The following is a 57,671-nucleotide window of genomic DNA, read 5'->3' on the forward strand; positions in this document are numbered from 1 at the left end:
ATGTGCCAGACCCATGTCGGACTTCGCCAGCACCTGCGCCATGTTGGACATGACGGTGCGGAAGAACGGCCACTTCTCGTAGTAGCGCTGCAGGGCCTCCAGGCGGGTCGGGTCGTCGGCCACCCACTCCTCGAACGCGGAACCGGTGCCGTACCAGCCCGGCAGCATCACCCGCGACTGTGTCCACGACAGCACCCATGGGATCGCGCGGAGATCGGTGATCTTCTCGGTCTGCTTTCGAGACGCCGGACGACTGCCGATGTTGAGGGCACCGATCTCCGACAACGGTGTGGAGGTGGTGAAGTACTCGACGAACCCCGGTGTCTCGTGCACGAGACGGCTGTAGGCCGCACGTGCCCTGGCGGCGATGTCGTCCATGATCTCGTACGCCGACTCCGATTCGTCGCCGAGACCTTCGACGTCGAGCAGCGACGATTCGATGGTCGCGGCCAGCAGTGTCTCCAGGTTGCGGCGGGCGGTCACCGGCTCGGCGTACTTGGCGGCGATGATCTCGCCCTGCTCGGTGATGCGCAGCGACCCCTGCACCGCGCCGGGCGGCTGAGCGAGGATGGCGTCGTAGCTGGGGCCGCCGCCGCGGCCGACGGTTCCACCGCGACCGTGAAAGAGCCGCAACCGGATTCCCGACCGGGACGCCGCCTCCACGAGGTCGAGCTCGGCGCGGTACAGCGCCCAGTTGGCGGCCATGTAGCCGCCGTCCTTGTTGGAGTCGGAGTATCCGAGCATGATCTCCTGCATGCCGTTCTGGTACTCCACGAGCGCCCGGTAGAAGGGCACCTCGAGAACGGCGAGCAGGGTCGCAGCGCCCTGCTGCAGATCCTCGATCGTCTCGAACAGCGGTACGACCCGCACCGTCGAGCGCGGGTCGTTCTCGCCGGCGGCGCCGGGGTCGTAGAGGCCGGCCTCCTTGAGCAGGATGAGCGCTTCGAGCATGTCGCTCACCGAGGTGCACATGCTGATGATGTAGTTGGGCACCGCTTCCGGACCGAACGTCGCGACCGCCTTCGCGGCCGCCCGCACGATCCCGAGCTCCTTGGTCGCCAGCTCGCTCAGTTCCGCATCGGGACTGGTGAGGGGGCGGCGCCGCTGCAGTTCGGCGGACAGGATCTCGACGCGTTCCGCCTCGTCGAGCGAGGCGTAGTCGCCGTGCACGCCCGCCCAGGCGAGGAGCTCGGCGACCACTTCCTCGTGCATGTCGGAGTTCTGCCGCATGTCGAGCCCGGACAGGTGGAAGCCGAACGTGCGCACCGACTCCCGGAGCGCCAGGAGCCGGTCGTCGGCGATGGACGCGTCGTTGTTGGCCCGCAGGGCCGCGTCGATGACGTCGAGGTCGACGAGCAACTCGGCGGCGTCGGAGTAGGGCGGTTTACCGTCGACGAGGAACAGATCGCTCGACGAGAGGAAGTCCTCGTCGAACATCTGGTCGGCGGTCGCCGCGAGGCGGGATCGGATGTGCCGCAACGCGAGCCGAAACGGCTCGTCGGCACCGGGGTCCTCGGCGTCGGCACCGGCGAGTTCGAGCAGCGGTTCGGTTCCGGTGATCAGCCGCGCCGACATGCTCAGTTCCTGGGCGAGGTTCTCGAGTTCGGCCAGGTGGTGTCCCACCGCGGTCTCGGCGGCCAGCGTGGCCGCCAGGGTGACCACCTCGGCGGTCACGAACGGGTTCCCGTCGCGGTCGCCGCCGATCCAGGACCCCATGCGGATCATCGGCTCGTCGGCGAGACCCGCGCCGGGGTAGGCCGACCGCAGGGCGGCGCGCACGGAGGTGTTGATGGCCGGCACCACGTCGAAGAACGAGGCGTCGTAATAGCTCAGCCCCGAACGGATCTCGTCCTGGATGGTGAGTCGTTCGAGGCGGATGAGCGCGGTCTGCCACAGCGTGAGGATCTGACGCCGGATCGCCTCGGTGACCTCGGCGTCCTCGTCGGGGGTCAGTTCGGTACGGCCGCGGAAGCGCATCAGCTCGGTGATCCGGTGCTGCGCCTCGAACACCGTGCGGCGCCGGGTCTCGGTGGGATGGGCGGTGATGACCGGCACGACGTTGGCGTCGGCGAGTGCCTTGCCGACCTCCTCGTCGCCGAGTCCGGCGTCGGCGAGCTGCCGGTAGGTCGCGGCCAGGCTGGACTTCTGCGGCGGGTCACCGGCTCGCACGTGGATGGCACGGCGACGTTCGCGGTGGATGTCCTCGGCCAGGTTGGCCAACAACGCGAAGTGACTGAAGGCGCGGATGACCGGAACCGCGGTGGACACGTCGAGGTCGGTGAACATCTCCGCGAGTTCGTTGCGGTCGATCTCGTTGCGGCGCACACCGAAAGCGGCCACACGAGCTGATTCGACGAGATCGAAGACGTCGGTGCCGGAATGTTCGGCGACGACCTCGCCGAGGATGCCGCCGAGCAGACGGATGTCCTCACGCAAGGGTTCGGTGAGTGCACGGCCCTCGTCGTCGACGACGATGTGGTCGACGATCGACATGGACGGACGAGATGCCGGGGCTCCCCGGGAGGGGGCGGTTTCACTCATGCGACCAAGTATCCCGAGATCGGGGCCATCCGGCATCCCGGAGAAAGCATCGGGCGACGCGTTTCACGCGTCGCCCGAGGTCCGAAGCAGAAACCAGCTCAGGAGAGTTTGATGTCGACGCCCACGCCGACGATGAAGATCACCCAGATGAGGCCGACGAAGATGGTCAGCCGGTCGAGGTTGCGTTCGACGACGCTCGAACCCGACAGGCTGGACTGGACACCGCCGCCGAACAGCGACGACAGACCGCCACCCTTGCCGCGGTGCAGCAGGACGAGCACGATCAGCAGCACGCTGGTCACGATCAATCCGATGTCGAGTGCACCTTGCACAGTCACGAGTCGAAACGCCCTTCCGTAAACACCTGGAGATACAGCTGTAGCAGGTGGTGCCGACGTGAGCCGACACCAACCTGCCACAGTGTACGCGTGGGTGTGACCCGTCAGGGCAAGGGGCCACCCGCGGCGATCGCCGACAGTGTCGCGAACTCGTCCGACTTCAGCGACGCGCCACCGACGAGAGCCCCGTCGACGTCGGTCTGGCCGACGATGTCGCCGACGTTCTTGGCGTTCACCGAGCCGCCGTAGAGGATGCGGACCGAGGCCGCGGTCTGCTCGTCGGCGATCTCCGCGAGGGTCTCGCGGATCGCCTTGCAGACCTCCTGGGCGTCGGCGGCGCCGGCCACCCGGCCGGTGCCGATGGCCCAGACCGGCTCGTAGGCGATGACGGTCTTGGCGATCTCGGCGGCCGACAGGCCGGCGAGGGAGCCCTTGAGCTGTGCCACGTTGTACGCGACGTGCTCACCCGCCTCGCGGATCTCGAGCCCCTCGCCGATGCAGACGATCGGGGTGAGATCGTGCTTGAGCGCGGCCTTGGTCTTGGCCAGCACGATCTCGTCGGTCTCACCGTGCAGGGTCCGACGCTCCGAGTGGCCGACGACGACGAACGTGCAGCCGAGCTTCGCGAGGAAGGCACCGCTGATCTCGCCGGTGTAGGCACCCGAGTCGTGCTGCGACAGGTCCTGCGCACCGTAGGTGAGCAGGAGCTTGTCGCCGTCGACGACGGTCTGCACGCTGCGGATGTCGGTGAACGGCGGGATCACCGTCACGTCGACCTTGTCGAAGTACTTCGCGGGCAACGCGAAGGCGATCTTCTGAACCAGCGCGATGGCCTCGAGGTGGTTGAGGTTCATCTTCCAGTTGCCCGCGATGAGCGGTTTACGAGTTGCCATGGTTCAGCTCTCCAGCACCTTCAGTCCGGGGAGTTCCTTGCCCTCGAGGTACTCCAGCGATGCGCCACCTCCGGTGGAGATGTGCGAGAAGTCGGAGTCGGGCAGACCCAGGGTCCGCACCGCGGCGGCCGAGTCGCCGCCACCGACCACGGTGAACGCGCCGTTGCCGGTCGCACCGGCGATGGCCTCCGCGACCCCGCGGGTGCCGGCCGAGAACTTCTCGAACTCGAACACACCGGACGGACCGTTCCAGAAGACGGTCTGGGCACCCGAGAGGACCGCGGCGAATCGCTTCACCGACTCCGGTCCGATGTCGAGACCCATCCAGCCGTCGGGGATGGCGTCGGCGGCCACCGTCTGCGCCTGGGCGTCGGCGGCGAACTTGTCGGCCACCACCACGTCGACGGGCAGGTGGATGACATCGCCGAAACGCTCGAGCAGGCTCTTGCAGACGTCGATCTGGTCCTCCTGCAGCAGCGAGGTACCCACCGGATGGCCCTGTGCGGCCAGGAAGGTGAACGCCATGCCGCCGCCGATGACCAGCGTGTCGACCTTGGGAGCCAACGCCTCGATCACCCCGAGCTTGTCGGAGACCTTCGAGCCGCCGAGGACGACCGCGTAGGGGCGGGTCACCTCGTCGGTGAGCTTCGACAGGACCTCGACCTCGGCCGCCACCAGCTCTCCCGCGTAGTGCGGGAGGAGCTTGGCGACGTCGTAGACCGAGGCCTGCTTGCGGTGGACCACTCCGAAGCCGTCCGACACGAACGCGCCGTCCTCGCCGACCAGTTCGACGAGGGCCTCGGCGAGCTTCTCGCGTTCGGCGTCGTCCTTGGAGGTCTCCCGCGGATCGAAGCGGATGTTCTCCAGGAGCAGGACGTCGCCGTCGGTGAGACCCTCCGCGCGGGCGAGCGCGTCGGTTCCGACCACGTCACCGGCGAGCTGCACGTTGCGGCCGAGTTCCTCGCCGAGGCGCGCCGCGACGGGCGCGAGCGAGAACTTCGGGTCGGGCTCGCCCTTCGGACGACCCAGGTGCGCGGTGATGATCACCTTGGCACCGGCGTCGATGAGCGCGTTGAGGGTGGGCAGGGAGGCGAGGATGCGGCCGGGATCGGTGATCGTCGACCCGTCGAGCGGGACGTTGAAATCCGAGCGGACCAGCACTCCCCGACCCGAAACACCCTCTTCCAGAAGGTTCTTCAGAGTGGGAACACCCATGAGGCGTTGACTCCTCTTTCCGTTGTACGACGAGTGGACTAGAGCGAGTTGCCGACGAGACCGATGAGGTCGACGAGGCGGTTCGAGTAGCCCCACTCGTTGTCGTACCAGGACACGACCTTGGCCTGATCGTCGATGACCTTGGTCAGGCCGGCGTCGAACAGCGAGCTGTGCGGGTCGGTGACGATGTCGGAGGAGACGATCGGGGCGTCGTAGTACTTCAGGATGCCCTTCAGCGGGCCCTCGGCAGCGGCCTTGAGCGCGGCGTTGATCTCATCGGCGGTGGCCGACTTGGCCAGCTGCGCGGTGAGGTCGGTGACCGAGCCGGTGGGGATCGGCACACGGAGGGCGTAGCCGTCGAGCTTGCCCTTCAGCTCCGGCAGCACCAGGCCGATGGCCTTGGCGGCACCGGTCGAGGTGGGCACGATGTTGATCGCGGCGGCGCGGGCGCGACGCAGATCCTTGTGCGGACCGTCCTGCAGGTTCTGGTCCTGCGTGTAGGCGTGGATCGTGGTCATGAGGCCCTTGACGATGCCGAACTCGTCGTTGAGGACCTTGGCCAGCGGGCCGAGGCAGTTCGTGGTGCACGAGGCGTTCGAGATGATGTTCTGGCTGCCGTCGTACTTGTCGTCGTTGACGCCCATGACGATGGTGATGTCCTCATCCGACGCGGGGGCCGAGATGATGACCTTCTTGGCGCCGGCGTCCAGGTGACCCTGGGCCTTGGCGCGTGCGGTGAAGATGCCGGTCGACTCGACGACGACGTCGACACCCAGGTCGCCCCACGGGATCGCGGCGGGGCCTTCCTTGACCTCGAGCGCCTTGATCTTCTTGTCGCCGACCACGATGGTGTCGTCGCCCTCGAGGCTGACGTCGTCGGACAGGCGGCCGAGGATCGAATCGAACTTCAGCAGGTGTGCGAGAGTCGCGTTGTCGGTGAGATCGTTGACCGCGACGATCTCGATGTCAGTGGTGCCCAAAGCCTTTTGCGCTTCGACGGCACGGAAGAAGTTGCGGCCGATCCGGCCGAATCCGTTGACGCCTACCCGAACAGTCACAGTTGTGCTCCTTAGCGGTATTCATGGTCAGGCCTGTGGGTCAAGCCCTGCTGGCCGCGCCGTGAGCGGTCACCGATGGCACACGAGTGATCCCCGGTCCGCACACGTCGACCTCAGCCTAGTAGGAGGGGTTCGGTCCGGCACACCGCAGGTCCGTCTGTCGGCTTTCCCGCTCCGCTCAGGCTTCGTCGAGGAGCTCCGAGGTGACCGCCGCCTCGGTATCCGGGATGCCGTCCTGGCGCGCCTTCTTGTCGGCCATCGACAGCAGACGGCGGATGCGCCCGGCGACGGCGTCCTTGGTCATCGGCGGGTCGGCGAGCTGGCCGAGTTCCTCGAGAGAGGCCTGCCGGTGGGTGATGCGCAGCTGGCCCGCCGCGACGAGGTGATCGGGCACCTCGTCGCCGAGGATCTCCAGAGCGCGTTCGACGCGAGCGGCCGCGGCCACCGCCGCGCGAGCCGAACGTCGGAGGTTGGCGTCGTCGAAGTTGGCGAGGCGGTTGGCGGTCGCACGCACTTCGCGGCGCATGCGGCGTTCCTCCCACACCAGGCGTGTGTCGTGGGCACCCATCCGCGTGAGCAGCGCGCCGATGGCCTCGCCGTCGCGGATGACGACACGGTCGGCGCCGCGGACCTCGCGGGCCTTCGCGGTGACGCCGAGCCGGCGGGCTGCGCCGACGAGTGCGAGCGCGGCCTCGGGTCCGGGGCAGCTGACCTCCAGCGCCGACGAACGCCCGGGCTCGGTCAGTGATCCATGGGCGAGAAATGCTCCGCGCCAAGCGGCTTCGGCATCCGCGACGCTACCGCCGACGACCTGGGCCGGAAGGCCGCGCACCGGGCGGCCACGCAGGTCGAGCAGGCCGGTCTGCCGGGCGAGGCCCTCGCCGTCCTTGGTGATGCGCACGATGTAGCGCGCCGACTTGCGCAGCCCGCCGCCGCGCAGGACGTGAACGTCGGAGCCGTAGCCGAAGAGGTCGTGGATCTCGCGTCGCAGGCGCCGCGCGACATTGCCCATGTCGACCTCGGCCTCCACCACGACGCGGCCCGCCACGATGTGCAGACCGCCGGCGAAACGCAGCAGCGCCGACACCTCGGCTCTCCGGCAACTCACCTGAGTCACCGACAGGCGACTCAGCTCGTCTTTCACCGCCGCCGTCATCGCCACCGGTCCCTGTCCTCCTGTCAACAGCCCACACGTCCCTCGAGAAAACGCCGAATCATCGCCTGGCTCAGGCGTCCGCCCGGTCAGAGTAACGGTTCGATTCACCTTCGCACAGTTCGTTCACCACGGCGGCGACTTTCGCCGGGTCATGGACCTGGCGGCCGGGTACCGCCACATCGCCGACGTTCAGTTCGGCGCCGAACAGTCCGGCCGCGCGTACGAGATGCTCGCGCTCGCGTCCGGCCGGCACCGACGACGCGTCCACGAGGACGTGGTCGACGCGGAACGTGTCGGCATGGGCGTGCAGGACGTGCAGATGCCGCTCCACCGAGAACCCGGGCGTCTCCCCCGGTTCGGGTGCGAGGTTGACCGCGAGCACCTTTCGGGCGCCGGTGCGCTGCAACGCCTTGAGCTGCTCCGGCACCAGCACATGCGGGATCACGCTGGAGAACCAGGAACCCGGGCCGAGCATCACCAGGTCGGCGGATTCGATTGCCTCGACCGCACTTTCACAGGCCGGTGGATCCTCGGGGATCAACCGCACGCGGCGCACCTTGCCGGGCGTCGTCGCGACCGCGACCTGGCCGCGGATCTCGCGGCTGATGCGCGGGTCGGCCTCGAGCCCGGACACGTCGGCCTCGATGTCGAGCGGGACGGTCGACATGGGCAGCACCTGTCCGACGATCCCGAACATCGACCGTAGCTCCTGCAGTGCGGCGACCGTGTCGCCGAGGACCTCGGTGAGACCGGCGAGCATCAGGTTGCCGATGGGGTGTCCGGCGAGTGCGCCGCGACCACCGAAGCGGTGTTGCAGCACCTCCGCCCACAGCTCGTGGCGTCGTCGGGTGTCGGGATCTCCGGCGGTCTGGAAGTCCTCGAGCGCCTTCGGCGCAGACATCAACGCGGCCAGCGCCATTCGCAGATCACCGGGCGGGATGAGTCCGAGCTCCGCACGCAGGCGGCCCGACGATCCCCCGTCGTCGGCGACCGTCACCACCGCGGTGATGTCGGTGCTCAGATAGCGCATCGCGGTCAGCGTCGCGTACAGGCCGTGGCCGCCTCCGAGGGCGACGATCTTCCGGGTCATTCGCGCCCCAGATCACGGTGCATCACGCGCACGTCGTAGGAGGCCGCGCCGGCGTCGTCGACGGCCTTGCGGAGCCGGTGGGCGAGCTCCTCGGAGATCGCGACACTGCGATGTTTACCACCGGTGCAGCCGACACTGATCGTCATGTAGCGCTTGCCTTCCCGCAGGTATCCGCGACCGACGATGGACACCAGGCCGGTGTAGAGGTCGAGGAAGTCACCGGCGTCGGGCTGGCCGAGGACGTAATCGCGGACCGGCGCCTCCTGACCGTTGTGGTCGCGCAGTTCGTCGATCCAGTGCGGATTGGGCAGGAACCGGACGTCGGCGACGAGATCGGAGTCGATGGGCAATCCGTACTTGAAGCCGAAGGACTGCACCGCGATGCTCAGCCGCGGTTCGGTGTCACCGGGTGCCACGCCTTCCACCACGGAGCGCAACTTGGCCGCGGTCAGCCCCGAGGTCTCCACGACGAGGTCCGCCACGTTCTTGATGGGCGCCAGGATCGCACGTTCGCGGGCGATGCCCTCGACGAGGGTCTCCTTGCCCTGCAACGGGTGTCGGCGACGAACCTGTTCGAACCGGCGGACCAGGGCCTCCTCGCTCGCGTCGAGGTACAGCAGACGGGTACGAATCCCCGACTGCCCGAGGCTGTCCCGCAGCTGCTCGAGTTCATGGGCCAGGTTGGGGTCGGAAGCACGCAGCACCATGGCGAGACGAGTGATCGTGGGGTCGCTCTCGCGGACCATCCCGACCATCGTCGAGATCAGTGAGGGCGGAACGTTGTCGGCGACGTACCAGCCGTCGTCCTCGAGTACGTTGGCCGCCGTCGAGCGACCCGCGCCGGACATGCCCGTGACGAACAGGACGGTCAGTTCGTCCGGCGCCGCGTCGGACGTGCCACCGGCCGGCCTCTCGTCGTGTTCGGCCTCGGCCCGTTCACTCATCGACACCCCGTCCCGCGTCACCGGTCACCACCGTCATCTCTGCCTCGTTCACCGTCTCGCTCATCACCGGCGACACCGTCTCTGCAACCATGTCACCGCCGAGTGCGGTCTGCACGGCACGCGCGGTGGTCAGGCCGATCCCGGGGACCTGGGCGATCTCCTCCAAGGATGCCTCACGTAGACGCGCGACCGATCCGAAGTGCGTCACCAGCGCGGTGCGTCGCGTCTTCCCGAGACCCGGGATGCCGTCGAGCACCGACTCGGTCATCCGCTTGCTGCGCTTGCTGCGGTGGAAGGTGATGGCGAACCGGTGCGCCTCGTCGCGTACACGTTGCAGCAGGAACAGGGCCTGGCTGCTGCGCGGCAGGATCATGGGGTCGTCCTCGCCGGGCACCCACACCTCTTCGAGGCGTTTGGCGAGTCCGATCACCGAGACGTCGGTGACGCCCAGTTCGTCGAGGACCGCCGCCGCCGCATGCACCTGAGGTGCACCGCCGTCGACGACGAACAGGTTGGGCGGATACGCGAACTTCCGTGGCTGCGCGGGGGTCTGGGGCTCGGCGCCGACCTCCCCCGACTCCGGTGGTGGTGCGTCGCGGTCGGCACGGTGACGCAGGAACCGGCGGCGGGTGACCTCGGCGATCGACGCGACGTCGTCGGAATGACCGTCACCGGCGGCGTGGCGGATCGAATAGTGCCGGTAGTCGGACTTGCGCGGCAGGCCGTCCTCGAACACGACGAGGGAGGCGACCACGTCGGTGCCCTGCACATGCGAGATGTCGACGCACTCGATGCGCAGCGGCGCCTGGTCGAGCATCAGCGACTCCTGAAGCTCGGTGAGCGCGGCCGACCGGGTGGTCAGGTCGCCGGCGCGTCGGAGCTTGTGCTGTGTGAGCGCTTCCCCGGCGTTCCGGGCAACGGTCTCGAACAGCGCCTTCTTGTCACCGCGCTGCGGCACCCGCAGGGTGACCCTGCTCCCCCGGAGTCCGGACAGCCATTCCTCGAGTTCGGCTGCGTTGGCCGGTAATTCGGGGACCAGCACCTCACGCGGCACCGACTCGCCGTGAGCGCGGTCCTCACCCACGTCGACCGTCGCGTCGAAATCGACCTGCGCACCGTAGAACTGCGTGATGAAGTCGCCGATGACATCGCCGTCGGTTCCGTTGTCGCTGCGCTCGACGACCCAGCCTCGCTGACCTCGGACGCGGCCGTCGCGCACGTGGAAGACCTGGACCGACACCTCGAGTTCGTCGCCGGCGACCGCGACGACGTCGGCGGTGGTGCCGTCTCCGAGCACCACGGCCTGCTTCTCCATGGCACGCCGCAGTGCGCCGATGTCGTCGCGCAGGCGGGCCGCGCGCTCGAAGTCGAGGTCCTCGGCAGCAGCCGTCATGTCACGTTCCAGCTTGCGGATCAACAGGTCGGTTCGGCCGGCCAGGAAGTCGCAGAAGTCCTCGACGATCTCGCGGTGTTCCTCGGCGTCGACCCGGCCGATGCACGGTGCGGCACATTTGTCGATGTAGCCCAGCAGGCACGGACGGTCGATCTGCTGATGCCGCTTGAACACGCCCGCCGAGCAGGTCCGCGCCGGGAACACCCGCGTCAGCAGGTCGACGGTCTCACGGATCGCCCATGCGTGGGAGTACGGCCCGAAGTAGCGCACGCCGCGGCGCCGCGGACCGCGGTAGACGAACAGCCGCGGGTACTCCTCGTTGAGGGTGACGGCCAGCATCGGATAGGTCTTGTCGTCGCGGTAGCGGACGTTGAACCGCGGATCGAATTCCTTGATCCAGTTGTATTCGAGCTGGAGTGCCTCCACCTCGGTGCCCACGACGGTCCACTCGACCGACGCCGCCGTCGTCACCATCTGGCGGGTGCGCGGGTGCAGCGAGGCGATGTCGGCGAAGTACGACGTCAGGCGTGACCGGAGGTTCTTGGCCTTGCCCACGTAGATGACACGACCGTGCTCGTCACGGAACTTGTACACCCCGGGATCGGTCGGGATGGTTCCGTGAGCAGGACGGTAGGTAGTCGGGTCGGCCACGTGTTCCAGGCTAGTTGGCGGGTCGGACGGTCCCGCGATAGCGCTCTTCGAGCTCGCGGAACCGCGCCATCGCCTCGATGGCCCGCGGACCGTCGCCCGCCTGGACCGCCAGCACGGTGATGTGTTCGTCGGACGGGAACAGCAGCCAGGCGCCGAATCCCTTCTCCGGATAGGTCAGTCCGAGGACCTTGTCCCAGGTGAACAGGCGCGTGGGTACCAGGTTGCGCACCTCGACGCCCTCGGGGCCGACACGCAATCGCGGCCGGGTCAGCAGCAGGGTGGCGCCCGTGAACAGGACACCGATGAGGATGATCGCGACCTGGTCGGCGCCGCCGAGGTTACGGACGCCGACGTCCTCGATCGTCAGCAGCAGCCCGAAGGTGATGTGGATCGCCATGATCACGACGGCTGCCGCGATCGCGTATCGCGGCAGCTTGCGCGGCCGGTACACCAGGTCCCAACGAGGGGAGGTCACGCCGATGCTCCTCCGACCGCGGTCGGCGGGGCCTCGCCGCGTTGCAGCGCGCGAAGGGTCAGCGCCGAGGCCAGCGCGGCCACGGTCGCCTGCGCGCCCTTGTCCTCGGTCGAGCCGGGCAGGCCCGACCGCGCGATCGCCTGCTCCTCGGTCAGCACCGTCAGCACACCGTTGCCGACGGGGGTCGACTCGTCGAGCGAGACGCGGGTCAGCCCGGCGGTCACCGCGTCGCACACGTACTCGAAATGCGGTGTCTCGCCCTTGATCACGACACCGAGCGCGACTACGGCGTCATGGGTGCGGGCGAGCGCCTGCGCGATGACCGGCAGTTCGATCGCACCGGCGACCTGCACGACGGTGGGCTCGGTGACACCGTTCTCGTCGGCCGCCCGCAGCGCTCCGTCGAGCAGTGCGCCGCAGATCTTCTCGTGCCACTGCGACGACACGATCGCCAGCCGGAGCGTGCCGGCGTCGGCGAGTTCGAGGGTCGGTTCTCCGTGGCCGCTCATGCGGGGGCTCCTTCGGATGCGTCGTCGCTGGGATGCGCGTGATCGTCGAGGCCCGCGAGGTCGTGTCCCATCCGGTCGCGCTTGGTGCGAAGGTAGCGCAGGTTCTCGGCATTGGGGCGCACCGGCATCGGCACGCGGTCGACGATGTGCAGGCCGTAGCCGTCGAGGCCGACGCGCTTGGCCGGGTTGTTGGTGAGCAGCCGCATCGACGTGACCCCGAGATCGACGAGGATCTGGGCGCCGAGGCCATAGTCGCGGGAGTCGGCGGGCAGGCCCAGTTCCAGGTTGGCGTCGACGGTGTCGGCGCCGGCGTCCTGCAGCTGGTAGGCCTGCAGCTTGTGCAGGAGGCCGATGCCGCGTCCCTCGTGGCCGCGCATGTACAGGATGATGCCGCGGCCTTCGGCGGCCACCATCTCCATCGCGGCGTCGAGCTGCGGACCGCAGTCGCAGCGCAGCGACCCGAAGACATCGCCGGTGAGGCACTCCGAGTGCACACGCACCAGGACGTCGTGTCCCTCGCCGTCTTCGCCGGCGATGTCGCCCTTCACCAGGGCGACGTGCTCGACGTCGTCGTAGACGCTGGAGTAGCCGACGGCGCGGAAGTCGCCGTGGCGGGTCGGGATCCGGGCGTCGGCGACGCGCACGACGTGCTTCTCGTGGCGGCGGCGCCACGCGATGAGGTCGGCGATCGAGATCAGCGCGAGGTCGTGTTCGTCGGCGAAGACGCGCAGCTCGTCGGTGCGGGCCATCGAGCCCACGTCCTTCTGGCTGACGATCTCGCAGATGACGCCTGCCGGTGCGAGGTCGGCGAGGCGGGCCAGGTCGACGGCGGCCTCGGTGTGGCCGGGACGACGCAGCACGCCGCCCTCCTTGGCCCGCAGCGGGACGACGTGGCCGGGACGGGTGAAGTCGCCGGCCGTGGCCGCCGGGTCGGCGAGCAGACGCATCGTGGTGGCGCGGTCCGAGGCGCTGATCCCGGTGCCGATGCCCTCGCGGGCGTCGACGGTCACGGTGTAGGCGGTGCCGTGCTTGTCCTGGTTCATCGAGTACATCGGCGGCAGGCCGAGGCGGTCGCAGGCGTCGCCGTCGAGCGGGACGCACAGGTAGCCCGAGGTGTAGCGCACCATGAAGGCGACGAGTTCCGGGGTGGCCATCTCGGCCGCGAAGATCAGGTCGCCCTCGTTCTCGCGGTCCTCGTCGTCGACCACGACGACGGCCTTGCCCGCGGCGATGTCGGCGATGGCCCGTTCGATCGTGTCGAACGTGACTCCCTCACCACTGGTCACGTCGTCACCGTCACGCGGCGATTCGTTCATCAGAACCTCACTCGTTGTGCTCATTTCGCCTCTGTCACATCAAGCGCAGGGACATCTCTGTGCTCGGAGCCCAGGTGAAGGCGCTCCACGTACTTCGCGATCACGTCGACCTCGAGGTTGACCACGGTGCCCGGCGTGGTGGCACCGAGGTTGGTCTCGTTGAGAGTGGTGGGGATCAGGGAGATCTCGAACCACGAGTCGTCACCCGATCCGCCGACCGACGAGACGGTCAACGACACCCCGTCGACGGTGATCGACCCCTTCTCGACGAGGTAGCGGGTCAGCTTCTCCGGGACGCCGATCCGCACGACCGTCCAGTTCTCCGACGGACTGACGGACAGGACGCGCCCGGTCCCGTCGACGTGGCCCTGCACGATGTGGCCGCCGAAACGCCCGTTCGCGGGCATGGCGCGCTCGAGATTGACGGTGCTCCCCGCGGCGAGGTCGGACAGGGAGCTGCGGCGCAGCGTCTCACCCATCACGTCCACGGTGAACTCCCCGGGACGGAGGTCGACGACGGTCAGACACACGCCGTTGACCGCGATGGAGTCGCCGTGGCCCGCATCGGCGGTGACGATGGGTCCCCGCACGGTGAAGCGGGCTGCATCAGAGAGATCCTCGCGGTCGGCGATGACGCCGAGTTCCTCCACGATTCCGGTGAACACGCACTCCTCCTGCTCGCTCGGAGCAGACAGGGCGGCACTGTGTCGCCTGTTCTCTCGCATCCGGACTGTGACCGTCGGCTCCGGAATCTCACCGAATCTGCTGTCCCTGCCGTTCGACAGGCGCTCGCGGGCTGGAAGATGCGTATCCACCGCACCCTCATCACCGCCGGTGGGGAATTTCACCCCGCCCCGAGAACTGGTGACATCGACGCTAGCACGATGCAAGAACGGCGTCGCATTGCGATTTCGCTGAGTGAAATGGATGCCTGTCGGTGTGTCGCTCATCTCGGCCTGCTCAGTCCTGCCGGATCGTCGGCGAACGCCGTGCGAGTGTGATCAAGACGTCATCGCCGAGCGTCGTCGTGTGCGCGGTGCGGAACCTCTTGGCGTCGGCGAGCGTGGTGACACCGGGTATCTCGACCGAGCTACGACCGGCGCCCAGCACCATCGGCGCCACGTAGGCGTGCACCTCGTCGACGAGCCCGGCGTCGAAGAAGGCGCCCAGGATGTGCGGGCCGCCCTCCACCAGGACCCAGAGCGCGTCGGGAAGTGCGGCGAGGACGTCGGCCGGGTCGTGTGATCGGACCAGGACCAGCGGCCCTCCGGTGTCGTCGCGGAGGTTGGCGTCGGTGGGCAGGTCGCGGTGTCCGAGCACCACGCGTGCCGGCTGCTGTGGGTACAGGCCGCCGGCAGAGGTGCGGGCGGTGAGCGTGGGGTTGTCGGCGAGTGCGGTGCCGGTGCCGATTACGATGGCGTCGAGGCGTGCGCGCTGCCGGTGGGCGTGGTCGCGCGCTTCGGGGCCGGTGATCCACTGACTGGTGCCGTCGGGTGCGGCGATCCGGCCGTCGACGCCGGCGGCGATCTTGGCGGTGACCATCGGCCGCCCGAGCCGCTGTCGGGTGAGCCACGGACGCAGTGGACCGTTCTCCACGGTGTCGGCCGCGACTCCCCCGGTCACCCGGACGCCGGCAGCTCGCAGGGTGTCGGCGCCGCCCGCGGCGACCGGGTTGGGGTCACCGACCGCGTAGTGGACCTCGGCAACGCCCGCTTCGATGAGTGCCTGCGAACACGGCCCGGTGCGCCCGGTGTGGTTACAGGGCTCGAGCGTGACGATCGCGGTACCGCCCCGCGCTGCCTCGCCGGCCGCGCGCAGTGCCATCACCTCGGCATGCGGGCCGCCCGGCGGTTGGGTCGCACCGACGCCCGCCAGGGTGCCGTCGGCCGCCAGGATCACTGCTCCGACAGGAGGATTGGGTGAACTGACACCCATGGCCGCATACGACGCCTCGATGGCGCGATCCATGGCGGCGGCGATGTCCACGAGGTGCGTCAGACGTCGCTCTTGGCGCGCGCCCGGGCGGCGGATTCGCGCAGGGCGGCGACGGCCTGGCCCGGGTCGGCGGCACCGTAGACGGCCGAGCCCGCGACGAAGCAGTCGATTCCGGCCTCGGCGGCTTCTTCGATGGTGTCGGCGTTGATGCCGCCGTCGATCTCGACGAGCAGCCTCAGGTCCTCGGCGTCGATGAACTTGCGGATGGCGCGGGCCTTCTCGAGGACCTCGGGCATGAACTTCTGTCCGCCGAAGCCGGGTTCGACACTCATGATCAGCAGGGTGTCGAAGTCGCGGAGGATCTCCAGATAGGGATCGAGCGGGGTACCCGGCTTGAGCGACAGACCGGCCTTCGCGCCGGCGGCGCGGATGTCGCGGGCGACGCCGATCGGGTTCTCGGTCGCCTCCGCATGGAAAGTGACGTTGTACGCGCCGGCCTCGGCGTACGGCGGCGCCCAGCGCTCGGGGTTCTCGATCATCAGATGGCAGTCGAGCGGGATGTCGGTCGCCTTCAGCAGGCTCTCGACGATCGGCAGACCCAGGGTCAGGTTCGGCACGAAGTGCGCGTCCATGACGTCGACGTGCAACCAGTCGGCGCGGGTGGCACCCGGCTTGGCGACAGCGGCCGCCTCGTCGGCGAGATTCGCGAAGTCCGCGGACAGGATGGACGGGGCGATCATGGGCGCGTTACCGGCGGTGCACATGGTGAACAAGTGTAGGACGAGGTGGGTCTGCGGACGAAAGCGCTCGGGTGTCTCAGACCCCGCCGGCCGGCCACCCGGGGGACGGCAGAAGCGTCGGCCAGGGCTGCAATCCCTCTTCGACGCCAACCGCGGGCAGATCCGGGTTCGGGGGGAGGGCATCGCACGCCACGATATCGGCCCGGTTCTCGGGTCCGACGCCGAGTCGGTCGTAGAAGGTGACGTGCCAGTTTCCGAACACGGAATGCGAAGGAGCCCGCCTGGCGCCTTCTTGTTTCGCTGACGGGCTTCCGCTCTCCGACCGCGTGAACTCGATCGTGACCGATCCGTGGTACGCGATACGCCGGGAACTGAGGGCCAGTCCTGAGGCACACCACAGCCCGCAACTACGACCGCGAGGAGTAAGCACCCGACGAAATGGGCTCTCCCAAAACGATCCGCCATCAGGTCCGTTCCCCCGTCCCCGGCGCAGACGCTCACGACGACACGCCACGTCAGACAACCTAATAGAGCCTACGAATGTCGGGAAGTGTCATCCACAACCCGGACTCGACCGAAGACTCAGGCCACCGCGAGCAACTGCAGAAGCTTCGTTTCGATGCCGCTTCGTCTGGGGTCTCGATGCCCGACGACCGGCGGTGCAGTACTCCGATGTCGTGCACCGGTCGGAGTGATGACGTCGATGACCCGGATGTCGCCGGCCACGCGGACCGAATATGTCCAGCCATCGGCCTCTTTCGCACGATTGTGGGTGACGCAGATGCCGTCGGCGTTGGCCTCGCTCGTGGGACCGTCGTGACGATGGGGTTTCGCGTGATCGATCTCCGTGATGGGCGCACCGCAGTACGGAGTGCGGCACCGCTGATCTCGTAACCGGATGAAGTGCGCGAGTGCGGGAGGGAACCCGCGGGAACGGGACTCCATCGTCACCAACGCACCATCGGACGGACGTGCATAGAGGCGACGCAGCGTCGAGGCGGTCTCACCATCCGGCGAAACCGAAGCAGAGACAAGTTCCCGCGCCACTTCTGCCGGAACAGGTCCGTACCCCACCACTTCCGCGGCCGAATCGTTCAGCCCGAGCAGACACTCATCGGACATCATCATGTCCACCGCAACCGGAACAGGCTCTGCGGCAGCGCGACCGGTGACGCGTTCGACCAGCGTGTCGGCCATGATCTGGGCGTGGGTGCGATCGTCTGCACCGAGCACCGAATCGGCGTGCTTCTTGAGCGCGGCGTACACCGAGATCCCCTGCGCCATCGGCAACAGCGCCGACAGCTTGGTCATCAGATCGGGCGCCGGCCGCACGCTGACGCGACGATCTTTCTCGGCCTTGGCCTTTCGCGCGACCACTGCCGCCGGCTCGAGTTCGTAGGCGTGACGCTTCGCCCTGGCTTCGATCTCTCGATCGGAAGCACCCACCAGGGCCTGACGGTCGTCACACACCCGCCGGTCGATCTCCTTCCGCGATTCGCGAGTCAGATAAGCGGTTTCGTGGACGAGGATCGTGGCTCGCCATTCTGTCAACACCCCGTCCGTGAGTGCGGCCATCGTGTGCGGCATCTCGTGCGCCAGAGCACGAGCGAACCCGAGGTACTGACTCCCCTTCTGCGGTGAGGCCTTGCGCGCCAGCCCGACTTCAGCGGCGAGCCCTCGACCCCGTCGCTGCTGCGGTACATTCCGCGCCGCCTCATCGTCAGCACGCAACTGATCGAGGTTCGCGGTCTCACGCACCTGGGCCGCAGCGCACGCCGACTTGATCTCCTCGAGCACAGTCAGCCGCTCCACCGACTCGGCCTCGCCAGCCCCCGCAGCCATGCCGGCAAGGAGGCTCACGAGAGCGCGCAAGTCACCCGTTGACGGCCTCCGCGTTTCCGCTACATCGGTTTCGTACATACGTTCGATAGTACCTGAATACTCACTGCTCCGCCGCGCCTTTCCACAACCATTTCTCACCCAGATCACTTAGCCGTTGAGTTCAGCGACAAACCATGCAACACTTAGCCACATGGCAAACAGTTCGGTCACGCTCGACGAGATCTTCGGTGCGCTGGCGGACCCGACCCGCCGCGCCGTCGTCGAACGTCTCGGGCGCGGCCCCGCGACAGTCGGAGAACTCGCCGGCCCCTTCCCCATGACGCTCCCCTCCTTCATGAAGCACCTGAAGGTCCTCGAGGAGAGCGGACTGGTCATGACCAAGAAGACCGGCCGAACGCGGATGTGCACGCTCGACCGGCGACGCCTGCGACGCCTGCAGACCTGGCTCGAACACCAGCGCACGGTCTGGTCCGAACGCACTGACCGACTCGAAGCCTTCGTCACCGAACCCCAGGAGACATCATGATCGACCCCGAACTCGACCTCACCCTGCAACGCATCATCCGCGCACCGCGACAACGGATCTGGGATGCCTGGACGCGTCCCGAACAGCTCGCGAAGTGGTGGACGCCCTCCCCGACCGTCACCCGGGTCGAACGACTCGAGCCACGCCCCGGCGGCGCTCTCGTCACGCAGATGAGCGACGACGGCGAGACCTTCGTCCCGCACATGGATGCTGTCTTCTTGGTCGTCGACGACAACGAACGCCTGGTGTTCACCAATGCCATCGACAGCTCCTGGCGTCCCGCAGAGCCCGCGCCGGTTCCCATGACCGCCGAGATCACCTTCGCCGAACACACCAACGGAACCCAGTACAGCGTCGTCGTGCGCCACGGCAATCCATCCGATCGCGACCGACATCATGAACTCGGCTTCTACGACGGCTGGGGCTCGGCGACCGCGGCGCTCACCGAACTGGTGGAAAGCGAGGCCCGGCAATGAAGATCACCATCACCGAATTCATGACTCTTGACGGCGTCACCCAGGGACCCGGATCGGCCGACGAGGACACCTCCGACGGCTTCTCCGCCGGCGGATGGCTCGTGCCGCACATGGACGAGACCTTCATCCGGAAGGCATCGGCGTGGCTCGACCTCGCCGACGGACTGCTCCTGGGGCGTCGAACCTACGAGGCCTTCGCGCGCGACTGGCCGCAGATCACCGACCCCGGAGACCCGTTCACGGAACGGATGAACGGCCTACCCAAGTACGTCGTGAGCAGCACGCTCACCGAACTCCCGTGGGGGCCCGCAACTCTCCTCGGCGGCGATGCAGTGGCAGCGGTGTCAACCATGCGATCGAAGTCTGGCCGCGAACTCCAGGTCCAGGGCAGCAACACCCTCGCCGGGTCGCTCCTCGAAGCCGGTCTCGTCGACGCGCTACGTCTGGTCGTCGCCCCGACAGCGCTCGGCACCGGCCGACAGTTGTTCGGTCGCAACGCAACCAGCCTCGGATTCCGGCTGACACACCAAACGGCAACGCCCGCAGGACTCCTGATCCTCGAATACGAATGGACCGGCCAAGCCGCGGTCGCCGACTACCAAGGCGTCGCAACAGTGACAGGGTCAGCAGGACACTGACTTCTAGTCCCTGGTGAGGACCGCCAGGAACATCGCGTCGGTGCCGTGGATGTGCGGCCACAACTGCACATGCGGACCATCGCCGAGCAGTTCCGGTCCGAGCTCTCCGACGGTCACCAGCGGGCGGGCGTCGAGCTGACGAGCGCCGTCGACCGATGCCAGTACGTCGGCGACCACCGCGGTGGTCTCGGCCGGGTGCGGCGAACAGGTTGAATAGACCACGATGCCACCGGATTTCACGAGCCGAAGCGCCTCGGTCAGCAACTGCTTCTGCAGCACGACGAGCTCGTCGACGTCGGCAGCGGTTCGGCGCCAACGCGATTCGGGCCGGCGACGCAGCGAGCCGAGCCCGGAACACGGCGCGTCGAGCAGGATGCGGTCGTATCCCGGTTCGAGGCCACTCGACCGGGCGTCGGCGACATGGATCGTCACCGGCAGGTCGCTGACCACCTTGCGGATCAGCTCGGCGCGATGCTTCGACACCTCGATCGCATCCAGCCGGGCGCCGTCGATGTCGGCGAGCGCACCGATCAGCGCGGCCTTGCCGCCCGGGCCGGCGCACATGTCGAGCCAGCGGCCGGAGTCATCGGCGACCTCGGCGACCGTCACCGCGCGCGCGATCAGCTGGCTGCCCTCGTCCTGCACACCGGCATAGCCCTCACGGATCGCATCCACGTCGCCCGGATCACCGCTCGGCAGATACACGCAGTACGGCGAGAACCTGCCTTCCTCTCCCCCGCTGGTCAGCGCCAGCTCCTCGGCGGTGATGTAACCCGGCCGGGCGACCAGATGTACGGGCGGACGTTCGTCGTCGGCAGCGAGTGCCGCCTGCAACTGGCCGGCCGACCCGCCGAGCGCATCCCGGAACACCTCCGCGATCCAGCGGGGATGCGCGTACTGGAAGGCCAGGTAGCCGACGAGATCCTCGGCGGGCGACGGCGCGAGCTCGTCGACCCACATCTCCTCGGTCTTCTGCGACACCTTGCGCAGCACGGCATTCGCGAAACCCGAAGGTCCCATCCCGTTCTCGGAACGCACCAGGTCCACCGACGTCGACACCGCGGCATGGGATCCGACGCGCGTACGCAGCAATTGGTAAGCGCCCAACCGCAGTACATCGAGCACCGGGCCGTCGATCTCGCCGACGGGACGCTTGGCCGCCGAGGCGATCACCGCATCCAGCAGCCCCTGGGCCCGCGCCGTGCCGTATGCGAGTTCGGTCGCGAAGGCCGCGTCGCGACCTTCGATCCTGCGGTCCCGCAGCATCTTCGGGAGAACCAGATTCGCGTAGGCATCACGTTCACGGATCGCGCGCAGCGTGTCCCGCGCCGCGACGCGCGCCGGGTCCAGATCCTTCTGCCGGAACTTCCGGTCCGCACTCATCCCAGCACCGTCCCATCGGTCAGTCGGGCACCACGGGCCCAGTCGGCGGCCGGCATCGGCTTCTTGCCGGGCGGCTGAACGGTGCCGAGTCGTACCGGCGTCGAACCGGTACCGACGAACACCGCCTTCTTGGTCACCGCGATGACCCCCGCGGCCAGGGGCTCCGCGCGTACCGATTCCGGCAGCGACGTGTCGTCGTCGGCGACGGGCCGCACGGGGCCCACCTTGATCCTCGCTTCGTCGAGACTCGTCCACGAACCGGGTGCCGGAGTGTAGGCGCGAATGAGGCGATCGATGATGTGCGCGGGCAGATCCCAGCGGATCCGCGCGTCCTCGACCTCGACCTTCGGCGCGTGGCTGACACCGGCAGCGGGCTGCGGTTCCGGGACGAGTCCCCCGGCCTCGATGCCGTCGAGCGTGTTCACCAGTAGACCCGCCCCGGCCTCGGCCAGACGCCCGAGGAGATCACCGCTCGTGTCGGTGGGCCGGATGGTCTCGGTGAGGACGCCGAACACCGGCCCGGTGTCGAGACCCTTCTCCAGGCGGAAGGTGCTCGCACCGGTCACCTCATCGCCCGCGGCGATCGCTGCCTGCACCGGCGCGGCGCCACGCCAGGCCGGCAGCACCGAGAGATGCAGGTTGATCCAGCCGTGGGTCGGGAGCGCGAGAAGATCCTCCGGCACGAGTCCGCCGTAGGCCACCACCGCACCGCAATCCGGGGCCCAGCGTCGCAGAACCTCGGCGACGTCCGGCTCGGACATCCGTCGCGGGGTGATCACCTCGAGGCCGTGCTCGTCGGCGAGCACGCCGATCGGTGACCGCACGACCTTGCGACCACGGCCCGACACCGCGTCGGGCCGGGTGATGACGCCGACGACCTCATGCGACGGCGAGTCCAGCAGGGCCTGCAACGACGGCACGGCCACCTCGGGGGTGCCGGCGAAAACGATGCGCATTCATCCGATCGTAGGCGGGTCCACCTGAACCCGGATCGGCCCGGTCTGCCGGTGCGTGTTGCGCCGCGCCTGCCCCGCGGCGAGAGCCTGCGCGAGGAGCCGTCCGTGCTTGCGCGGCAACCGCACCAGGATGCGGTCCATCTCGTCGTCCGCGGCGGCCTCCCACTCGGCGCTACCGGCCGGCGGCCGCACCCCCGGTGGAAGCGGCACGGGCCCGAGCACGTCCGACCCCTCGGGTAGTTCGAGATGTTCCACGAAGTCGGTGATCACCTGCGTCGGACCGTCCACCGACGCCATCGTGACCGCCGGCGGGAAGCCCAGTTCGACACGCTGAGTCAGCTGCAGCGACGCGAAACCGACCGGATCCCAACGGATCAGCGCCTGGACCGGCGCCAGCGTCGAGTCGGCGACGATCACCACGCGACCTCCGTCGCCGTGCGGTCGGACCATGCCGGCCAGCGCCATCCAGCGTCGCACCGCGTGTTCCTCCGCACGAAGATCGGCGCGGTCGAGTTGTGCCCACGTGTCGACGACGATCGCCGCCCCGTAGCCGTCCGGGGCGACCGGTTCGGCCCCCGGTGTCGCGACGACGAGCCGTGCGCCGGGCTCGATCTCGTCGATGATGGTGTCTCCGCCACTGGTGTGGACCGGCACGCCCGCGAAGGCGCGTCCGAGTTCCTCGGCGGTCCGTCGGGCGCCGGTGACCGTCGCCCGCACCTTCGTGTTGCCGCACTCGGGGCAGCGGAACGATCGCTCCGGGCGGCCACACCATCGGCAACTGAGACGTTGGTGGCCGTCCATCTGCAGTGGTCCGTTGCAGGCACGACACCGCGCGTGTTCCCGGCACCGGGTACACGCCAGCGACGGCACGTAACCGCGGCGCGGAACGCTGAACACCACCGGCTGGTCGGCGGCGAACGCCGAACGGGCTGCATCGAAGGCGACCTCGGGGATGCGTGCGGACCTCGCCATCGGATCGCGCGCGATCTGGCGGTCGTCGTCGGAGATGGCCTGCACCCGTGGGCTGCGGTGGCGGACGAGCGGACGGTCGGCGACGAGGTCGTGTGCCCAGCCCGATGCGACGAGCGCCTGCGCCTCCGCCGTCCGGGCGAAGCCGCCGAGGATGAGTCCGCAGCGTTCCCGGTGCGACCGCAGCACCGCGACTTCCCGCGGGTGCGGATACGGCGCCCGCGGATCGGCCATGCTGTCGTCGCCGTCGTCCCAGACGACCACCAGACCGAGGTCGGTGACCGGCGCGAAAATCGCACTGCGCGTGCCGATCACGAGCTTCGCCGCACCCCGGCGCGCGGCCAGCCAGCGGCGGTACCGCGCGGTGGGCCCGAGCCCGGCGGCCAGAGCCACTCCCCGATCGCCGATGAGTGGTTCACATTCCGCCCACACCCGGTCGAGGTCCCGCTGGTCGGGCACGACGATGATGCATCCGCGTCCGACCGCCAGGGTCGCCGCGGCGAGTTCGGCGAGCCGACGCGCCCAGTCCTCACCCGGCAGGGCCTGCCACGCCGCCCGCGGGTGCCCACCGTCGGCGAGCGCCTCGAGGAACGATTCGGCCAACGGATAGCGACACCACGCCTCCAGGTCGGGCGCCTCGACGACAGTCGCGGGCTCGGGCGTCGTCTCCTTCTCGGTCCGCGCATGGCGCGGCGGGATCGCCAGACGGACAACGTCTCCCATCGTGCCGGCGTAGCGATCGGCGACCGCACGGCACAGCGTCGCCAACTCCGGCGACAGGACCGGCTCGGCGGAGACGACCCGGTCGAGCCACCCCAGTTTGCCGGGGTGATCGCTCTTCTCGATCCGGTCGAGCAGGTACCCGTCGACGAGACGACCGGAGAACCGAACACGGACCCGCACGCCCGGAACCGCCGTCGCATCCTGATCGGAGTCGATCAGGTAGTCGAACGGCCGGTCGAGGTGTGCGAGTCCGAGAATGGGCAGAACACGGGCCACCGGCAGCGAATCAGCCGGGACCCGTGCGCCTTTCGGGGGCAGGGACTGCGCCCTTCGGGGTCAGAGACCGGCGGCCGCGCGCAGCTTGTCCGCGCGGTCGGTCCGCTCCCACGGCAGATCGACGTCGGTACGACCGAAGTGGCCGTACGCGGCGGTCGGGCCGTAGATCGGTCGCAGCAGGTCCAGGTCGCGGATGATCGCGAGCGGACGCAGGTCGAAGTTCTCCTTGATGACCCGCTCGATGACCGCGGGGTCGACGTGTTCGGTGCCGAAGGTCTCGACGAACAGACCGACCGGCGCGGCCTTGCCGATCGCGTAGGCCACCTGGACCTCGATGCGATCGGCCAGGCCGGCGGCGACCGCGTTCTTGGCGACCCAGCGCATCGCATAGGCGGCGCTGCGATCGACCTTCGACGGGTCCTTGCCGGAGAAGGCGCCGCCGCCGTGGCGGGCCATGCCGCCGTAGGTGTCGACGATGATCTTTCGGCCGGTCAGGCCGGCGTCACCCATCGGGCCGCCGAGGACGAATTTGCCGGTCGGGTTGACCAGCAGTCGGTAGTCGGAGGTGTCGAGGGTCGGCAGGTCGATGTCGGCGAGCACCGCGTCGACGACCTGCTTCTTGATGTCGGGAGCCAGGAGGTTGTGGAGGTCGATGTCGGCCGCATGCTGGGTCGACAGGACGACGGTGTCGAGGCGGACCGGGGTGTCACCGTCGTACTCGATGGTGACCTGGGTCTTGCCGTCGGGACGCAGGTACGGCAGCGTGCCGTCCTTGCGGACCTCGGTGAGACGACGGGAGAGACGGTGGGCCAGCGCGATCGGCACCGGCATCAGCTCGGGGGTCTCGTTGGTGGCGTAACCGAACATCAGGCCCTGGTCACCGGCGCCCTGGCTGTCGATCTCGTCCTCGGAGATACCGCTGCGGCTCTCGTGGGAGTTGAAGACGCCGCCGGCGATGTCCGGCGACTGAGCGCCGATCGCGACGTTGACGCCGCACGACGCGCCGTCGAAGCCCTTGGTGGAGGAGTCGTAGCCGATCTCGAGGATCTTGGCGCGGACGATGCCGGGGATGTCTGCGTACGCGGTGGTCGTGACCTCACCCGCGACGTGGACCTGGCCGGTGGTCACCAGCGTCTCCACCGCGACCCGCGCGTTGGGGTCGTCGGTGAGGATGGCGTCGAGGATCGAGTCGCTGATCGCGTCACAGATCTTGTCGGGATGCCCCTCGGTGACGGATTCGCTCGTGAACAGGCGTGACGAGGTGGTCATCAGATCCTCTCGAGATCTCGCGCGCGGATCTTCCGGCGCCGTTTGGCAGGTATCGTCCGGTCGTCGTGGCCGGTGGGAGTCACTTCAAAACTACACAGCGGTCGGTTTCGCTGCGGTGCCGCTCAGGCCCCCGGACCATCAGGCACCAGTTGTCGCACTTCGTCAAGTATTCGACTCGACATGAGTGTTTTCGACCCGAAGGGCAGCGCGGTCTCGTCGCCCTTGGCCGACAGCAGCCAGCCGGTGTTGTCCTCGGTGCCGAACGCCTTGCCGTCGCCGACCGCGTTCACCACCAGCAGGTCGCAACCCTTGCGGGCGAGCTTTGCGCGACCGTGGTCGAGGACCCCGCCGGTCTCGTCGCCGGTCTCGGCGGCGAATCCGACGATGACGGTCTCCGAGGGGATACGGCCGTCGTCCCGCGCCTCGACGAGCCCGCGGAGAATGTCCGGGTTGGTGGTCAGCTCGATCGGGGCCGGACCCTGATCGCCCTTCTTGATCTTGGCGTCGGCCACCGCGACGGGCCGGAAGTCGGCCACGGCGGCGGCCATGATGACGACGTCGGCGTCGGCCGCGCGCTTGGTCATCTCCTCGGAGAGTTCCTGGGCGTTCGAGATCCGGACGATGTGCACGCCGGCGGGGTCACCGGGGTCGGTCGTCGAACCGGCGACGACGGTGACGCTCGCCCCACGCTGTGCAGCTGCCCGGGCCAGGGCGAATCCCTGCTTGCCCGAGCTGTGATTGCCCAGGTAGCGCACCGGATCGAGCGGTTCGCGGGTGCCGCCGGCACTGATCAGCACGCGGACACCGGCGAGGTCGTACGGCAGTGCGTCGGCGCGGTCGAGGAGCAGCTCGCCGATGAGGGCGATCTCCTGCGGGTCCGGGAGACGACCGCGGCCGGAGTCGGTGGCGGTGAGGCGACCGGACGCCGGCGTCATGACGGTCGAACCGTGTTCGCGCAGGGTCGCGATGTTGGCCTGGGTGGCGGGGTGCTCCCACATCTCGGTGTGCATGGCCGGCACGAACAGCACCGGGCACCGCACGGTGAGCAGCGATGCGGTGAGCAGATCGTCGGCGCGTCCCTGAGCAGCGCGGGCCATGAGGTCCGCGGTCGCCGGCGCGATGATCACGAGGTCGGCGCCCTGGCCCAGACGCACATGCGCGACCTCGTCGACGTCGTCGAAGACGGTGGTGCTGACCGGGTTACCGCTGAGCGCCTCGAAGGTGGCCTTGCCGACGAACTCGAGGGCCGCCGGGGTCGGCACCACGCGGACGTCGTGCCCGGACTCGGTGAAGTGGCGGATCACCGAGCACACCTTGTATGCGGCGATGCCTCCACCGACGCCGATGAGGATTCGGCGTCGTTTCTTGGTCGGTGTGGTCATACCCGACGCCGCGACTATTCGCCCTCGGTGTGCTCGAGCAGATCGGAGTGGATCTCGCGGAGCGCGATCGACAGCGGCTTCTCCTGGAGGCCGGGCTCGACCAGCGGGCCGACGTACTCGAGGATGCCGTCACCGAGCTGGTTGTAGTAGTCGTTGATCTGGCGCGCACGCTTGGCCGCGTAGATGACGAGGGCGTACTTCGACGAGGCGCGCTCGAGGAGATCGTCGATCGGGGGATTGGTGATACCCAGCGGTGTGTCGTATGCCGGTGCGTCGGCGATCTCGGTGATGTCGAAATTGGTCGGGGTGGTCACACAAACTCCTGCGTCGAGGTCTGGGATGTCAGAGAGGCTGGTCAGGTCGCGGGCGCGGTGGGCTGCTCAGGTCCGACCAGCAAGGATACCAAGTCGGAGGCCGCTCGGTCGACTTCGCTGTTCACGATGACGTGGTCGAACTCGTCTCGGGCAGCCATCTCGACCTTCGCGGTGGCGAGCCGGCGCTCGATCGCCTCGGGGCTCTCGGTGCCGCGGCCGGTCAGCCGGGCGACGAGTTCGTCCCAGCTCGGCGGGGCGAGGAAGACGGTGGTCGCCTCGGGCAGACGGGTGACGACGTTGCGCGCACCGACGAGGTCGACCTCCACCAGAACGGGTTTACCGGCCTCCAGGGCAGCGAGGACGGGCGCGAGCGGGGTACCCGATCGCTGCAGGCCACCGTGGATCTCCGCCCACTCCAAGAGCTCGTCGCCGGCGATCATCCGGTCGAAGTCCTCGGCCGAGACGAAGTGGTAGTCGCGGCCGTCGACCTCACCGGGACGCGGTGCGCGGGTCGTCGCCGAGACGCTGAAGTACAGGTCCGGCAATGCGGCGCGCACCCTGGCGACGACGGTGGACTTGCCGACGGCCGAGGGGCCGACCAAGACGATCAGTCGACCCCTCGTGCGTGCGGCTCCCGCGGTTTCCGGCCGGTTGGTCACCGCCGGTCCCACGAAACCGTCACGCTGCCGTGTTCGGTTGCATTGCTCACGTTCAGGAGCTGAACTTCTCGAGCAGGGCCTTGCGCTGACGGTCGCCGAGACCGCGCAGGCGGCGGGTCGGAGCGATCTCCAGCTCGGTCATGATCTCCTGAGCCTTGACCTTGCCGACCTTGGGCAGGGCCTCGAGCAGTGCCGAGACCTTCATCTTGCCCAGGATCTCGTCGTTCTCGGCGTCCTTGAGCACCTGCTGGAGATCGGTGCCACCGCGCTTCAGGCGCTCCTTGAGCTCAGCGCGGACGCGACGAGCGGCAGCTGCCTTCTCCAACGCAGCGGCGCGCTGCTCGTCAGTCAACTGGGGAAGGGCCACGGGTTCCTCCGTCTTTCGTTCTTGATTGGGACTGTCGTCGTCCGCCGTGAGGCGTCCGACGGCTGTTGCCACGCGGGCGGCGCTGCGTCGTCTTCGCAACGATGCGGTCGGGTGGGGTACCCGTCCGGCACTGCCGATTGTTGGCGGCGAATGCGACCGTACCCACGTGATCAGGCATTTGCGAGCGCGACCCCCCGTTTTCGCGGTGTTTTCTCATGTTGTAGTGCACCGCGGCACTTCGGCCCGGCACACCGGCGCTCCACTCGGTGTTGCACCGCTCTGACGACGGGTTTTACATCATACCCGCAGGTCACGACAGTGGCGCCGGTGAACGAGATCGATAGCAATGCGAAGTACTCGCGATCGAGCGATCGACGTACTGAGACAGATGTGACTGGAGTGGTGTGACCAGATTCGTCTGGAATTCGACGGCGCTTTGCGCGTGTCGCGCCGTCGCACGGAACCGGGCGGTCGCCTCAGCCCAGTGCGGTCTCGACCTCGTCGCGGGCCCGGACGAACGCGTCGCGCAGTGCGTCGACGTCGGGACCGGCGCGGAGCACTCCGCGCGAACTCGCCGGCAGCACCCACCCGGGGTCGGCGTCGGCGAAGACCACCTTCAGATCCTCGGCGGTGGCTCCCTGAGCACCCAGACCCGGCGCCAGGATCGGGCCGTTCAGGTCGGCCAGGTCGAGTCCGTGCTCGCGGGTCGCACCCACGACGAGGCCGGCGGTCGCGGTGCCGTCGGCGTTCTCGGCCGCCGCGGCATCGACGATCGACTGGGCGACCGTCCGCTCCCCCGTCCGCGCCTGCTGCACGTCCCCGCCCTCCGGGTTGGAGGTTCGCGCGAGGACGAACACGCTGCGTTCCCCCGCCCGTGCCAGGTCAAGCGCCGGGCGCAGCGATTCGTAGCCGAGGTACGGCGAGGCGGTCACCGAGTCGGCGCACAGCGGTGAGGCGTCGGCCAACCACGCCTGTGCGTACGCCGACATGGTCGAGCCGATGTCACCGCGCTTGGCGTCGGCGATCACCAGGGCACCCGCCTCGCGGCAGCCCGCGATGACCCGTTCGAGCACCGCGAAGCCCGCGGCGCCGAACGGCTCGAAGAAGGCGACCTGGGGCTTGATCACCGCCGCCGACGGGGCCAGCGCCTCGACGCAGATGTCGGCGAACCGCGACAACCCGTCGACGGACATGTCCAGGCCCCAGCCGGTCAGCAGCCCCGCGTGCGGGTCGATACCCGCGCACAGGCGTCCGCGTTCGGCCGTCACCCGCCGGTAGCGGGTGCCGAAGCCGGACGCCCCCGTCATGCGGACGCCACCGTCATGCGGACGCCACCGTCATGAGAGGCCGGCCATGTCCGCGTGGCGTCGCTGGATGGAGCGGACCCGGACATCGCCGTTGATCGCGGCCTCGATGCCCTGCACCGCTGCACTGGCGCCCTGCACCGTGGTGATGCACGGGATGTTCACCGACACCGCGGCACTGCGGATCTCGTAGCCGTCGACGCGCGGGCCGGAGTTGCCGAACGGGGTGTTGATCACCATCGTGACCTCGCCCGCCCGGATGATGTCCACAACCGTCCGCTCTCCCGCGGTGGCCTCGAAGTGCTTGAGGACGGTCTCACACTTGATTCCGTTGCGGCGCAACACATCTGCGGTTCCCTCGGTGGCCAGGATCTCGAAGCCGAGGTCGGCGAGGTGCTTGACCGGGAAGATCAGCGCCCGCTTGTCCTTGTTGGCCACCGACACGAAGATCTTGCCGCTGGTCGGCAGCGACCCGTAGGCGGCGGTCTGCGACTTGGCGAACGCGCGACCGAAGTCGGCGTCGATGCCCATCACCTCGCCGGTGGACTTCATCTCCGGGCTCAGCAGGTTGTCGACCCCGCTGCCGTCGTGGCGACGGAACCGGTTGAACGGCAGGACCGCTTCCTTCACCGAGATCGGCGCGGTCGCCGGGGTCTCGCCACCGTCGCCGGCCTCCGGCAGGATGCCCTGCTTGCGCAGGTCGGCGATCGACGACCCGAGCATGACGCGGGCACACGCCTTGGCCAGCGGCACCGCGGTCGCCTTCGACACGAACGGCACCGTGCGGCTCGCGCGCGGATTCGCCTCCAGGACATAGAGGATGTCGTCCTTGAGCGCGTACTGGACGTTGAGCAGACCCTTCACCCCGATACCCCTGGCGAGTGCCTCGGTGGAGGTGCGGACCATCGCCAGGTCGGCGCGGCCGAGGGTGACCGGCGGCAGCGCACACGCCGAGTCACCGGAGTGGATACCGGCCTCTTCGATGTGCTCCATCACGCCGCCGATGAAGACCTCCTCGCCGTCGCACAGGGCGTCGACGTCGATCTCCACCGCATCCTCGAGGAACCGGTCGACCAGCACCGGATGGTCGGGGGTCAGTTCCGTGGCGCGGGAGATGTAGTCCTCCAGGGACTTCTCGTCGTAGACGATCTCCATGCCGCGGCCGCCCAGGACGTAGGACGGACGCACCAGCACCGGATAGCCGATGCGAGCGGCGGTGTCACGGGCCTCGGCGAAGCTCGTCGCGGTGCCGAACGCCGGGGCCGGCAGACCGGCCTCGGCGAGGACCTTGCCGAACTCGCCGCGATCCTCGGCGAGGTCGATGGCGGCCGGGCTGGTCCCGACGATCGGGACACCCGCCTCCTCGAGGCGACGGGCGAGACCCAGCGGAGTCTGGCCACCGAGCTGCACGATGACCCCGGCGACGGTGCCCGACTGGGATTCGGCGTGGTAGACCTCGAGCACGTCCTCGAAGGTCAGCGGCTCGAAGTACAGGCGGTCGGCGGTGTCGTAGTCGGTCGAGACCGTCTCCGGGTTGCAGTTGACCATCACGGTCTCGTAGCCGGCCTCGCTCAGCGTGAGTGCGGCGTGGACACACGAGTAGTCGAATTCGATGCCCTGTCCGATGCGGTTCGGGCCCGAACCGAGGATCAGCACCTTGGGACGATCCGGCTGCGGCGCGATCTCGCTGGTGGCCGCGGGATCGAGCTCATAGGTCGAGTAGTGGTAGGGCGTCTTCGCCTCGAACTCGGCCGCACAGGTGTCCACGGTCTTGTAGACCGGGCGCACACCGAGCAACAGGCGATGCGCCCGCACCGCGGCCTCGTCCTCGAAATCCGAACGGAGAGCGGCGATCTGACGGTCGGAGAAGCCGGTCGACTTCGCCTCGCGCAGCAAGGCCTCGTCGAGGATGTCGGCGTCGCGGATCTCCGCTCCCAGCGCGGCGATCCCGCCGATCTCGGCCAGGAACCACGGATCGATGGCGGTGGCCTCGTGCAGGTCCTCGATCGTGGCGCCGGCCTCGAAGGCCAGCATCAGCTTGTAGAGACGCCCGTCCTTCGGCGTCTTGATCTCCTCGAGCAGCGCGGGCAGATCGACGGTCTTCGGGTCGGGCCGGTTGGCCTCCGCCCAGAAGCCGCCGGCCTTGGTCTCCAGCGAACGCATGACCTTGCCGAGCGCCTCGGCGAAGCTGCGGCCGAGGCTCATCGCCTCGCCCACCGACTTCATCGTGGTGGTCAGCGTGTCGTCGGCGCCCGGGAACTTCTCGAACGCGAATCGCGGCGCCTTGACCACGACGTAGTCGAGCGTGGGCTCGAAACAGGCCGGGGTCTCCTTGGTGATGTCGTTGACGATCTCGTCGAGGCTGTAGCCGATGGCCAGCTTCGCGGCGATCTTGGCGATCGGGAAGCCGGTCGCCTTCGACGCCAGTGCCGACGACCGCGACACACGCGGGTTCATCTCGATCACGACGAGGCGTCCGTCGCGCGGGTCCTGGGCGAACTGGATGTTGCAGCCGCCGGTGTCGACGCCGACCTCGCGCAGGATGTCGATGGAGAGGTCACGCATGATCTGGTACTCGCGGTCGGTGAGGGTCATCGCCGGGGCGACGGTCACCGAGTCGCCGGTGTGCACACCGACCGGGTCGAGGTTCTCGATGGAGCAGACGACCACGACGTTGTCGCGGTTGTCGCGCATCAGTTCGAGCTCGTACTCCTTCCAGCCGAGGATCGACTCCTCGATGAGGACGTTGGCGGTCGGCGACGCGGCGAGACCGCCGCCGGCGATCCGCTCCAGATCGTTGTCGTCGTAGGCCATGCCCGAGCCGAGGCCGCCCATGGTGAACGACGGACGCACGACGACCGGGAAGCCGAGTTCGGCGACGGTCTCGCGGACCTCGTCCATCGTGTGGCAGACGCGGGAGCGCGCGCTCTCGCCGCCGACCTTCTCCACGATGTCCTTGAACATCTGGCGGTCCTCACCGCGCTGGATGGCGTCGAAGTCGGCACCGATCAGCTCGATGCCGTACTTCTCCAGCGACCCGCGGTCGTGCAGCGCGACCGCGGTGTTCAACGCGGTCTGCCCGCCGAGGGTGGCGAGCACGGCGTCGATGGGATGTCCGGCGTCGCGCTCGGCCTCGATCACCTTCTCGACGAACTCGGCGGTGATCGGCTCGATGTAGGTGGCATCGGCGAACTCGGGGTCGGTCATGATCGTCGCCGGGTTGGAGTTCACCAGGCTGACACGCAGGCCTTCGGCCTTGAGGACGCGGCAGGCCTGGGTGCCCGAGTAGTCGAATTCACAAGCCTGACCGATGACGATCGGCCCCGAGCCGATGACCAGGACGTGGTTGATGTCTTCGCGGCGCGGCATCAGGCACTCGCTCCTTGATTCTTGGTCTTCCGGGACGCACGGTCACCCTCGAGCAGGGTGACGAATTTGTCGAACAGATACGCGGCGTCGTGGGGGCCGGCGGCCGCCTCCGGGTGGTACTGCACGGAGAAGGCGCGGCCGGAGAGCAGCTCGACGCCCTCCACGGTGCCGTCGTTGGCGCAGACGTGACTGACCCGCGCGCGGCCGAAGTCGGAGTCGAACTCCTCCCCCGCCTCACCCTCGAGCGCGAAGCCGTGGTTCTGCGAGGTGATCGAGACCTTGCCGGTGGCGTGGTCGACAACCGGGATGTTGATGCCCCGGTGCCCGAACTTCATCTTGTAGGTGGACCGGCCGAGGGCCCGGCCCAGGATCTGGTTGCCGAAGCAGATGCCGAACAGCGGCAGGTCCTGCCCGAGGACACCACGCGTGAGCTCGACGATGTCGTCGGCGGTTGCCGGGTCGCCCGGACCGTTGGACAGGAACACGCCGTCGGGCCGGAGGTCGGCGATCGCGTCGAGCGCGACGGTCGCCGGCAGCACATGCGTACGGACGCCCCGCTCGGCGAACATCCGCGGGGTGTTGGTCTTGATCCCGAGGTCGATGGCGGCGACGGTGAAGCGGTGCGCCTCGAGGGGCTCGACGACATACCCGTCGGACGTGGTGACCTCGTCGGCGAGCCTGGCGCCCTTCATGTCCGGCTGGTTGCGCACCCGACCGACGAGTTCGTCGGTGTCGGCGAGCGCCGGTCCGGAGAAGATGCCGGCCTTCATCGAGCCGTGGTCGCGGAGGATACGGACCACGGTGCGGGTGTCGATCCCGCCGATGCCGACGATCCCCTGCTTGACGAGTTCGTCCTCGAGCGAGGTGGTCGCGCGCCAGTTCGAGACTCGTCGGGTGGGGTTTCGCACCGCATATCCGGCAACCCAGATCTTTCCGGAGTCGCCGTCGACCCCGGTGCTGCCCGCGCTGCCGGTGCTCTCGCCGTCCTCGGTGTTCCAGCCGGTGTTGCCGATCTGCGGCGCGGTGGCCACGACGATCTGCCGGTGGTAACTCGGGTCGGTCAGGGTTTCCTGGTAGCCGGTCATCGCGGTGCAGAACACCGCTTCACCGAGGGTCTCGCCCACTGCGCCGAAGCTCCGGCCGGTGAACACCTGGCCGTTCTCCAGCACCAAGACCGCTGTGTTCATTCCTGTGTCCCCTGTCCACTGTCATGCTGTCCGGCAAAGGCGTTCACCCAGCCGGGGTAGATCGATTTGTCGTCGGCGCGGAGTCCCGTGTCGATCTCGGTGCCGCTGGGCAGGACCCATCGGATCACCAGGACACCGTCGGCACTCATCACCTTGCCCGCGATGCCGCGTTCGGTGCGTACCGCGGTGATCGCCTCTCGCGGAATCCAGATGTTGCTCGCACCCTGGCGGGAGATGAGGACGCCCGCTGCGAACTCGGCGATCGTCGCCGACGCGCGGTCGGAGATGTCACCGACGACCACGCGGTTCTGCCAACTCGGCGCCATCGTGGAACCGAGGTAGAGGCCGGTGTCGGGGCCGCGCTGCTCCGCCCCGAGGTCGGCCGGGGTGGAGGGCAGTTCGCCGATGAGCTCGGCCTGTGCCGCATGCTTCTTCTTGTTGCCGGTGATCAGCAGGTAGAACATCGACAGCAGGCCGAGGGCGATGAGCGCGCACACGCCGATGAACCATGCGTTGAACACCACTCGCCCGTAGCCGAGCACGGTGCCGATCACCGAGGCGACCACGACGAGCACGAGGATGCCGGGGATGAGGCCGCGACGGATGTTCATCGGGTCACCCGACCCTCGCGGGTGGTGACCACCCCGCGCAGGACGGTGGCGGTGATGGTCGCCGGCATCGTCATCTCCTCGTACGGAGTGTTGCGCGACAGGCTGGCCAGCTCGTCTCCGCGGACCACCCAGGAGGTGTCCGGGTCGACGACGGCGAGGTTGGCGGGTTCGCCGACCTCGATCGGGCGGCCCTGGTCGGTCAGTTCGACGATCTGCGCCGGCCGTTCGCTCATCACCCGCGCGACGCCTCGCCAATCGAGCAGACCGGTCTTCAGCAGGGTCTCGACGACGATCGGGAGCGCGGTCTGCAGCCCGAGCATGCCCGGCTTGGCCTGGGCGAACTCGCAGCACTTCTCCTGCGCGGCGTGCGGCGCGTGGTCGGTGGCCACACAGTCGACGATCCCATCAGCGAGGGCCTGGCGCAGGGCTTCCTTGTCACGGACCTCCCGCAGCGGCGGGTTGACCTTGTTGATCGGGTCGTACGTTTCGAGACGCGAGTCGTCGAGGAGCAGGTGGTGCGGGGTCACCTCGGCGGTGATCGCGATCCCCTGGTCCTTGGCCCAGCGCAGCAGCTCGACGGTGCCCTCGGTCGAGGCGTGGCAGATGTGGATGCGTGCTCCGGCGTCGCGGGCGAGAAGCGCGTCGCGGATGACGATCGACTCCTCGGCGGCACGCGGCCAGCCGGCCAGTCCGAGCCGGGACGCGGTGGCGCCCTCGTTGGCGACGGCGCCGACGGTCAGGCGCGGCTCCTCGGCGTGCTGGGCGATGAGCACGCCCAGTCCGGTCGCGTATTCCAGGGCGCGACGCATGAGGAGCGGGTCGTGGACGCATTTGCCGTCGTCGCTGAACATCCGGACGCCCGCGGCGCCGGCGTTCATCATGCCCATCTCGGCGAGCTGTTCGCCCTCGAGCCCGACGGTGACCGCACCCACCGGGTACACGTCGACGAGCCCGACCTCGCGGCCGGAGCGCCACACGTTGTCGGTGACGGTCGAGTTGTCGGCGACCGGGCTGGTGTTGGCCATCGCGAACACTGCGGTGTAACCACCCAGGGCGGCGGCCTCGGAGCCGGACCGAATGGTCTCGGTGTCCTCGCGGCCGGGTTCACGCAGATGGGTGTGGAGGTCGACGAAACCGGGCAGCAGCACACCGCCCCTGCCCTCGATGCGCTCGGCACCTTCGGGTGCGGACAGGCCCGCGCCGATCTCGGTGATCACGCCGTCGAAGACGAGGACATCGATCGGCTCGCCCTCGCCGTAGGGACGGACCTCGGCGATGAGGACGGTTCCGGTTGCCGGGGCGGTCACGGGCGAACTCCTGACGTGCTGGGGGTGGTGGTCACAGGTGGGCTCCCGCGGAGTCGGACCCGACGAGCAGCCGGAAGAGGACCGCCATGCGTACGTGGACGCCGTTGCGGACCTGCTCGAGGACGGTGGCCTTCGGCGAGTCGGCGACCGACCAGCCGATCTCCATACCGCGCAGCATCGGACCCGGATGCAGGACCACCGCATCGTCGGCGAGCATCGCCAGGCGGCGGTCGCTGAGACCGAAGCGGACCGAGTACTCACGGGGACTCGGGAAGTATCCGCCGTTCATCCGCTCGGCCTGGACGCGCAGCATCATCACCGCGTCGACGGCGGGCAGTTCGGCGTCGAGGTTGCCCGAGACGGTGACCGGCCACTCGCCCACTCCCGCCGGGAGCAGGGTCGGCGGGGCGACGAGGACGACCTCGGCGCCGAGGGTCGACAGCAGGTGCGCGTTGGACCGCGCGACCCGTGAGTGCACGACGTCGCCGACGATCGCGATGCGACGTCCCTCCAGCGAGCCGAGCCGCTGGCGCAGCGTGAGCGCGTCGAGCAGGGCCTGCGTGGGATGTTCGTGGGTGCCGTCTCCGGCGTTGATGATCGCCGGACCCTCACCGTTCGAATCGGTTGTCCAGTCGGCGATCTGGGCCGGCGCGCCCGACGCGGGGTGGCGCACGATCAAGGCGTCGGCACCGGCCGCGTGCAGGGTCTTGACCGTGTCGCGCAGCGATTCGCCTTTGCCCACCGACGAACTCGAGGCGCTGACGTTGATGACATCAGCGCTCATCCACTTGCCGGCGACCTCGAAGGAGACGCGGGTGCGGGTGGAGTTCTCGTAGAAGACCGTCATGACGGTCCGGCCACGGAGCGTCGGGAGCTTGCGGACCTCACGACCGGTGAGGGCCTGTTCGAAACGCTCGGCGTCGTCGAGGAGCGCAGTGGCCTCGTCGCGGTTCAGGTCCTGCGTGGAGAGCAGATGCCGCATCACGAATCGCCCTCGGCGGCAACGGCGTTCGAAGCCGAGCTGAGGACGACCTCGTCGACTCCGTCGTGTTCGGTGAGATGCACCGACACCTGCTCGTCGCGAGCGGTCGGGATGTTCTTGCCGACATAGTCGGCGCGCAGCGGCAATTCGCGGTGGCCGCGGTCCACCAGCACCGCGAGCTGGACCGCAGCGGGGCGTCCGAGATCGCGCAGCGCGTCCAGGGCGGCGCGGACCGTGCGCCCGGAGTAGAGCACGTCGTCGACGAGGATCACGATCGCGCCGTCGACGCCGCCGGCGGGGACCATCGTCCGTTCGAGCGGGCGATGGGGCTTGCCGCGCAGATCGTCGCGGTAGAGAGTGATGTCGAGGTAGCCCACCGGCACCTCGACACCGGCGAACTCGCCGATCTTGGAACCCAGACGAGTCGCGAGAGATGTTCCGCGAGTGGGAATTCCGATGAGAACGACGCGCGGGGCGACGGGCGAGTCCAGAGCTGTCTTCTCGATCACCTGGTGTGCGACACGAGCAATCGTGCGCGACACGTCAGCGGCATCGAGCAGCACCCTGGGAGCGGGGCTGGCCAAAGCCGACCTCCTTCTCCGCCTCGCAGGACGGATCGTTAAAGGATGTCTGTCTCGCGACACTTTACACCGCGTCGCGAGACAGACGAATTCCCGCGACCTGCGCCACAGGGACGGTTGCCGTTTCAGTCCGCGGCGGAATCGCCGGCGGCCGGACCGCTCGGCTCGGCGGACGCGGCGGCACGGACCTGCGGCGCGAGCTCGGCGATCTTGGCGAGCACTCCGTTGACGAAGGCCGGCGAATCATCGGTGGACAGCTCCTTGGCGAGCTCCACCGCCTCGTCGACCACCACGATGGGGTCGACGTCGAGCGAGTTGAACAGCTCCCAGGTCGCCAGGCGCATGATGGCGCGGTCGACCGCGGGCAGACGCTCCAGCGTCCACTCGCGCAGATGGGAGGAGATGACCGCATCGATCTGGTCCTGATCGTCGGCCAGACCCTGGATCACCGTGGCGGTGTAGTCGTGGATCGAGCCGACGCTCTCGTCGCTGCGGACGTACTCTCGGCGTTCGGCGACGAGCTGGCTGGGACTGACCTTCTTGGCCTCGGCCTCGAAGAGCAGGTCCACCGCGCGCCGCCGCGCCTTGTGTCGGGTTCCGGGTTGTTTCACAGGTCAGGAGTTGACGCGGCCGAGGTAGCTGCCGTCGCGCGAATCGACCTTCAGCTTGTCGCCGGTGTTGATGAACAGCGGCACCTGGATCTCGGCGCCGGTCTCCAGCGTGGCGGGTTTGGTGCCGCCGGTGGAGCGGTCACCCTGCAGACCCGGGTCGGTCTGGGCGACGATGAGCTCGACGGTGACCGGGAGTTCGACGAACAGCGGGGTGCCCTCGTTGAGCGAGACCTGCACGGTCATGTTCTCGAGCAGGAAGCGCGCGCCGTCGCCGACCACGGCCGGCGGCAGGGCGAACTGCTCGTAGTCCTGCGCGTCCATGAAGACGTAGTCGGTGCCGTCGTTGTACAGGAAGGTCATGTCCCGACGGTCGACAGTGGCGGTCTCGACCTTGACGCCGGCGTTGAAGGTCTTGTCGACGGTCTTGCCGCTCATCACGTTCTTGATCTTGGTGCGCACGAATGCGGGACCCTTGCCCGGCTTGACGTGCTGGAACTCCTGGATCTGCCAGAGCTGGTCGTCCATGCGCAGCACGAGGCCGTTCTTGAAATCGGCGGTGGTCGCCATGTGGTGTTTCTTCCCTTGCAGTCAGATGACGGTGAATGTCTTGTCGGTGGTGGTCAACAGTTCCGGGTCGCCTTGTGTGACGACCAGGGAGTCCTCGATCCTGACCCCACCCCATCCGGGTAGGTACACACCGGGCTCCACGGTGACCGCAGCACCGCATGGCAGTGTACCCGTCGAGAGTTTGCCGATTCCCGGCGCTTCGTGGATCTCGAGGCCCACGCCGTGGCCGAGTCCGTGCACGTAGTGGTCGCCGTGCCCGGCGTCGTCGATGACGGCTCGCGCCGCGGCGTCCACGTCCCGCAGCTCCATGCCCGGGGCGAGAGCGGTCCGTCCGGCGGCCTGCGCGGTGGCGACGAGGTCGTAGATGTCGCGCTGCCAGTCCGCGGCGCGGTGCAGCACGAAGGTTCGCGTCATGTCGGAGTGGTAGCCGCCGACGACGGCGCCGAAGTCGATCTTGACGAGGTCGCCGTCGGCCAGCGCGGTGTGCGTGGGCCGGTGGTGCGGAATCGCCGAGTGCGGCCCGGCGGCGACGATCGTCTCGAAGGCGATGCCGTCGGCGCCGAGGCGATACATCTCGAACTCCAGGGCGCGGGCGGCTTCGCGTTCGGTGGTTCCGGCGCGCAGGACACCGTCGGCGATGATCCGGGCCAGAGCGGCATCGCCGATCGCGCAGGCAGCGCGCAACAACGCGATCTCCCCCGCATCCTTGACGGCCCGCAGACCCTGCACGACGCCGGTGAGACCGACCAGTTCGACCCCGGAATCCTCGATCGACGCGGTCAGCGCACGGTGCCCGGCGACGGTCTCGGCATCGGCCTCGAAGCCGATACGGGCGGCACCCGCGGTCCGCGCGTGCGCAACCAGGGCCGGGACGCAGGCGCGTTCGATGACGGGCTCGACATCGGGGACCTGCGCGGCGACCTGGGTGAGGTAGCGGCCGTCGGTGGCGATCCGGTCCCCCGCGGGGTCGGACACGTCGATGAGGACTGCCGCGTTGGAACCCGTGAAGCCGGTCAGGTACCGGACGTTGACGAGGTCGGAGACGACGAACGCCGCGACCTGCGCGTCGGCACCCGAGTGGTCGCGTAGCTGGTTCCGCAGCCGGTCTCGTCGGCCGGCGGTGTCGTGGATGATCGGCACCCGAGCAACGCTACGGCGGGACGTCCGACTGTGCGAACCCGGCACGCGGAGCCGGCCACATCGACCAGGTGTGTCCGCAACCACGGCACGGATGCGTAGTATGACGCGCATGTCTTCGTGGTTGGTGCGCGGTCTGGCGATGACCGCTGTTCACGTCCTCGCCCGAATCCTGCTCGGTGTGGCAGTGGTCGAGGCCCCGCTGAACTCGACCGTGTGGCGCACCGTCGCCATCGCGGCGGTCGTCCTGGTAGCGCTGGTCTGGGGTGGTTTCGACGGTATTCGCGATGCGCGCGCCAATCCCGATCCGGACGACTACGGGGACCTCACCGTGCGCTGGCTGAAGGCCGGTGTCCTGGCCGGGGTCGCCGCCGGGCTGATCTCGTGGATCATCGGCAACACGGTCCTCGCCGGGATCGGCCAGGCCGGCCTGTTCGTCGAGCTGATCGCGGGTGCCTCGTTCACCGCTCTGCTCGTGTTCGTCCCCGCGTTCGTCGGTGCCGCCATCGGCCGCTGGTTGATCCGCCGCGAGCAGAACAACGGCGCCGAAGACGACTGGTCGGTCCACGAGGACCGGCACGCCGACGCGGCCCGGTAACCGGTTCGCCCCTCTCCGACAGCAACGAACCCACCGCTTCGAGGCGGTGGGTTCGTTCGTCTGTCGGTTGGTGGAGTCGGACTAGAGGAGGACCGAGGTGTTCTTGCCCGCCCCGCCGGCCACCGCGGAGTAGGCGGCGGCGAGGAGGCCGGGATCGGGTCCTTCGAGCCGGCCCGGCTTCGCCAGTCCGTCGAGCACGACGAAGCGCAGCACACCCGAACGGTTCTTCTTGTCCCCCGCCATGCCCTCGAGCAGGTCGGCGAAGGCGTCCGGGTCGTAGGAGGTCGGCAGGCCCACGAGTTCGAGCACCGACCGGTGACGGTCGGCGGTCGCGTCGTCGAGACGCCCGGCCAGGCGCGCCAGTTCGGCGGCGAACACCAGGCCCACCGACACCGCGGCACCGTGACGCCAGCGGTAGCGCTCGCGTCGCTCGATCGCGTGGCCCAGGGTGTGGCCGTAGTTGAGGATCTCGCGCAGCGAGGACTCCTTCAGGTCGGCCGAGACGACGTCGGCCTTCACCTGCACCGACCGGCGGATGAGATCCGGGAGCACCGGCCCGGTCGGGTCGAGGGCGGCCTCCGGATCGGCCTCGATGATGTCGAGGATGGTCGGGTCGGCGATGAAACCGGTCTTGATGACCTCCGCGAGCCCGGCCACGATCTCGTTGCGCGGCACCGTCTCGAGCGTGCCGATGTCGATCAGGACCGCGTCGGGCTCGTGGAACGACCCGACGAGGTTCTTGCCCGCCTCGGTGTTGATGCCGGTCTTGCCGCCCACCGCGGCGTCGACCATCGCCAGCAGCGTGGTCGGGACGTGGATGACCCCGATGCCGCGCATCCAGGTGGCGGCGACGAACCCGGAGAGGTCGGTGGCGGCACCGCCGCCGAGGCTGATGACCTTGTCGTTGCGCTTGAGACCGATCCGGCCGAAGACCTCCCAGCAGAACGCGGCCACCGACAGGTCCTTGCCCGCCTCGGCGTCCGGGATCTCGATGCGGTGCGCGTCGAAGCCCTTGTCCGCCAAGAATTCCCGGATCTGCTCGGCGGTCTTGTTGAGCGGGGGCTGGTACAGGATCGCGATGCGGTCGGCGCCGGCCGCGGCCGCGGCGACCTCGCCGAGCAGCCCGCGGCCGATCGTCACGTCATAGGGCGCGCCGGCATCGACGCGGATCGCAACGGGTTCGGTGTCGGTCATGGGTCTGTCCTCACATCAGTTCGCGGGCGAGTTCGGTGACGATGGCGTCGGCGACGGCGTCGGGAGCGGCGTCGGCGTCCACCTCGAAGGAGCACACCGACGAATAGGTGTCGGTGCGCTCGGCGAGAAGTTCGGCATAGCGGGCGGCCGGGTCCTCGGTGTCGAGCAGCGGCCGGTCGGTGCCGGAGACCCGCTCGTAGCCGCGTTCGGCGCTGACCCGCAGGTAGACCACACGGTGACCGGTCAGTGCATCCCGCACTCCGGCGGTGGTCACCGCACCTCCACCGAGCGACACCACCCCACTGTGGTTGTCGAGGACGTCGGTGACGACGTTCTCCTCGATCGTGCGGAACCCGTCGACGCCGTCGGGGGAGAAGATCTCGGGGATGCTGCGCCCGGTACGCCGGACCAGCTCGATGTCGGTGTCGACGAAGTCGACCCCGAGCCGGTCGGCGAGCAGACGCCCGACAGTCGACTTGCCCGCACCCATGAAGCCGATCAGCACTGCGGCGGGGCGGCGCCCCGTGGTCGGCCGCGTGGGGGTCGGCGTCTGCGTCATGGGCGCGGCGGGCGCGCGTGGACGGCTGTCAGGTAGGCGCCGAGGTTCGTGGAGGTCTCGGCGACCGAGTCGCCGCCGAACTTGTCCAGTGCCGCCTGGGCGACGACGAGCGCCACCATCGCCTCGGCGACCACACCGGCCGCGGGCACCGCGCACACGTCCGAACGCTGGTGGATCGCGCTGGCGGTCTCCCCCGTCTCCATGTCGATCGTCGACAGCGCGCGCGGCACCGTCGAGATCGGCTTCATCGCGATCCGGACGCGCAGGTCCTCGCCGTTGGTCATGCCGCCCTCGAGGCCGCCCGCGCGGTTGGTCGACCGCAGCACGCCGTCGGGTCCGGGCACCATCTCGTCGTGGGCCTCGCTGCCGCGGCGGCGGGCGGTCGTGAAGCCGTCGCCGACCTCAACTCCCTTGATGGCCTGGATGCCCATGAGAGCGGCCGCCAGGCGCGCGTCGAGCCGGGTCTCTCCGCTGACGTGCGAACCCAGTCCGACCGGCACGCCGGTGGCGACGATCTCGACGACACCGCCGAGGGTGTCGCCGTCCTTCTTGGCGGCCTCGATCTCGTCGATCATCGACTTCTCGGCGGCGGCGTCGAACGCGCGGACCGGGCTGGCGTCGATGGCCTCGAGGTCGCTGAAGCGCGGCGGCGGACCGACATAGGGATCGCTCGCGCCGATCGAGATGACGTGGGAGACGACCTCGATGCCGAGGACCTGGCGGAGGAAGTTGCGGGCGACGGTGCCCGCGGCCACGCGGGCAGCGGTCTCCCGGGCGCTGGCACGTTCGAGGACCGGACGGGCGTCGTCGAAGCCGTATTTGAGCATGCCCGAGTAGTCGGCGTGCCCGGGGCGCGGACGGGTCAGCGGCGCGTTCCGGGCGCTGCCCTCGAGTTCGGCGGGATCGACCGGGTCGGCCGCCATCACGGTCTCCCACTTGGGCCACTCGGTGTTGCCGATCTCGATGGCCACCGGGCTGCCCATCGTGCGCCCGTGGCGCACGCCACCGAGCACGGTGACCTTGTCGGCCTCGAACTTCATCCGCGCGCCCCGGCCGTAACCGAGGCGACGGCGGGCAAGCTGTTCGGCGATGTCCGACGAGGTCACCTCGACCCCGGCGACCATGCCCTCGACGAGGGCGACCAAGGCGGGTCCGTGGGATTCTCCGGCAGTTATCCAGCGCAGCACAGTGATCAATTGTTCCATGTGCCCCACGAGTGGCCGACAGCGGTCGTGGGGCGGGCGTCGTCAGAGCAGATCGGACACGACGATCAACGCGCCGACGAGCGCCGGTGCGTGCGCCCGGCCTCGCGACCGCGCCGTCGGCGATGCCTCTACCATCGTCGCGACCGGGACCGCGACCAGGGAGAGCAGTGCGGCGAGAGCCACCATGACCAGCGCGGTGTCCCAGGACAGCGTGAGACCGCCGCAGGCGAAGGCCAGCTTCACGTCACCGCCGCCGCACCACCCGGCGGCGAAGGTCAGCAGATACGGCGTCGCGGCCACCGCGGCGGCGAGTCCGACGGACGGCTGCGCGACCGCGCTGAGCGCCACCGCCCAGAGTCCGGGCCAGACCATCACGTTGGGGATGCGCCGGGTTCGCGCGTCGGTGACGGCGATCGTGAGCAGCCACACCGAAATCGAGAGCTCGACCATGCGCCGAGCATCGCGCCCCCGGTGGGTGCCGGCGAGCGAGGGCTCCACAGCCTCACGCGTTGGGGATGAGCACCTTCGTCATCGCCTCGCGAGGTGCCGGCAACCCGGTGAACAGCTCGACCTGACGGAACGCCTGGTTCAGCAGCATGACCAGTCCCCCGACGACGGCACCACCAGCCGCCTCGACGGCCTGCGCCAGCGGCGTCGGCCAGGGGTCGTAGATCACGTCCACGACCTTGCCCGCGTGGGCGACGGCCGGGGCGAGGATCTCGGCGGCCGGCGCGGGCACCGTCGACACCACGACGGAGGCGTCGCGACAGCGATGTTCGAGTGCGACGCCGGCCTCGAAGGCGATGACCTCACCGGCGATGCCCAGGCGGTCGCACAGGTCGAGGACCGCCGCGGCACGTCCGGCGTCGCGCGCCACGATCGAAATCGTCGAGACGCCGACCTCGGCGAGCGCCACGACGGTCGGCAGCGCCGTGCCGCCGGCGCCGACCACGACCGCATCGGGGGCGGCCCCCGCGGCGATGTCGGCGTCGACGCCCAGTGCCGCCAGCGCGCCCGTCATGCCGTCGATGTCGGTACAGTCGGCCCGCCAGCCGTCATCGGTGCGCACCAGAGTGTTCGCCGATCCGACCAGCGCAGCACGTTCGGTCCGCTCGGTCGCGAAGTCCAGCGCGGCCAGCTTGTTCGGCATCGTCACCGAGAACCCGATGAACTCGGGTGCCGCACCCGACACGATCCCGGGCAGCTCGTCGGCCGTGCACTCGATCCGGTCGTAGGACCAGCCGTCGAGTCCGAGGGCGTGATAGGCGGCGAGATGCACCGCCGGTGACCGCGAATGGCCGATCGGCGAACCGAGCACCGCCGCCCGGCGGTTATCCCCGTACGGCGAACGGATCACCGGCATCCCGTCGACACCAGCTTGTTCTCACAGGCGACGAGGCGATTGCGCTTGTGTTCTTCGAAGGTGTTCGCGAACAACGTGGTTCCCGCCGTGTCGACGGTCACGAAGTACAGCCACGATCCCGGTGCCGGGTCGAGCATCGCCTCGAGTGCCGGGACACCGACGGCCGCGATCGGGGTCGGCGGAAGACCCTTGTAGCGGTAGGTGTTCCACTCGTTGTCGGCCTTGTAGGCCTCACCGTGCACGTCGATGTTGGTGACGGCGGCGGTGTAGTTCTGCGTCGAGTCCATCTCCAGCCGCTGATCCTCGTCGAGACGGTTGCGGATGACGCGGGCGACCTTGGGGGCGTCCTCGACGTGGCGCACCTCGCGTTCGACGATCGACGCGGCGATCAGCGTCTCGTACGGCGCCAGTCCGGACTTGTTGTTGTCCACCAGGCCCCACTGGTCGAACATCACCGCGCTCTGGGAGATCATCTCGTTGAGAATCTGCACGGCGGTGTGATCGGGTTCGACCCGTTCCCAGGTGGTCGGCGCGATGAGGCCCTCGATGCGGCGGTGGTCCCCGGTCATCGACGCCACGTTCTCCTTCGCCCACTCGGGCACCCCGAGCTCTTCGGGGGTCGCCTTCGCGGCCGCCTCCTCGAGCTGGGCCACGGTGACGCCCTCGGGCTGGCCGTTGACCTCGGTCGACGTGGCGTCCTGGATCATCTGGAAAATGCCCGGCGTGATCTTGCCGTCGATGCCGGTCTTGGAATCGAGCTGGAGACCCGGCGGGATCACCACGCGCCCGACGCGGTGCTGGGCGCTGTCGTCGGTGAGCATCTCCACGGCGGTCGACGCCGGGATCTGGGTCCTCATCTTGTAGAGCCCACCCGACATCGGCTGACCGTCCGCGGCGTCGATGAAGGCACGCACACTGCCGACGACATCGGCGTCGACCAGGATGCGCCCGAAGTCGGCGAGGGTCGAGTTCTCGGGGATGTCGACGATCACGTCGCCGGCGCCCGCCGTGGTGGTGTAGTCCTTACGCGACTCCAGAACCCCGGTTGCACGCAGACCGTAGTATCCGACACCGCCGACGAGCGCGAGCATGAACACGACAGCGAGCGCCAGAATCACCCGGCGTTTCTTCTGGTTCGCGCGGGAGCGTCGTCGCGGGCGCCGTGATGCCGGTGCCGGCTCGACGTCGTCGGCGCCCGGCCACCAGTCCTCCTCGTCGCGACCGCCGTGTCCGCGCCGGCCGTCCGGCACGGGTTCGGTGTACGCGGGGTCGGTGTACGCGGGGTCGGTGTACGCGGAGTCGGGGTACGCGGACTCCTGATTGTCGACGTCGCTGAACTCGCGCTCGTCGTAGCGTGGTTCGAGGTACTCGGGTTCGGCCTGCGGCAGCTGGGGTTCGGCCTGCCGCAGCTCGGGCTCGGCGTCGGCCGCCTCGTGAGAGGGCGTGGGCGGAGGGGGCGGCGGCGCGGGCCGGCGCGGAGCGACCGGCGGCGGAGGTGCCGCCTGGGCACGCGGAGGCCGCGGGGGCTGTCCGCCCGGCGGGATCCGGACGGGCGTCGCACGCCGGGGGGCGCCGACCTGACCGGCCGTGCCACCCTGAGGCGGGTTCGCGAGGTCACCGGGCTGGCCGAGCTGTCCCGTACGCCGATGACGATGCCGTGTGTTGGGCGATCCCTCGGCCGGCTGCGTGAAATACCGCAGACGTTCCGGATCCATGCCCTCGGCACGACCGCCATGGTTGTCCCGGTGTCGCGTACGACGCCGTTCTTCGGTCACCGCCGGTTCCCCTCCCGACTCTGTCGAGGGACCATCGGACTCACCGTCGCGCATCCAGCCATCCCTGAAGGATAGCGACCGCGGCCGCCTGATCGATGACCCCTCGTGACGACTTCACCGACCGGCCGCTCGCGTGCAGCGCCTGCTGCGCGGTCACGGTGGTGAAACGTTCATCCTGCCAATGCACTTCGGCCGGCGCGATGCGCTCGGCGAGCCGGTCCCCGAAGGCGCGCGCGGTCTCCGCGGCCACCCCGGTCGTGTTCTTCAGCGTCTTCGGCAGCCCGATGACGACGCCGATCGCCTCGTACTCGTTCACCAGGTCCACGATCCGGTCGAGATCGGTTGCGGCCGAAGGGGTTCGGCGGACCGTCTCGACCGGTGTGGCGAGGATGCCGTCGGGGTCGCACACCGAGACACCGATCCGGACACTCCCGACGTCGATGCCGAGCCGGCGACCGCGTCGGGGCGACGGGCCCTGATCTGAAGGCATCAGCCGACGAACTCGCGGATACGCGACAGGGCGGCATCGACACCGCCGGGTTCGGTTCCCGATCCCTGGGCGAGGTCGGGCTTGCCACCTCCACGGCCACCGACGAGCGGCGCCACCTCCTTGACGAGGTCGCCGGCCTTGATACCTGCGTCGCGGGCCGCGGCGGTCGTGGCGATCACGAACGGCACCTTGGCATCCGGTCCCTCACCGTTCGGCGAGAAGATGGCGATCACGGCCTGGCGGTCGGCGACCCGGCCACGCAGGTCGGTGACGACCGAACGCAGTCCGTTGGCGTCGAGCCCGGGGACCCGGCCCTCGACGACGAGCGTGGAGCCGATGGTGGTCGCGGTGTCGAGGAGACCGGAAACGGCCGCCTGAGCCTGTTCGGCACGCACCCGTGCGAGTTCCTTCTCGGCGTCGCGCAGCTTGGTGACGAGCTGCTCGACGCGGCCGGGCACCTGCTCGGACGGCACCTTCAGCGACGACGACAGCCCGGCGAGCAGCGCTCGCTCCTTCGACAGGAAACGGAACGAGTCCATGCCGACGTAAGCCTCGACACGGCGCACCCCGGAACCGACGGAGGACTCACCGATCAGCGTGATCGGACCGATCTGCGACGACGACACGACATGCGTGCCACCGCACAGCTCCATCGAGAACGGGCCGCCGATCTCGACGACGCGGACGACATCGCCGTAGTTCTCGCCGAAGAGCGCCAGCGCGCCCATCGCCTTGGCCTCGGTGAGTCCGGTCTCGAAAGTGTTGACCTGATAGTTGGCCTCGACGGCCGCGTTGGCGATCTCCTCGATCTCCCGACGCTGGGACTCGGTCACCGGGCCGCGGGCGTTGAAGTCGAAACGCAGGTAGCCCGGGCGGTTCAGCGAACCGGCCTGCGTCGCACCGGGTCCGAGCACCTCGCGCAGGGCGGCGTGCACCATGTGCGTGCCCGAGTGGCCCTGCGTCGCTCCGTGGCGCCACGCGGTGTCGACGGCGGCGAGGACCTCGTCGCCCTCCTCGATCTCGCCCTCGTCCACCCGAACCTTGTGCAGCCACACCGACTTTCCGACCTTCTGCACGTCGGTGACCGAGAGGCGCACACCGGAACCGGTGGTGATGGTGCCGACGTCGGCCATCTGGCCACCCGACTCGGCATAGAGCGGGGTGCGGTCGAGCACGAGGGTGAGTTCCTGCCCGGCGGTCGCCACGGGCACACGTGCGCCGTCGGCGACGAGTCCGAGGACGCGCGCCTCGGAGACGAGTTCGTCGAAGCCGGTGAACTCGGTGGGTCCGCGGTCGAGGAAGTCGCGGTACACGCTCAGGTCGGCGTGCCCGGTCTTGCGCGCCGTGGCATCGGCCTTGGCGCGCTGCTTCTGCTCGGCCATCAGGGCGGTGAAGCCCTCCTGGTCCACCGACAGCCCGGCCTCGGCGGCCATCTCGAGCGTGAGGTCGATCGGGAAGCCGTACGTGTCGTGCAGGGTGAACGCGTCGGCGCCGGTGATGGTGGTGCTCGAAGACTTCCTGGTGGCGGTCGCCGCGTCGGCGAACAGCTTGGAACCGGCGGCCAGCGTCTTGGCGAAGGAGGTCTCCTCGCCCACCGCGACGTCCACGATATGGGTGCGCTCGGTCTCGAGTTCCGGATACGACGGGGCCATCAGGTCGATGACCTTGCCGATGATCGCGCCCATGGTGGCCTGGTTGTCCCCGGCTCCCAGCAGACGCATCGACCGCACGACGCGGCGCAGCAGGCGACGCAGCACGTAGCCGCGGCCGTCGTTGCCGGGCAGCACTCCGTCACCGATCAGCATCGCCGAGGTGCGGGCGTGGTCGGCGATCACGCGGAAGCGCACATCGTCGGCATGCGAGCCGGCGCCGTAGGCGCGGCCGGTGAGTTCGGCGGCCAGATCGATGATCGGCTTGAGCAGGTCGGTCTCATAGACGTTGTCGACGCCCTGCAGGATGCAGGCGACGCGCTCGACGCCCATGCCGGTGTCGATGTTCTTCTTGGGCAGGGGCCCGAGGATCTCGTAATTGTCCTTGCCACCACCCGGACCACGGACGTTCTGCATGAACACGAGATTCCAGATCTCGATGTAGCGGTCCTCGTCGGCCTCCGGGCCGCCTTCGACGCCGTATTCGGGGCCGCGGTCGTAGAAGATCTCCGAACACGGACCGCACGGACCGGGCACGCCCATCGACCAGTAGTTGTCCTTCAGGCCGCGACGCTGGATCCGCTCGGCGGGCACGCCGATCTCGTCGCGCCAGATGGCCTCGGCCTCGTCGTCGTCGAGATAGACGGTGGGCCACAGCTTCTGCGGATCGATGCCGTAGCCGCCGTCTTCCACGCTGTTGGTCAGCAGGGTCCACGCGAAGTTGATGGCCTCGCGCTTGAAGTAGTCACCGAAGGCGAAGTTGCCCGCCATCTGGAAGAAGGTGTTGTGGCGGGTGGTGATGCCGACCTCGTCGATGTCGAGGGTGCGGACACACTTCTGGACGCTGGTCGCGCGGGAGTACGGCGGGGTCTGCTCGCCCAGGAAGTACGGCTTGAACGGAACCATGCCGGCGTTGACGAACAACAGGTTGGGGTCGTCGAGCAACAGCGAGGCGCTGGGCACCTCGGTGTGGCCGGCCTTGATGAAGTGGTCCAGAAAACGCTTCCGGATGTCATGCGTCTGCACTGTTGGTCTTGTCCTCGCCGTTGGTTGTCGCGACATCCCAGAGTACCGTCGGCGCGTCGCGGAACCGGTCCCGGTACGTCATCCCCGCCGTGATCAGCGGGATCGGCGACGTGTGACGGCACCCCGGACGATGGATCTCAGGCGTGCTACGCGCGGCCCGATCTCACGTTCGAGCCCGTGATCGGTGGGCTCGTAGTAGTCGACGCCCACGAGTTCGTCCGGCGCGTACTGCTGGGCAACCACTCCGTCCGGATGGTCGTGCGGGTACTGGTAGGCGACGCCGTTGCCGAGTTTCTTGGCGCCTGCGTAGTGGCTGTCGCGCAGGTGGGCGGGCACCGCTCGCGCCTTGCCGGCCTCGACGTCGGCGAGCGCGGCGCCGATCGCCGACACCACTCCGGCCGACTTGGGTGCGGTCGCCAGATGGATGGTGGCCTGGGTCAGTGCCAGCTTGGCCTCGGGCATGCCGACGAGGTTGACCACCTGCGCGGCGGCCACCGCGGTCTGCAGCGCGGTGGGATCGGCCATGCCGATGTCCTCGCTGGCGTGGATCATCAGGCGCCTCGCGATGAAGCGCGGGTCCTCCCCCGCCGCGATCATCCGCGCCAGATAGTGCACCGCGGCATCGACGTCGGAACCGCGGATCGACTTGATGAACGCGCTGGTCACGTCATAATGCTGGTCGCCGTCGCGGTCGTAGCGCACCGCCGCGCGGTCGATGGCCGTCTCGACGTCGGCCAGGTCGACCCGGGTGGTCGAGTCGGCACTCGCCTCGAGCGCCGTCAGCGCCCGGCGGGCGTCGCCGCCGGCGACCGCCACCAGGTGGTCGTACGCGGCGTCGGTCACCTCCACCTGCCCGTCGAGGCCGCGCGGGTCGGCGACGGCCCGGGTGAGCACCTCACGGATGTCGTCGTCGGTGAGCGACCGCAACTGGAGCACCAGCGACCGCGACAGCAGGGGCGCGACGACAGAGAACGACGGGTTCTCGGTGGTCGCCGCCACGAGCAGCACGATGCGGTTCTCCACCGCGTCGAGCAGCGCGTCCTGCTGGGTCTTGGAGAAGCGATGGACCTCGTCGATGAACAGGACCGTCTGCTGGCCCTCGATCAGGCGGCGCCTCGCCACGTCGATGACGGCGCGCACCTCCTTGACGCCCGCGGACAGCGCCGACAGCGCCTCGAACCGGCCGCCGGTCGCGCGGGCGATCAGCGACGCCATCGTCGTCTTGCCGGTGCCGGGCGGGCCGTAGAGCAGCACCGATGCCGCACCGACCCCGCTGATCAGTCGCCGCAGCGGCGAACCGTCGCCGAGCAGGTGCTGCTGGCCGACGATCTCGTCGAGGGTCTGTGGGCGCATCCGGACCGCGAGCGGTGCGGTCGGTGACGGCGCCGCGGTCAGTCCGTTGGCGCCGGGCGTCGGCACACCGGCTCCGGCCCGGGGGTCCACGGGCGGGTCGAACAATCCGTCCACGAGCCGATCAGGCCATCCAGATGCGCTGCAACGCGAGGCCCGTTGCAGTCGCGAAATCGGCGATCGCGTCCTCACCGGCACGGCCGGCGGCTGCCGCGAGATCGGTCCAGCGGGACACGAGGACGCGCGGATCGTTCGTGTGCAGCGCCCAGTCGTGGGTGAATCCGCCACTCTCGATCGGGGTACCCACCGGGTCGAACGGGGGCATCTCCAGGCTCGCGTCGGCGTCCTGACCGATCGCGGACTCCGGGTCGACCAGGTCGGTGTCGGCAGGCAGCATCCAGGCGGTCGACAGCCACACCCACAGCAGCCGGGCGACGAGCACCTTGCGCTGCATCTCGCGCTCGTGTGCGAGGGCCGGCCAGATCGGGTTCACCTCGGAGCGCCAGGCGTCGACCATCGACACCTCGAGGTCGGTGGCTCGGGACGCGGCGCGCGCGGGCAGCTGCGCGGTCATGGTGACCACTGCGTAGGCGATGTCGAGCGTGGCGTCGCGGAACCCGCCCCACTCGTAGTCCATGAACTGCACGCCGTCGTCGTTGAGCATGATGTTCTCGGGACCGACGTCCGACGGGCTGAACGCGCGGTGCTCGCCGTCGTCGAACAGGGCGGCGGCGGTCTCGAGCGCCTCGAGAACCCGATCCGGCACCTGCACGCCGAGCGCGGCGGCGTGTCCGGAGAGCGCATCGACCGAGCGTCTGGCCTCGTCACGGAGGATGTCGCGCCCCTCGGTACCCGACGGGCCGCGGCGGACCAGCGCCAGGAAGTCGATCTCGCCGCCGACGGTCGCCGCGTGCATGCGGCCCAGGGCCTGACCCCAGGCGCTCACCGCGCGGGAGGTCTCCACCGGGTCGTCGCCGTCGAGGAACTCCATCATCGACCGGCCGTGACCGAGATCAGAGAGAACCATCAGGCGCAGGTCGGGGTCGGAGGCGATGAGCTGCGGGCCCGGTCGCGATTCGTTCGGGAGCGCGGTGGCGTACTTGTACGACGCGATCTCGCGGTGGAAGGCCTGCGGGTCCTCGTGCTCGGGCAACGCCTTGATCACCAGCGAACGGTCCATGCTGAGGGGGTTCTGCGCCACCCGCACCCGAACGACCGTCGTACGGCCGCTACCTCCGAGGTCCTCGGGGTCGTCGAGGACTACCGAGGAACCGGCGCGGTGTGACAGCAGCGCCTCTGCCGCCCGCACCACGCTGGTGATGCGGCTTTCAGTAATGACCGTCATGGCGTATCCCAAGGTACCCGTTGCAACGGGGGTGCAACACCATTGTTCATCCTTCTGTACGACGTTGCGGATCTTGTACCCGCGAGCGTGTGCGTCGAAACCACTGCGTTGCAGGGGTTTCGGTGCCCTGGTCACAATTCGTGCCGCGATGTGCCCACGATGGTCCCGACGCGCGGTGTCTCAGACCCCGGTTCCGGGTTCGGGTGACTGCGCCGGACTCACGTCCACGGAGACGTCGATGTGGCTCTTCGTCGAGTCGGTGTAGATGACCCCGCGCAACGGCGGGACGTCGTCGTAGTCGCGGCCCCAGGCCAGCGTGACGTGGCGTTCGTCGACCAGTTTGTCGTTGGTCGGGTCGAACGCCAGCCAGCGGCCGTCGGGCATCCAGACCGCCGCCCACGCATGGCTCGCGTCGGCGCCGAAGATCTTCTCCTTGCCCGGCGGCGGATCGGTCGCCAGGTAGCCCGATTCGTAGCGGGCGGCGAGTCCGACCGAGCGCAGGCACGCGATCGCGACCCGGGCGAAGTCCTGGCAGACGCCCTCGCGTCGTTGCATCACGGTGTCGACCCGAGTCGAGATGGCCGTCGAGCCGGAACGATAGGCGAAGTCGGTGAAGATCCGGGTCGTCAGGTCGGTGACCGCCTCGATCAGCGGACGCTGAGGGGTGAACACCGCGGCGGCGTAGTCGCGCACCGACCGGGTGATCTCCGGCGGGTCGAGGTCGAGGACGAACTCGACGGCGAGCGCGGCCTCGCGGCCCCCGAGCACCGCCGGGCGTGCCGACTCCCACGGGGCCCGGGCCGCGGGGCCGATGAGCACGCCCTGATCGACCGGATCGACCTCGACGACCGACCGTGCGGTGACCGTCAGTTCCCGGTGCGCGGTGCGGACGTGGAAGTAGCTGTCGTGGTTTCCGTAGACGTCGATGCCCGTCGACCGGTCGTCGGGTTCGGGTTCGATGTCGACCGTGGTCGACCGCACCCGTTGTCCGGGCAGGTCGCGCGGGGTCAGGTAGCAGCGGCCGTACGACGAGGACACGTCGTCGTTGTAGGTGTACCGGGTGCGATGCATGACCCGGTAGACGCGCGTGTTCACATCTCACCTCCGCCCCAGATCGGCTGCGCCTGGCGAGGCATTGCGAAACGGCTCCTGGCCAGCAGATCGGACAGGTCGCGGGCCCCCGCGCGGAGTGCGGTCATCAGGTCGGCGAGCTCTGCCCGGCGGCCCTGTGAGTCGACGCCGGCGAGGTCGGCCGGCCCGCTCCGACGCAGCTCGGCGATCATGTCCTGCACACCTCGTTCGGCCCCGGCCGATCGCAGCGGTTCGGGCACCGCCGTCAGATCGTGGTTCATCTTCTCGAGCTGGAAGATCATCGACCGCGGGTTGGTCGGGTCGAACAGCAGCAACTCGGCGACGCTCGAGAACCGGTACAGACCGCGGTTGCGGCGCCGGTAGATCACCGACGACTCGTTGGCGACCAGATACGACTCCAGCAGGGCCTGTTCGACGTCGGTGTCGTGCGCCTGCGCGAACATCGCGAGAGTCAGGTCGGCGAGGGTGATCGCGCGTTCGATGCGCCGGCCCAGATCCATGAACATCCAGCCCGGGTCGTGGACCATCGACTCCTCCTGCAGGCCGGTCAGCGCGAGCACGCCGTGGAGGACCTCCTCGTGGGCCCGCGCCAGATCCGGACCGAGGTCCAGGGCGGAATCGGATTCCGCCCGCGACCGCGAGACCAGCCGCGCGGTGCTCGCGACGACCCGTTCGACGGGCGCCAGGACCATCCAGGTACTGGTCGACATCTGGTCACGGACCGCCCGGGCAGCACCGACGAGCCGGTCGACCGAGTAGGCGACCGTACCCGGGATCGAGCGGGCGACGGTCAGATCGGCGATCTTCTCGATGGCCTCGTTGACCTGGTCCGGCGCGGGCTGACGGTCGGTGCCCGAGACCAGCAGATCGGCGGTGTCGAGGTAGCCGTCGGTTCCGGTGATCGTGGCGACCGCGTGCAGCAGCAGCGGTACCGCCGGGGTCCCCGACATCCATGGCCGGTACTGGAAGTCCTGATAACGCTGGCGCGAGACCTTCGCCAGGCGGGTGACCTGCTCGGTGCGTTCGGCGTAGCGGCCGAGCCAGAACAGATCGGCGAGCACGCGGGGACTCGCGGCAGCCGCGATTTCCGAGTACTCGAGCGGCACGGGCCGGCCTGTCTCCGGCACGACCTCGCCGGCCGGTTCGACGCGGGTCTCCGAACGTCGCGACACGTGTCCGCCGACCTCCGCGCTGGTGACCCAGACGTCCTTGGCCGACACGACGTGGTGGGCGGCCCCTTCGACCCCGTCGGCCAGGACGGCGCCGAGACCACCCGGCATCACCGCGTAGGTGGGTCCCTGGGCGACGCTGAAGGCCCGCACCGACACGGGCGCGGCACGCAGCGCGGTCGTGTGCCGTCCGGGTCGCGTCCCGGCGGTGACGGTCGGCGCCACCGAGTAGGCGTCGAGTTCGCGTCCGACCCAGGCCCACGGTTGCGATTCGATCCGCGCGGCGACCTCGGCACGGGTTCGCGCGTCGAGCAGCGGCCCGATGAACTCGTCGTCGGTGCGGGTGTCGGTCAGCACCAGCGAACCGATGCGACTCTGGATCTTGCTGCGCTCCAGCGCATCCCCGGCCCAGTAGGTGGTGACCGACCCGAGCGCGAGTTCCTCGTCGAGCAGGACCGGCGCAAGCCGTTCGAGCACGGTGTGCAGCGCGGGATTCTCGAGGACTCCGGATCCCAGCGTGTTCAGCACCGTGACGTTGCCCCGCGAGATCGCCTCCACCAGACCGGCGACGCCGAGTCGGGAGTCGGTCCGCAGATCGAGCGGGTCGGCATATGCGGCGTCGACGCGGCGCAGTAGGACGTCGACCCGCTTGTACCGTCCGAGCGAACGCATGTAGACCGCGCCGTCACGCACGGTGAGGTCCGCACCTTCGACCAGCGGATAGCCGAGCGCCGAGGCGAGGTAGGCCTGATCGAAGGCGGTCTCGGACATGCTTCCCGGGCTGAGCACGGCGACCGTCGGGTCGTCGACGCCGGGCGGGGCGTACTCGGCGAGCGCGAGGCGCATCGTCCCGACGAAACCGGTCACCGGTCGCGGCGCGCAGGCCTGGAACACCTGCGGGAACGTCTTGGTCAGCAGTCTGCGACCCACGATCGAGAAGCCGATGCCCGACGGGGCCTGGGTGCGGTCCCGGTAGACCACGAAACGCCCATCGGCGGAACGCGATACGTCGACCGCGTGCAGGAACAGGGCGTGGGGTCCGGCGACCTCGAGACGTGCCGCCTTGCGGATGTAGCCGGGGTGCCCGAAGACCATCTCGGGGGCCACGAGACCGGAGGTGATGGTCTTCTGGTCGCGGTAGAGATCACGCAGCAGCAGATCGAGCAGCATCGACCGCTGGGTGATGGCCTTCTCCAGTTCGGCCCACTCGACACCGTCGACGATGAGCGGCACCGCGTCGATGTCCCAGTCTCGGGTGTGCGTGGCCTGACCGTCGAACTCGTTGTAGACCACACCGTCGTCACGGACCGCCGCGGCGAGACGATCGGCGGACTCGCGCAACCGGGCGTCACCGCGCCGCTGGTAGAGCCGGACGAGATCTTCCCACGCGGGACGGACGATGCCGGCGGAGTCGAGGAGCTCGTCGTGGTGGGCGCCGGCGGCCGGTTCGGCATCGCCGGGTCCGGGGACGTCGAAGAGCGTGTAACCCTCGTTCCGGTAACGATCGAAGACCGTGGAGGCATCGAACACCGCGGAAGCGTTGCCCGGCGAAGAAGTCACCGGAGAACTGTACGTGCCCGACGCAGATCAAGGATCCCAGGGACCCCGAAGTCGATGGCCTGCCGGGCCTGTCGTTCCCGGAGAAGTCCGACGTCGACGGTGCCGGTTGTGTGACCGGCCGCCTCGAAGCGCCCGTTGCGGCGCGATTCGGCCTCCACGGCGTTCACCGGTGGTCGGTCGTAGGCGCGTCCACCCGGATGGACGACGTGGTAGGTCGCGCCGCCCACCGACCGCCCGTTGACGGTGTCGACGAGGTCGAAGGTCAGCGGGGTGTCGATGCTGATCGTCGGATGCAGGGCGCTCGGCGGCTGCCAGGCCCGGAACCGGATGCCCGCCACCCGTTCGCCGGAGCGGCCGGTGGACCGGAGCGGGATCGGGAAACCGTTGCAGGTCAACAGGTAACGATCGTCCTCACCGCCGAGGACACGCACCTGGACCCGTTCGATCGAGGAATCGACGTAGCGGGCGGTACCGGTTCCGGTCGACTCCTCCCCCAGCGTGTTCCACGGTTCGATGGCGCCGCGCAGTTCGACTTCCTGGTCGCGGATCTGCACGGTCCCCAGCCGCGGGAAACGGAACTCGGTGAACGGATCGAGCCAGGCGGTCTCGAACGGATAGCCCGCCTCGCGGAGTTCCTCGGCGACGAGCGCGATGTCGGCGATGACATGGTGCGGCAACAGATGTTTGCCGTGCAGGTCGCCGCCGTGGCGGACGAGCCGGGCCCGGTAGGGCCTGCCCCAGAACCACGACACCAGGCTGCGCACCAACAGCGACTGGACCATCGCCATCCGGTGGTGCGGCGGCATCTCGAAGGCACGCAGTTCCAGCAGTCCGAGCCGCCCGCGCACCGAGTCGGGGCTGTAGAGCTTGTCGATGCAGAACTCGGCGCGGTGGGTGTTGCCGGTGATGTCGGTGAGCAGATGCCGCAGCGCACGGTCGGTGACCCACGGATTCGGCGGCGCCCCCTCCCCGGTTCCGGTCTTCGCGGCGAGCCGGTCGATCTCGGCGAAGGCGATCTCCAACTCGTAGAGCGCCGATTCCCGGCCCTCGTCGACGCGCGGCGCCTGCGAGGTGGTGCCGACGAAGCGGCCGGAGAACAGATAGGACAGCGACGGGTGGCGCTGCCAGTAGGTCAGCATCGACACCAGCAGATCGGGGCGGCGCAACATCGGCGAGTCGGCGGGCGTCGTACCGCCCAGCGTGATGTGGTTGCCGCCGCCGGTGCCGCCGTGGCTGCCGTCGAGGCCGAAACTCTCCGTGCCGAGCCGGACGCGGCGGGCGTGGTCGTAGACGGACTCGAGCAGTTCGGACTGTTCGGCGAAGCTCGCCGTCGGCTGGATGTTGACCTCGATGACGCCCGGGTCGGGGGTCACCGACAGCGACGTCAGGCGCGGATTCGACGGCGGCCCATAGCCTTCGATCACGACCGGGGTCGCGGTGGTCGCGGCGGCGCCCTCCACCAGTTCGACGAGGGCGAGGAACTCCTCGCCCGTCGACGTGGGCGGCATGAACACGTACGTGACGCCGTCGCGGACCTCGGCGACGAGCGCCGTGCGCGGCAGGAACTGCGCCGGGTCCACCGCGCGCACGGTGTGCCCGAGCGCGG

At 68.9% G+C, this 57,671-nt stretch carries 51 protein-coding genes and 1 riboswitch (2 of these 52 cut by a window edge); of the genes, 4 read left to right on the forward strand and 47 right to left on the reverse strand.

Annotation, left to right across the window (positions count from 1 at the left end):
• The 16 genes from ppc to GOAMI_RS09580 form a co-directional block, all read right to left on the reverse strand.
• Positions 1 to 2,541: the 5' portion of a phosphoenolpyruvate carboxylase gene (ppc, locus tag GOAMI_RS09500; protein ID WP_040004720.1), read on the reverse strand. 300 nt of this gene lie to the left of the window's left edge; 2,541 of the gene's 2,841 nt are visible here — the first part of the coding sequence; it begins with the start codon at positions 2,539 to 2,541; its stop codon lies off the left edge, out of view.
• 98 nt (positions 2,542 to 2,639) lie between these two features.
• Positions 2,640 to 2,873, reverse strand: coding sequence for a preprotein translocase subunit SecG (secG, locus tag GOAMI_RS09505; RefSeq protein ID WP_006357231.1), 234 nt, complete (start codon positions 2,871 to 2,873; stop codon positions 2,640 to 2,642).
• Between the two features lie 110 nt (positions 2,874 to 2,983).
• Positions 2,984 to 3,772, reverse strand: a complete 789-nt coding sequence (gene tpiA, locus GOAMI_RS09510; protein ID WP_006436275.1) for a triose-phosphate isomerase — start codon at positions 3,770 to 3,772, stop codon at positions 2,984 to 2,986.
• A 3-nt stretch (positions 3,773 to 3,775) separates the two neighbouring features.
• The gene (locus GOAMI_RS09515; RefSeq protein WP_006436276.1) at positions 3,776 to 4,987 is read right to left on the reverse strand and encodes a phosphoglycerate kinase; all 1,212 of its coding nucleotides are present in this window, start codon (positions 4,985 to 4,987) and stop codon (positions 3,776 to 3,778) included.
• Between the two features lie 38 nt (positions 4,988 to 5,025).
• Positions 5,026 to 6,045 (reverse strand): type I glyceraldehyde-3-phosphate dehydrogenase, encoded by a 1,020-nt coding sequence (gene gap, locus GOAMI_RS09520; protein ID WP_006436277.1) that lies wholly within the window; start codon positions 6,043 to 6,045, stop codon positions 5,026 to 5,028.
• 178 nt (positions 6,046 to 6,223) lie between these two features.
• Positions 6,224 to 7,201: a DNA-binding protein WhiA gene (whiA, locus tag GOAMI_RS09525; RefSeq protein ID WP_174324723.1), complete on the reverse strand. Its 978-nt coding sequence runs from the start codon at positions 7,199 to 7,201 to the stop codon at positions 6,224 to 6,226.
• 70 nt (positions 7,202 to 7,271) lie between these two features.
• Complete coding sequence (locus GOAMI_RS09530; protein WP_006436279.1) at positions 7,272 to 8,291, reverse strand: gluconeogenesis factor YvcK family protein; 1,020 nt, start codon at positions 8,289 to 8,291, stop codon at positions 7,272 to 7,274.
• Complete coding sequence (rapZ, locus tag GOAMI_RS09535) at positions 8,288 to 9,256, reverse strand: RNase adapter RapZ (protein WP_006436280.1); 969 nt, start codon at positions 9,254 to 9,256, stop codon at positions 8,288 to 8,290. Before rapZ ends, GOAMI_RS09530 begins: the two co-directional genes overlap by 4 nt.
• Positions 9,228 to 11,279: an excinuclease ABC subunit UvrC gene (uvrC, locus tag GOAMI_RS09540; RefSeq protein WP_006436281.1), complete on the reverse strand. Its 2,052-nt coding sequence runs from the start codon at positions 11,277 to 11,279 to the stop codon at positions 9,228 to 9,230. The genes rapZ and uvrC overlap by 29 nt, the downstream gene beginning before the upstream one ends.
• Positions 11,280 to 11,289: 10 nt before the next feature.
• Positions 11,290 to 11,754, reverse strand: coding sequence for a PH domain-containing protein (locus GOAMI_RS09545; protein WP_006436282.1), 465 nt, complete (start codon positions 11,752 to 11,754; stop codon positions 11,290 to 11,292).
• The gene (gene ribH, locus GOAMI_RS09550; RefSeq protein WP_006436283.1) at positions 11,751 to 12,263 is read right to left on the reverse strand and encodes a 6,7-dimethyl-8-ribityllumazine synthase; all 513 of its coding nucleotides are present in this window, start codon (positions 12,261 to 12,263) and stop codon (positions 11,751 to 11,753) included. The genes GOAMI_RS09545 and ribH overlap by 4 nt, the downstream gene beginning before the upstream one ends.
• Complete coding sequence (locus GOAMI_RS09555) at positions 12,260 to 13,579, reverse strand: bifunctional 3,4-dihydroxy-2-butanone-4-phosphate synthase/GTP cyclohydrolase II (protein WP_006436284.1); 1,320 nt, start codon at positions 13,577 to 13,579, stop codon at positions 12,260 to 12,262. The genes ribH and GOAMI_RS09555 overlap by 4 nt, the downstream gene beginning before the upstream one ends.
• A gap of 20 nt (positions 13,580 to 13,599) precedes the next feature.
• A complete protein-coding gene (locus GOAMI_RS09560; protein ID WP_006436286.1) occupies positions 13,600 to 14,244 on the reverse strand; it encodes a riboflavin synthase in 645 nt (214 codons plus the stop codon).
• Positions 14,245 to 14,288: 44 nt separating this feature from the next.
• Positions 14,289 to 14,445: riboswitch (FMN riboswitch) on the reverse strand.
• A 94-nt stretch (positions 14,446 to 14,539) separates the two neighbouring features.
• Positions 14,540 to 15,565 (reverse strand): bifunctional diaminohydroxyphosphoribosylaminopyrimidine deaminase/5-amino-6-(5-phosphoribosylamino)uracil reductase RibD, encoded by a 1,026-nt coding sequence (gene ribD / locus GOAMI_RS09565; protein WP_006436288.1) that lies wholly within the window; start codon positions 15,563 to 15,565, stop codon positions 14,540 to 14,542.
• A gap of 8 nt (positions 15,566 to 15,573) precedes the next feature.
• A complete protein-coding gene (gene rpe, locus GOAMI_RS09570) occupies positions 15,574 to 16,278 on the reverse strand; it encodes a ribulose-phosphate 3-epimerase (RefSeq protein ID WP_040004721.1) in 705 nt (234 codons plus the stop codon).
• Positions 16,279 to 16,836: 558 nt separating this feature from the next.
• The gene (locus GOAMI_RS09580; RefSeq protein ID WP_006436291.1) at positions 16,837 to 18,096 is read right to left on the reverse strand and encodes a 13E12 repeat family protein; all 1,260 of its coding nucleotides are present in this window, start codon (positions 18,094 to 18,096) and stop codon (positions 16,837 to 16,839) included.
• 190 nt (positions 18,097 to 18,286) lie between these two features.
• On the opposite strand from GOAMI_RS09580, the gene GOAMI_RS09585 reads away from it, so the two are divergent.
• Genes GOAMI_RS09585 through GOAMI_RS09595 form a run of 3 tightly spaced genes read left to right on the forward strand, consistent with a single transcriptional unit; the run spans position 18,287 to position 19,736 of the window.
• On the forward strand, positions 18,287 to 18,622 hold the full coding sequence (locus GOAMI_RS09585; RefSeq protein WP_006436292.1) for an ArsR/SmtB family transcription factor: 336 nt from the start codon (positions 18,287 to 18,289) through the stop codon (positions 18,620 to 18,622).
• On the forward strand, positions 18,619 to 19,098 hold the full coding sequence (locus GOAMI_RS09590) for an SRPBCC domain-containing protein (RefSeq protein WP_006436293.1): 480 nt from the start codon (positions 18,619 to 18,621) through the stop codon (positions 19,096 to 19,098). Before GOAMI_RS09585 ends, GOAMI_RS09590 begins: the two co-directional genes overlap by 4 nt.
• Positions 19,095 to 19,736, forward strand: a complete 642-nt coding sequence (locus tag GOAMI_RS09595; RefSeq protein ID WP_006436294.1) for a dihydrofolate reductase family protein — start codon at positions 19,095 to 19,097, stop codon at positions 19,734 to 19,736. The genes GOAMI_RS09590 and GOAMI_RS09595 overlap by 4 nt, the downstream gene beginning before the upstream one ends.
• A gap of 3 nt (positions 19,737 to 19,739) precedes the next feature.
• On the opposite strand, the gene GOAMI_RS09600 is transcribed toward GOAMI_RS09595, so the two are convergent.
• The 18 genes from GOAMI_RS09600 to GOAMI_RS09685 form a co-directional block, all read right to left on the reverse strand.
• The gene (locus GOAMI_RS09600) at positions 19,740 to 21,119 is read right to left on the reverse strand and encodes an RsmB/NOP family class I SAM-dependent RNA methyltransferase (protein ID WP_006436295.1); all 1,380 of its coding nucleotides are present in this window, start codon (positions 21,117 to 21,119) and stop codon (positions 19,740 to 19,742) included.
• Positions 21,116 to 22,075 carry a methionyl-tRNA formyltransferase gene (gene fmt / locus GOAMI_RS09605; RefSeq protein ID WP_006436296.1) on the reverse strand — a complete coding sequence of 320 codons (960 nt, stop codon included), beginning with the start codon at positions 22,073 to 22,075 and terminating at the stop codon, positions 21,116 to 21,118. The genes GOAMI_RS09600 and fmt overlap by 4 nt, the downstream gene beginning before the upstream one ends.
• A complete protein-coding gene (locus GOAMI_RS09610) occupies positions 22,076 to 24,043 on the reverse strand; it encodes a primosomal protein N' (protein ID WP_006436297.1) in 1,968 nt (655 codons plus the stop codon). It lies immediately after the preceding gene.
• 60 nt (positions 24,044 to 24,103) lie between these two features.
• On the reverse strand, positions 24,104 to 25,312 hold the full coding sequence (gene metK / locus GOAMI_RS09615) for a methionine adenosyltransferase (RefSeq protein ID WP_006436298.1): 1,209 nt from the start codon (positions 25,310 to 25,312) through the stop codon (positions 24,104 to 24,106).
• A gap of 122 nt (positions 25,313 to 25,434) precedes the next feature.
• Positions 25,435 to 26,694, reverse strand: coding sequence for a bifunctional phosphopantothenoylcysteine decarboxylase/phosphopantothenate--cysteine ligase CoaBC (gene coaBC, locus GOAMI_RS09620; protein ID WP_006436299.1), 1,260 nt, complete (start codon positions 26,692 to 26,694; stop codon positions 25,435 to 25,437).
• Positions 26,695 to 26,708: 14 nt separating this feature from the next.
• Positions 26,709 to 27,008 (reverse strand): DNA-directed RNA polymerase subunit omega, encoded by a 300-nt coding sequence (rpoZ, locus tag GOAMI_RS09625; RefSeq protein WP_006436300.1) that lies wholly within the window; start codon positions 27,006 to 27,008, stop codon positions 26,709 to 26,711.
• A 41-nt stretch (positions 27,009 to 27,049) separates the two neighbouring features.
• Positions 27,050 to 27,679 (reverse strand): guanylate kinase, encoded by a 630-nt coding sequence (gene gmk, locus GOAMI_RS09630; RefSeq protein ID WP_006436301.1) that lies wholly within the window; start codon positions 27,677 to 27,679, stop codon positions 27,050 to 27,052.
• 40 nt (positions 27,680 to 27,719) lie between these two features.
• Positions 27,720 to 28,034 carry an integration host factor, actinobacterial type gene (gene mihF, locus GOAMI_RS09635; RefSeq protein WP_004021989.1) on the reverse strand — a complete coding sequence of 105 codons (315 nt, stop codon included), beginning with the start codon at positions 28,032 to 28,034 and terminating at the stop codon, positions 27,720 to 27,722.
• Between the two features lie 476 nt (positions 28,035 to 28,510).
• Positions 28,511 to 29,341 (reverse strand): orotidine-5'-phosphate decarboxylase, encoded by an 831-nt coding sequence (gene pyrF / locus GOAMI_RS09640; RefSeq protein WP_006436302.1) that lies wholly within the window; start codon positions 29,339 to 29,341, stop codon positions 28,511 to 28,513.
• Positions 29,342 to 29,371: 30 nt separating this feature from the next.
• Positions 29,372 to 32,707 (reverse strand): carbamoyl-phosphate synthase large subunit, encoded by a 3,336-nt coding sequence (carB, locus tag GOAMI_RS09645; protein WP_006436303.1) that lies wholly within the window; start codon positions 32,705 to 32,707, stop codon positions 29,372 to 29,374.
• Positions 32,707 to 33,894, reverse strand: coding sequence for a glutamine-hydrolyzing carbamoyl-phosphate synthase small subunit (gene carA / locus GOAMI_RS09650; RefSeq protein ID WP_024497138.1), 1,188 nt, complete (start codon positions 33,892 to 33,894; stop codon positions 32,707 to 32,709). Before carA ends, carB begins: the two co-directional genes overlap by 1 nt.
• A complete protein-coding gene (locus tag GOAMI_RS09655; protein WP_040004722.1) occupies positions 33,891 to 34,505 on the reverse strand; it encodes a PH-like domain-containing protein in 615 nt (204 codons plus the stop codon). The genes carA and GOAMI_RS09655 overlap by 4 nt, the downstream gene beginning before the upstream one ends.
• Positions 34,502 to 35,812: a dihydroorotase gene (locus GOAMI_RS09660; RefSeq protein WP_006436306.1), complete on the reverse strand. Its 1,311-nt coding sequence runs from the start codon at positions 35,810 to 35,812 to the stop codon at positions 34,502 to 34,504. The genes GOAMI_RS09655 and GOAMI_RS09660 overlap by 4 nt, the downstream gene beginning before the upstream one ends.
• 31 nt (positions 35,813 to 35,843) lie before the next feature.
• Positions 35,844 to 36,794 (reverse strand): aspartate carbamoyltransferase catalytic subunit, encoded by a 951-nt coding sequence (locus GOAMI_RS09665; RefSeq protein ID WP_006436307.1) that lies wholly within the window; start codon positions 36,792 to 36,794, stop codon positions 35,844 to 35,846.
• Positions 36,794 to 37,378 (reverse strand): bifunctional pyr operon transcriptional regulator/uracil phosphoribosyltransferase PyrR, encoded by a 585-nt coding sequence (gene pyrR, locus GOAMI_RS09670; RefSeq protein WP_006436308.1) that lies wholly within the window; start codon positions 37,376 to 37,378, stop codon positions 36,794 to 36,796. The genes GOAMI_RS09665 and pyrR overlap by 1 nt, the downstream gene beginning before the upstream one ends.
• A gap of 122 nt (positions 37,379 to 37,500) precedes the next feature.
• On the reverse strand, positions 37,501 to 37,986 hold the full coding sequence (gene nusB / locus GOAMI_RS09675) for a transcription antitermination factor NusB (protein WP_006436309.1): 486 nt from the start codon (positions 37,984 to 37,986) through the stop codon (positions 37,501 to 37,503).
• 3 nt (positions 37,987 to 37,989) lie between these two features.
• Positions 37,990 to 38,553: an elongation factor P gene (gene efp / locus GOAMI_RS09680; protein ID WP_006436310.1), complete on the reverse strand. Its 564-nt coding sequence runs from the start codon at positions 38,551 to 38,553 to the stop codon at positions 37,990 to 37,992.
• A gap of 21 nt (positions 38,554 to 38,574) precedes the next feature.
• Positions 38,575 to 39,693: a M24 family metallopeptidase gene (locus GOAMI_RS09685; protein WP_006436311.1), complete on the reverse strand. Its 1,119-nt coding sequence runs from the start codon at positions 39,691 to 39,693 to the stop codon at positions 38,575 to 38,577.
• 109 nt (positions 39,694 to 39,802) lie between these two features.
• Here GOAMI_RS09685 and GOAMI_RS09690 point away from each other — a divergent pair, with 109 nt between their 5' ends.
• A complete protein-coding gene (locus tag GOAMI_RS09690) occupies positions 39,803 to 40,288 on the forward strand; it encodes a B-4DMT family transporter (protein ID WP_040004729.1) in 486 nt (161 codons plus the stop codon).
• 81 nt (positions 40,289 to 40,369) lie between these two features.
• Here the strand turns inward: GOAMI_RS09690 and aroB are convergent, their stop codons facing one another.
• From aroB to GOAMI_RS09755, 13 genes are all read right to left on the reverse strand, one after another.
• Positions 40,370 to 41,482, reverse strand: a complete 1,113-nt coding sequence (gene aroB, locus GOAMI_RS09695) for a 3-dehydroquinate synthase (protein ID WP_006436313.1) — start codon at positions 41,480 to 41,482, stop codon at positions 40,370 to 40,372.
• 10 nt (positions 41,483 to 41,492) lie between these two features.
• Positions 41,493 to 42,041, reverse strand: a complete 549-nt coding sequence (locus GOAMI_RS09700; RefSeq protein ID WP_006436314.1) for a shikimate kinase — start codon at positions 42,039 to 42,041, stop codon at positions 41,493 to 41,495.
• Positions 42,038 to 43,246 carry a chorismate synthase gene (gene aroC / locus GOAMI_RS09705; protein WP_040004723.1) on the reverse strand — a complete coding sequence of 403 codons (1,209 nt, stop codon included), beginning with the start codon at positions 43,244 to 43,246 and terminating at the stop codon, positions 42,038 to 42,040. The genes GOAMI_RS09700 and aroC overlap by 4 nt, the downstream gene beginning before the upstream one ends.
• A 42-nt stretch (positions 43,247 to 43,288) precedes the next feature.
• Positions 43,289 to 43,696, reverse strand: coding sequence for an A24 family peptidase (locus GOAMI_RS09710; RefSeq protein WP_040004730.1), 408 nt, complete (start codon positions 43,694 to 43,696; stop codon positions 43,289 to 43,291).
• A gap of 52 nt (positions 43,697 to 43,748) precedes the next feature.
• Complete coding sequence (locus GOAMI_RS09715) at positions 43,749 to 44,609, reverse strand: shikimate dehydrogenase (RefSeq protein ID WP_051995396.1); 861 nt, start codon at positions 44,607 to 44,609, stop codon at positions 43,749 to 43,751.
• On the reverse strand, positions 44,600 to 46,438 hold the full coding sequence (gene mltG / locus GOAMI_RS09720; RefSeq protein WP_006436318.1) for an endolytic transglycosylase MltG: 1,839 nt from the start codon (positions 46,436 to 46,438) through the stop codon (positions 44,600 to 44,602). Before mltG ends, GOAMI_RS09715 begins: the two co-directional genes overlap by 10 nt.
• Positions 46,425 to 46,874 carry a Holliday junction resolvase RuvX gene (gene ruvX, locus GOAMI_RS09725; RefSeq protein ID WP_006436319.1) on the reverse strand — a complete coding sequence of 150 codons (450 nt, stop codon included), beginning with the start codon at positions 46,872 to 46,874 and terminating at the stop codon, positions 46,425 to 46,427. Before ruvX ends, mltG begins: the two co-directional genes overlap by 14 nt.
• Positions 46,874 to 49,549 (reverse strand): alanine--tRNA ligase, encoded by a 2,676-nt coding sequence (alaS, locus tag GOAMI_RS09730; protein ID WP_006436320.1) that lies wholly within the window; start codon positions 49,547 to 49,549, stop codon positions 46,874 to 46,876. Before alaS ends, ruvX begins: the two co-directional genes overlap by 1 nt.
• A 93-nt stretch (positions 49,550 to 49,642) precedes the next feature.
• Positions 49,643 to 51,016 carry a replication-associated recombination protein A gene (locus GOAMI_RS09735; protein ID WP_006436321.1) on the reverse strand — a complete coding sequence of 458 codons (1,374 nt, stop codon included), beginning with the start codon at positions 51,014 to 51,016 and terminating at the stop codon, positions 49,643 to 49,645.
• A 7-nt stretch (positions 51,017 to 51,023) separates the two neighbouring features.
• Complete coding sequence (locus tag GOAMI_RS09740; protein ID WP_006436322.1) at positions 51,024 to 52,244, reverse strand: aminoglycoside phosphotransferase/kinase family protein; 1,221 nt, start codon at positions 52,242 to 52,244, stop codon at positions 51,024 to 51,026.
• A 180-nt stretch (positions 52,245 to 52,424) separates the two neighbouring features.
• A complete protein-coding gene (locus GOAMI_RS09745) occupies positions 52,425 to 53,339 on the reverse strand; it encodes a transglutaminase family protein (protein ID WP_006436323.1) in 915 nt (304 codons plus the stop codon).
• Positions 53,336 to 56,065, reverse strand: coding sequence for a circularly permuted type 2 ATP-grasp protein (locus tag GOAMI_RS09750; protein WP_051995397.1), 2,730 nt, complete (start codon positions 56,063 to 56,065; stop codon positions 53,336 to 53,338). The genes GOAMI_RS09745 and GOAMI_RS09750 overlap by 4 nt, the downstream gene beginning before the upstream one ends.
• Positions 56,062 to 57,671: the 3' portion of a transglutaminase family protein gene (locus GOAMI_RS09755; RefSeq protein ID WP_006436325.1), read on the reverse strand. 1,882 nt of this gene lie beyond the right edge of the window; only the last 1,610 of its 3,492 coding nucleotides appear in the window; its start codon lies off the right edge, out of view; the stop codon is at positions 56,062 to 56,064. Before GOAMI_RS09755 ends, GOAMI_RS09750 begins: the two co-directional genes overlap by 4 nt.

It is taken from the genome of Gordonia amicalis NBRC 100051 = JCM 11271 (assembly GCF_000332995.1).
Taxonomy (GTDB): domain Bacteria; phylum Actinomycetota; class Actinomycetes; order Mycobacteriales; family Mycobacteriaceae; genus Gordonia; species Gordonia amicalis.

What these genes read in the sequence shown, in the direction of transcription:
- coaBC (WP_006436299.1), bottom strand. Translation starts at nt 26,694, where the DNA reads ATGACCACACCGACCAAGAAACGACGCCGAATCCTCATCGGCGTCGGT.
- whiA (WP_174324723.1), bottom strand. Translation starts at nt 7,201, where the DNA reads ATGACGGCGGCGGTGAAAGACGAGCTGAGTCGCCTGTCGGTGACTCAG.
- metK (WP_006436298.1), bottom strand. Translation starts at nt 25,312, where the DNA reads ATGACCACCTCGTCACGCCTGTTCACGAGCGAATCCGTCACCGAGGGG.
- GOAMI_RS09585 (WP_006436292.1), top strand. Translation starts at nt 18,287, where the DNA reads ATGGCAAACAGTTCGGTCACGCTCGACGAGATCTTCGGTGCGCTGGCG.
- carA (WP_024497138.1), bottom strand. Translation starts at nt 33,894, where the DNA reads ATGAACACAGCGGTCTTGGTGCTGGAGAACGGCCAGGTGTTCACCGGC.
- GOAMI_RS09590 (WP_006436293.1), top strand. Translation starts at nt 18,619, where the DNA reads ATGATCGACCCCGAACTCGACCTCACCCTGCAACGCATCATCCGCGCA.
- GOAMI_RS09655 (WP_040004722.1), bottom strand. Translation starts at nt 34,505, where the DNA reads ATGAACATCCGTCGCGGCCTCATCCCCGGCATCCTCGTGCTCGTCGTG.
- GOAMI_RS09530 (WP_006436279.1), bottom strand. Translation starts at nt 8,291, where the DNA reads ATGACCCGGAAGATCGTCGCCCTCGGAGGCGGCCACGGCCTGTACGCG.
- GOAMI_RS09710 (WP_040004730.1), bottom strand. Translation starts at nt 43,696, where the DNA reads ATGGTCGAGCTCTCGATTTCGGTGTGGCTGCTCACGATCGCCGTCACC.
- GOAMI_RS09555 (WP_006436284.1), bottom strand. Translation starts at nt 13,579, where the DNA reads ATGAACGAATCGCCGCGTGACGGTGACGACGTGACCAGTGGTGAGGGA.
- GOAMI_RS09700 (WP_006436314.1), bottom strand. Translation starts at nt 42,041, where the DNA reads ATGACGCAGACGCCGACCCCCACGCGGCCGACCACGGGGCGCCGCCCC.
- mltG (WP_006436318.1), bottom strand. Translation starts at nt 46,438, where the DNA reads ATGCGCGACGGTGAGTCCGATGGTCCCTCGACAGAGTCGGGAGGGGAA.
- GOAMI_RS09595 (WP_006436294.1), top strand. Translation starts at nt 19,095, where the DNA reads ATGAAGATCACCATCACCGAATTCATGACTCTTGACGGCGTCACCCAG.
- GOAMI_RS09515 (WP_006436276.1), bottom strand. Translation starts at nt 4,987, where the DNA reads ATGGGTGTTCCCACTCTGAAGAACCTTCTGGAAGAGGGTGTTTCGGGT.
- tpiA (WP_006436275.1), bottom strand. Translation starts at nt 3,772, where the DNA reads ATGGCAACTCGTAAACCGCTCATCGCGGGCAACTGGAAGATGAACCTC.
- GOAMI_RS09715 (WP_051995396.1), bottom strand. Translation starts at nt 44,609, where the DNA reads ATGCCGGTGATCCGTTCGCCGTACGGGGATAACCGCCGGGCGGCGGTG.
- fmt (WP_006436296.1), bottom strand. Translation starts at nt 22,075, where the DNA reads ATGCGCATCGTTTTCGCCGGCACCCCCGAGGTGGCCGTGCCGTCGTTG.
- ruvX (WP_006436319.1), bottom strand. Translation starts at nt 46,874, where the DNA reads ATGCCTTCAGATCAGGGCCCGTCGCCCCGACGCGGTCGCCGGCTCGGC.
- efp (WP_006436310.1), bottom strand. Translation starts at nt 38,553, where the DNA reads ATGGCGACCACCGCCGATTTCAAGAACGGCCTCGTGCTGCGCATGGAC.
- GOAMI_RS09690 (WP_040004729.1), top strand. Translation starts at nt 39,803, where the DNA reads ATGTCTTCGTGGTTGGTGCGCGGTCTGGCGATGACCGCTGTTCACGTC.
- carB (WP_006436303.1), bottom strand. Translation starts at nt 32,707, where the DNA reads ATGCCGCGCCGCGAAGACATCAACCACGTCCTGGTCATCGGCTCGGGG.
- GOAMI_RS09740 (WP_006436322.1), bottom strand. Translation starts at nt 52,244, where the DNA reads ATGACGGTCATTACTGAAAGCCGCATCACCAGCGTGGTGCGGGCGGCA.
- aroC (WP_040004723.1), bottom strand. Translation starts at nt 43,246, where the DNA reads ATGGAACAATTGATCACTGTGCTGCGCTGGATAACTGCCGGAGAATCC.
- pyrF (WP_006436302.1), bottom strand. Translation starts at nt 29,341, where the DNA reads ATGACGGGGGCGTCCGGCTTCGGCACCCGCTACCGGCGGGTGACGGCC.
- rpe (WP_040004721.1), bottom strand. Translation starts at nt 16,278, where the DNA reads ATGTGCACCGCCGGTAACGCGCCCATGATCGCCCCGTCCATCCTGTCC.
- GOAMI_RS09600 (WP_006436295.1), bottom strand. Translation starts at nt 21,119, where the DNA reads ATGAGTGCGGACCGGAAGTTCCGGCAGAAGGATCTGGACCCGGCGCGC.
- aroB (WP_006436313.1), bottom strand. Translation starts at nt 41,482, where the DNA reads ATGACCGACACCGAACCCGTTGCGATCCGCGTCGATGCCGGCGCGCCC.
- GOAMI_RS09580 (WP_006436291.1), bottom strand. Translation starts at nt 18,096, where the DNA reads ATGGCTGCGGGGGCTGGCGAGGCCGAGTCGGTGGAGCGGCTGACTGTG.
- ribH (WP_006436283.1), bottom strand. Translation starts at nt 12,263, where the DNA reads ATGAGCGGCCACGGAGAACCGACCCTCGAACTCGCCGACGCCGGCACG.
- GOAMI_RS09665 (WP_006436307.1), bottom strand. Translation starts at nt 36,794, where the DNA reads ATGCGGCATCTGCTCTCCACGCAGGACCTGAACCGCGACGAGGCCACT.